This window comes from Thalassotalea loyana, from assembly GCF_030161435.1.
GTDB classification, from domain to species: domain Bacteria; phylum Pseudomonadota; class Gammaproteobacteria; order Enterobacterales; family Alteromonadaceae; genus Thalassotalea_G; species Thalassotalea_G loyana.
The window spans coordinates 230,687-288,357 of the sequence record NZ_BSSV01000005.1 but is presented as its reverse complement, the minus strand read 5'-3'; the positions used below and the strand labels follow the sequence as shown (position 1 = coordinate 288,357).

Below are 57,671 nucleotides of genomic sequence, written 5' to 3'. Positions count from 1 at the left end.
GTGCTAGCGCTTTCGCATTACCTGTTGAGCGGTACTTACCGGACAATAGCAAACATAATATTTCTATTTCCAAGCCAGAGCAGGTCTTGGGATTTGAAGTAGGCCAACGTCAAGTCAGACACTTTCAAGTGGCCAACTATATGCAAACACTCGCTCAGCAAAGTGACCGAGTTAACATCGAAGAATTTGGCCGCACATTCCAAAATCGTCCGCAGCTATTGCTCACAATTTCTAGTCCAGAGAACTTAGCCCGCGTTGATGAACTGCTCGACAACCGTAAATTACCAAACAAGCAATCGGCAAATGATGAGCCCTTAGTCATCTGGCTTGGTTACAGTGTGCATGGCGATGAAATTTCAGGCACCAATGCTGCGCTTGTTGTTGCTTATCACTTAGCAGCTAGTGAAGATGAATCGGTAAAGAAATTACTTGATGAGTCAATTATCGTTATTGAGCCGTCTGTTAACCCAGATGGCATGGACCGATTCGTAAACTGGGTTGAAACATTCCGTGGCGCGAGTTTTAACGCCGACCCCAATCATATTGAACACCATCAAAACTGGCCAACGGGTAGAACCAACCATTTTTGGTTCGATTTAAACCGTGACTGGTTATTACTCTCTCAAATCGAATCGAAAAACCGAATCAAACAGTTCCACAAATATGCCCCACATGTTTTGGGTGACTTTCATGAAATGGGGGCAAACAGCACGTATTTCTTCCAACCAGGTATTCCTTCGCGTACTCACCCGTTAACACCACAGAACAATGTTACCTTGACTAACGAACTGGCAAATTATCACGCCACTGCACTTGATCAAACCAAACAACTTTACTTTAGCCAAGAGTCCTTTGACGACTTCTATTACGGTAAAGGCTCAACATACCCGGATATCAATGCAAGTATTGGTATTTTATTTGAACAAGCGAGCTCGCGTGGTTACGCACAAGAAACGATTAACGGCATACTGACATTCGATAAAACCATTGCGAATCAAGTTGTCACGTCTTTTTCAACCATTGAAGGAGCTTGGCAAAATAAAGACAAGCTTAAAGCGCATCGCAAGCAATTCTATTTAGACGGTTTCAAGCTAGCGAGTAATCAAGATTTTAAAGGTTATTTGTTTACAGCAAACAACGATGACTATCGTCTACATGGCTTCATTGAAAAGCTACAGGCACACCAAGTTAAGGTTTATCAAACCAACCGTGATTATAAAACAAATGGGAAATCGTTCAGTGCGAAGAAAAGCTTCTATGTCCCCTTAGCACAAGAGCAATACCGCATAATCGAGGCGATATTCAACCAACAAACCAACTTCAGAGACAACACGTTTTACGATGTTTCTGGCTGGACAATTCCGTTAGCTATGAACATTACGTTTGAACCTATTTCTAAAACGTCGGGGTTAGGTTTAGCCAAGCAAAATTGGCAAAAAACTGATGAAAAGCTACCTGAATTTACCTCAGGCGCATACGCATATGCATTTAACTGGGCACATTCATTAGCGCCAAAATTGTTAAATCAGCTGCTTGAAAAAGATGTTAAAGCCCGCGTTTCAACGCAGGCATTTAGCGTCACCGCATCAGGTAACATCACAGATTTTGAAGCAGGCACGATTATTATTCCGGCCGGCATTCAAACAACTGATAACTGGGAGCAAACATTAGCATCTTTAGGCCAAGAAAACGGTATAGAGATCATTGCATTAGATACAGGACTAACCGCAAAAGGCATTGATTTAGGTAGCCGAAACATGCAGGTTGTCGATCCAGTAAACGTGTTAATGGTCGGCGGTAAAGGCGTTTCTCAATATGAAGCAGGTGAAGTCCTTTACTATCTTGATAACTTAATGGGAATCCCTGTAAGTGTGATTGAAAAGCAACGCTTATCCCGTATCGACTTATCACGCTACAGTCATATCATTTTGGTTAACGGTAATTATAACGATTTACCTGAATCGGCGATTAATAACATGGCTGTTTGGTTGGACAATGGTGGCGTTTTCATCGGACAGAAATCAGGTGCGAAATGGTTAGCACAACAAGCTTGGTTAAGTGCTGAATTTGTCAGCCAAGCGGCACTAGATGATTTATTTGATACATCAAACTTAGGCTATGGTGATCGCGAGAAGCTTGCAGGTCGAAAACGTATTGCAGGTGCTATCTATCAGGGGGAGTTAGATCTAAACCATCCGCTAGCATTTGGCTATGAACAAAAAGCATTGCCGCTGTTTAAGAACTCAACCATGATCATGAAAGCGCCACAAACACCGTTTATTAGTGTCGCAAAATACAGTGATAAACCCCTTATGAGTGGATACAGTGATCGTAACCTGGTTAACCAAATTGCCAATAATTCAGCCATTATTGCACATAATTATGGCCGTGGCCGAGTGATCGGTTTTACAGATAACCTAACATTTAGAGGTTACTGGTTAGGTAGCGCAAAACTCCTTTCCAACAGCTTATTCTTCAGTAAAGCGTTTTCAGCAAGAGCGCCTCGTCAGTCAGAAGAATAACCTTGTCATGTATTAATTAGCGCTGAAGACTCAGCGCTAATGTACAAACAATAACGTTGTTTGCGCCAGCTTTTTTCAGCAATCTTGCCAAGGTATTGACCGTACTGCCCGTCGTTAACACGTCATCAAAAATAAAAATTGTTCTCCCTTTAATCCGTGCGGCATCTGTTATTACAAATGACCTCGATCGTCGCCGTCTCACAGCGCCCGATAGTTGCCGTTGTTGTGTTTCCTGCCTTGCCTGAAAAAACAACGCTGGCTGGTAATCAAACGCTTGTACAACACCTGTTCTCTTGAGAATTTCATGACATTGATTAAAGCCGCGCTTAGACCATTTCAAAGGATGAATAGGCACGGTAGTCAGCATGATATCTTCAGTTTCATCAAACTGTGCTACCACGTTTATCAACAGTTGATCAGCGAATTGGCCAAGCGCGCGGGTAAGGTACAACTGTTGCTGGTATTTGAGCTGTCCAAGCCATTTACTCAATGGCTTTTCATAATGAGAAAAGCAATAAAAGCCATCGACAAATTGGTGTTTTATGTGCCGAGCTACTTGAGGCAAATTAAGTAAATCTATACAAGGAAACGTCTTAAAGTCTTCAATACATTGAGTACAGATCAATTGATTTATTGCGCAAGGCTGATGGCACTGATAACAGTTTGTCACCTGCAACAACTTAAAACGCGCGTTAAATTGCTGAGCTAAACGAGAGAAAATAGTCATAGAATTCCTTTCCATAACAAGTAGCGCTCACGTAAAATAGCGCCACTTTGACGTAATTATCCTTTACAGATTAAATCATGGCTGAAATCTCCAACAATGCAATCAAGACATCAAAACAGTCGCTCGTTTTATTACACGGCTGGGGCGTTAACTCGGCTATTTTCGAGCCACTAGTCACTCAACTTTGTGACGAATTTCATGTAACTTGCCTTGATTTGCCGGGATTTGGTGATAAAGCTGATGATTATCCTGTCTCATATACACTCGATAATATTGCAGCGATCGTCGCCAACTTAATTCCTGAAAATTCAATTGTAGCCGGTTGGTCTTTGGGTGGCTTGGTCGCAACTAAAGTTGCCCTAAAACACCCTGAAAAAGTCGATAAATTAATTCACATCGCCTCTTCGCCGTGCTTTGTTGCTAAAGATCAGTGGCCGGGTATTAAGCCTGACGTATTATCCATGTTTCATCAGCAACTCGAGGCCAATATCAGCAAAACATTGTCAGGCTTTTTGAAGTTACAAGCCATGGGAAGTCCTCATGTACGCGAAGATATTCGCCTCATTCAACAGCTTGTAGAGCAAAAGCCTCAACCGTCGAAATTTGTCCTCGATAAAGGCTTAGATATTCTAGAGTCTATCGACTTACGCGAACACCTTAGCCAACTCAAACAACCACTGCTGAGAGTTTATGGCAAATTGGACTCTCTCGTACCCCACAAAGCAATCGACATTATCGATCAGCTCGTACCAAATAGTGACAGCATTGTGTTGGCTAAAGCATCTCATGCGCCATTTATTAGCCATCAATCTGAATTTATTGAAGTTTTAGTAAACTGGATTCACCAGAAAAGTTAATTTAACCCAATAAGCTGACGCCCTTTTAAATACTGGACTTTCAGCACTTTTTGGTTAATAATTAAACGGATATTTCTGTGTATTAGTGTGGAGGCTATTATGGAAATTAAATCAGCGTTTAACTCTGGGGTAGAGGGTTTTAACAACGCGACCCAAGCTGCAAGCGAAGCAGCTGCCAACATTGCCAGAGAAACAACCCAACCGAATGAAACGGCTGAGTTAGCATCACCTGCGCCTCAAGCAGAGCCTGTTAACTTAACTGAAGAAGTTGTCAATTTACGCGTCGCTGAAGTGCAAGCGCAGGCATCTGCCAATGCAATTCAAACTGCCGACGAGACACTTGGCACGTTGCTAGACGTTACTGTTTAATCACTTATGAACATTACACCGCAAGTTAATCAGCTTCCACTTGCCACTGTGGTTAATCCGCAGACGGATAGCTTGCGCCGTGAAAATGTTCAACGTGAAGTGATTACACAACCTAGTGCGATCAACCCATCACTTGCTGAGCAAAAAGTTGCGGGCGATAAAGATAAGGCGAGAACACCAGGTCAACTTAACGAGCAAGTAAACTTTGCCCAACTGGAAAAAAACGCGGCACAGGCCAAGGCGACAATCAATAGCCAAGAAGAACAAGCTGACCAAAATCCCGAGCAAAGCGCACAGCAAAGGAACAATGAAAGCCAAGCTGAAGAGCAAGTAGAGCCAACCAAAGAGCAGCTTGCCGAGCAGAAAATCATTGAACAAATGAAAATGCGCGACAGAGAAGTACGCATTCATGAGCAAGCGCATGACGCGGTCGGTGGATCTTATACCGGCGCACCGAGCTACACGTATCAAACAGGCCCAGACGGCAAACGTTATGTTGTGGACGGTGAAGTATCGGTAGATCTGTCCAAAATTGCCAACGATCCACAAGCGACAATCGTGAAGATGCGCAAAGTATACAGCGCGGCGCTAGCGCCGGCAGAGCCATCAGCACAAGACCGTCGCGTTGCTTCAAAAGCAAGTCGTGCAATTATTGAGGCGCAAGCCGAATTACGTGCTGAAAAAACGGGAATGAGTGAAGCAAAGTCTTCTTCAGTTGGCCCAACAACAGCGAGCTTAGATGAGCTACCAACCAATGATCAAGACGAGCTGTTTACTGAGTCATCAAATAACCAAAGTAAAGACTTTGACCAGCTAATTAATGAAACATTGGCATCTCAAGAAAGTATTGCACCTTCTCAAGACACCTTATTTAGCCAACGCGCGAACGTTATTGGTAGCTTTTACGCAAACGTTGGTATTGCTACTGAGCAGCCACCACGTTCTCAGTTCGAGCTGACAGCATAAGCTGCAACGTTATACGTTCAATGCGCTTAACAATTTATGCGCGACATCTTCCGAACTTGCTGGGTTTTGACCAGTAATCAATAAACCATCTTGTACCGCTAATGGATGCCAATCTTCAACCTTTTGATAATCTGCACCAAGTTTAATCAGCTCATCTTCTAATAAAAATGGAACCACGTCAGTAAGTTCAACTGCAGCTTCTTCAGAGTTTGTAAAACCGGTTACTGCCTTACCTTTAACTAATGCGTCACCAGCTTCATTCTGTGCTTTTAACAACACTGCACTTGCATGACATACCGCCGCAACGGGTTTGTTTGCATAGGTAAATGCTTCAATCAAGGCAATCGATGCGTGATCATCGGCTAAATCCCATAATGGACCATGGCCACCAGGGTAAAATACTGCGTCAAAGTCATTAGCGTTTAACGTAGATAATACCTGTGTATTAGCCACAGCGGCTTGTGCGGTTGTGTCGGTATCGTAACGACGTGTTGCAGGCGTTTGAAAATCTTCTAATTCGCTTTTCGGATCGATTGGCGCCTGACCACCTTTTGGCGAAGCGATAGTCACCTCAATGCCTGCATCAACTAATACGTAATAAGGGGCAGCGAATTCTTCCACCCAAAATCCTGTTTTCTCACCCGTATCACCAAGTTGGTCATGCGATGTTAACACCATAAGTACTTTTGTCATTGTCTTTCTCTGCTGTGAACAAAATGAATAAACCCATTCTACGTTGACCAAATAATCCTAACAATGCAGACAAAATAAACCTTTATGTTTCAATTATTGATACAATGATTCGGTAGGAAATGAGGAGCTAACAGTGGATATTTCATTTGAGCATTTAAAAAGTATGGTGGTATTTGCCAAAGTGGTGGAGCAGGGCACATTAAGTGGTGCAGCGAAACATCTTGGTTTGTCACGCGCTGTTGTTAGTTATCACATTAAGAAGCTTGAAGAGCATTTATCGGTAAAACTCATTAATCGGTCAACTCGCGCGTTATCACTAACTGAAGCTGGTGAGCGTTATTTTGAACACTGCCGAATTATTGCTGAGCAAGCCAGCGAAGCAAACCAACAAATTGAAAACGTAAAGTCAGAACCTGAAGGCCTTATCAAGATCACCTGCCCGGTGAATGCAGGTCTGCAATTAATTGTTCCGGCTTTAAATGAATTTAGTCGACGCTATCCGAAAATAGAGCTCGACGTCATGCTCTCAGACGAAGTTGAAAACATAATGAAATCCGGTATCGACATTGCTATTCGTGGAGCTGCGTTGAAAGACTCAAGCTTACAAGCCACTAAATTAACAACGCTTGCCACCTGTTTATGTGCATCACCTGCTTATCTAACGCAGCACGGTATTCCAACACAGCCAACCGATTTAGCTCGCCACAAATGGGTATTGTATAAACTCGCTGCGCAGTCGCTCGAACTTTCACAAGGAACACGCAGTTTTTCAATTAAGCCACAAGGGGCTATTACCACAAACAATGCTGCCGCACGCACCGCATTTGTTGAAGGTGGTCATGGCATTGCGAGAATTCCGCTATACGACGCTATGCCCAAAATCCAAGCAGGTAGTTTGATTCGGCTGTTAGACGACTACCAACTACCCAGTATTGATATCTATGGTGTATTCCCGCCAGGTAGCGCCAAAGCCAAGAAAATAAGATTGTTATTAGACTTTCTAAAACAGTACTTTGTTAAATTGCAGGCATAAAAAAACAGCGACTTAAAAGTCGCTGTTTTTATCAAACGCGTATTACTTAAATACCGTAGTCTTGGCGGTATTGTTTAATATTCGCTAAGTGCTCGGCCATTTCTGGCTTATCTTCTAAATAGCTAATTAAGTCGCCTAACGTAACGATTGATACAACTTGAGTACCAAAATCACGCTCAACTTCTTGAATCGCCGATAACTCACCCTTGCCTTTTTCTTGGCGATCAAGCGCAATTAGTACACCAGAAAGCTCAGCACCATTCTCTTTAATGATTTCCATTGATTCACGAATTGCCGTACCAGCAGTAATAACATCGTCAACCAACATCACTTTGCCTTCAAGTGCACTACCCACTAGGTTGCCACCTTCACCATGTGTTTTAGCTTCTTTACGGTTAAAGCAGTATGGCATGTCCATATTATGATGATCGGCTAACGCAACAGCTGTTGTAGTAGCAATTGGAATACCTTTATATGCAGGACCAAATAACAAATCAAAATCGATTTTCGCATCCGCTAATGCAGACGCATAAAAACGGCCCAAACGAGCTAAGTCACCACCGGTATTAAATAAACCAGCATTGAAAAAGTACGGGCTTGTGCGACCAGATTTCAAAGTAAATTGGCCAAAACGTAAAACCTGCTTAGAAAGAGCAAATTCAATAAATTCTTTTTGATACGCTTTCATAATGACCCCTAACTTAGTTTAACGCTGATTTTTGTGCGTCGAATAGTTCGTTAATACCGTGTTTTGCTAACTGCATCATTTCATTCATTTCATCGAAGCTGAACGGCTCTTCTTCTGCCGTACCTTGTACTTCAATTAACTTGCCAGTGTCAGTCATCACAACGTTCATGTCTGTTTCAGCTGCTGAGTCTTCAACATATTCTAAATCAGCAATTGGTACACCTTGATAAATCCCTACAGAAACCGCAGCGATCATGTGCTTTAACGGGTTAGTTTTGATGATTTCTTTTGCACGCATGTAGTTAAGCGCTTCAACTAATGCAACACATGCACCTGTGATAGACGCGGTACGTGTACCACCGTCAGCTTGAATCACGTCACAATCAATTGTTATTGTGTTTTCACCTAATGCCGTTAAATCAACCGCAGCACGTAATGAACGAGCAATTAAACGTTGAATTTCCATTGTGCGACCGCCTTGTTTACCAGAAGCAGCTTCACGACGCATACGAGTATGAGTAGAACGCGGTAACATACCGTATTCAGCCGTCACCCAACCTTTACCTTGGCCTTTTAAAAAGCGTGGCACACCTTCTTCAACCGTAGCAGTACAGATGACTTTTGTGTCACCAAATTCGATTAAAATTGAACCTTCAGCGTGTGCTGTGAACTTACGAGTAATGGTTACTGGACGAATCTGTCCCGGAGTTCTACCACTTGGACGCATGATATGACATTCCTATAAAACTAAAATTGGCGTAATTATAATGCCATGTGAGCAAATATGACACAGCCAGTGCGATAAAATCTTATTTGCACCAAGACTCCCACCATTCGACATTTTTTAGACATACAGCATGCTAACTTCATGCATCCGAAACGTGATATGAAGGTGTTATCATGCAAAAACTTATCGCATTAGCTGTTTTCTGTGGCTTACTTGCTGGCTGTCAAGAAGACGAAGGTGATACAACTGTACGAGATGATTATACAAATCATTTTAGCGCACTCCCTCAACAAGCCATTTTCCCTCAAGACAATCAGTACACAGAGGCAAAAGCCAAGCTTGGTGAATTTCTCTTTTGGGACCCAATATTATCCGGTGACGAAAACGTTGCCTGTGCCAGCTGTCACCATCCTGATTTTGGCTGGGCGGATGGGCGAAAATTCTCTATTGGTGTCGATGGTGTCGGCCTTGGCCCTGACCGCATTGGTTTTGCTGAAACCCCCATTCATGCACCGACGGTTGCAAATACAGCATTCACAGGGTTTCAATTAAACACGGATCCAGATAACTTCATTGCCGGCCCTTATTTTTGGGATTTACGCGCTGACTCACTTGAAACACAAAGCCTGGGCCCAATTGCTAATGCCATTGAAATGCGTGGTGAAGCAATAAGTGAAGCGGACATTTTCCCCACCATTGAAGCACGATTAGCCAATATTCAAGAGTACCAAGCACTCTTTAGTGAAGCGTTTCCCAATGAAGAACAAATCACCATGTCGCTGGTGGCAAAAGCGCTGGCAACGTACCAACGAACATTATTCGCAGGTAATAGTCGCTTTGACCAATTCATTGCAGGTGATACTTCGGTTTTCAACGCTGAAGAAGTTGCTGGCTTAAATAAATTTATCGACGCTGGCTGTGCCCGCTGCCACAGTGGTCCTATGCTTTCCGATAACCTGATTCACGAAACACAACCGGTATTAGAACATTCGCCCGCAGTGCGAACACCCAGCCTTCGTAATATTTCAGCAACCGCTCCATACATGCACACAGGTGAGCGAGAAACACTTGGTAGCGCCATTAGTCTCTATGAAGGTCGGGACGACTTAGATGTTAGTCTTGGCGACGATGACTTCGGTAAGCTCGAAGCTTTTTTACGTACATTAAATACGCCGTCCTTATCACGCCAGATCCCAGAGCGGGTACCGAGTGGCTTGCCAATCGGAGGCGACATAAACTAATTGATACCTTATACTGATTTTAACGTATTGAAAGAATGTATTAACTCACAAGGTCTGTTAGTACGTTACTTAAGAAAATGGGAAATCAGTATAATGAAATTCGCTTTTAGTGCGCTATTAACGCTGGCACTTGCTTTTACCAGCCAAGTGTCGGCTTCTCCGTTAGAACATACCTTACCTCAATACAGTAAAGCGTTTGACGATACTCGCGATCCGTTCAAAGACGCGCTTCATGCCATTAACCTTGCTAAAGAAACTGACCGTAACATTCTGATCAAAATTGGTGGTGAGTGGTGTGGTTGGTGTCACAAAATGGACAAGTTTTTAAAAGACAATCCTGATATTTATCAAAAACTTCATAGTAATTTTGTGCTATTAAAAGTAAATGTTAGCGATTCAAACGAAAACGCCGACTTTATGAAAGGCTTACCGCCAGTTGAAGGTTATCCACACATGTACGTTACGACAGCAACGGGCAAAATGTTATTGTCGAAAGATACCGCTGAGTTTTTAGATGACGAAAGCTACTCACGTACGCAATGGTTAACGTTTATCGAAAACTGGCAACCTGAAGGTGAAAAAGCATTAGCTATTCAAGCAGGTAACTAGGAGGAACTTGTGTCGTTTTTCGATAAGCACTACCAAACACCCAGTTGGTACAAAAATAAAGTATCACGTCGAAGTGTGCTGAAATCAGCCGCTGGCGCTACCGCGATTGTCGCCATGCCAAGCATTGCACTTTCAGGTAACACATCAACGGTTAATTTAAGTCAAGAGCCTTGGTTAACACTTGATGCTGTGGTTAATCATTTATTACCGAGTTCTGAATCAGGCCCTGGTGCTAAAGAGCTACAAATTACCCAATACCTTTATGTGTTAATCAAAACACAACCAGTAGACGAAGCTGAAAAAGACTTCATCAAAAAAGGGGTAGGTTGGTTAAATGGCTATAGTCAAAGCCAAACCCAACAAGACTTCGCTGCGCTTGATACCGCAACGAAAGAAAAAATGCTGCGCGCGATCAGCAATTCTGACGCCGGCTATAACTGGATTAACACGCTAATTAATTATATTTATGAAGCGTCGCTTTCCGCGCCAAGTTATGGCGGCAACCCAGACGGTATTGGCTGGCAGTGGCTTGAACATCAAGCGGGTTTCCCATTACCGCCTAAAGGCAAACGTTATTTCGAACTACCAGGTAGTCACCGCATTTCCGTCAGCCAAGTGACCAAAGAGGAATCGACTAAGTCATGAGTTATGATATTTGTATTATCGGCAGTGGTGCTGGTGCATCGCCTATTGCCTATGAATTGTCGAAAGCCGGCGCAAAAGTAGTTGTATTAGAAAAAGGCCCATGGCTAACCGAAGACGACTTCTACAAAGACGAGATTGCAATTAGTTTACGTGACGCATACAACCCGAAATTAACGGAAGAGCAGCACGTTATTGAAGAAGAGTACGAAGACGCGAATGGCGAGTCGTTCTGGCAAAAAGAAGCGACTAGCGATTCAGGCTGGACCTTTTGGAACGGCACTGTTGTAGGTGGATCTTCAAACTTTATGAGTGGTTACTTTCATCGTTTAAAACCCATCGACTTTCGTTTGAAATCAGAATTTGGCGCAATCGAAGGCGCTAACGTGGCCGACTGGCCAATTAGTTATGACGAGCTAGAGCCGTTTTATACCAAGGTAGATCACTTAGTGGGAGTATCTGGTAAGGTTGTAGATCACCCTTACAAAGAGCCTCGCAGTGAAGCTGACTACCCATTTCCACCTATTGCAGAGCACCCGGTTGCTAGCTGGATAGATAAAACCGCCAGCGAGATGAACTACCACAGCTTACCTGTAGCACGCGCCGTATTGTCGCAACCAGCCATGGGAAGAAGAAGTTGTGAATACTCAGGGTATTGTAGTAGCTATGGCTGCTCTTCAGGTGCCAAAGGTAGTGGCCGTGCAGCACTATTAAACCATGCGGTGGCAACAGGTAACTGTACCATTACGCCACATGCCAAAGTGTACAAGATCGCTACCGACGATAACGGTGAAATTTCAGGGGTTTGGTACTACGACAAAAAACGTCGTAGCGTTGAAGTAAAAGCAAAGATCTATGTGGTTGCTTGCCAAGCAGTTGAAACCTCACGACTATTACTGGCTTCTAAGGGCAAAAAGTTCCCAAATGGCTTGGCAAATAATCACGGCCAAGTCGGCAAAAACTTAGTATTTAGCGCTGGTGGTACTGGTCGAGGTGACTTCTTTTTTGACGACTTAACAGATAATCAAGAAGCACAACTGCGCGTTGTAGGACCATTTCTTAACCGCGCACTACAAGATTGGTATGAGATAGACGATAAAGCATTTGGCAAACGCGCAAAAGGCGGCACCATTGATTTTCTGTTCTATCAAAATCCAATTGCCCGTGCACGTGGTTCGCAATACGACAACAACGACAACCTTGTTTGGGGTGAGCAATTAAAAACAAACCTAAAACAAGAGTTCACCACCTATAAAACATTACGTTTTGAAGTGTTTAACGACTGGTTACCAACCGACAATTGTTTTGTTGAGCTTGATCCTGATGTTACTGACAAATGGGGCGATGCTGTCGCTAAAGTGCGTATTGGTTTTCATGAGCACGACTTAAAAGTAGGTGAATACATTGCTGAGAAAGCCGAAACGGTATTAAAAGCCATGGGCGCGAAGAACGTTTCTTCATCGGTCAGCTCGTATCCGCCAACTAACTTAATGGCCGGAGGCTGTCGCTTTGGCGATGATCCAAATACCTCGGTGCTAAATAAAAACTGCCGAGCACACGAGGTGAACAACCTATACGTGACAGACGGTTCATTTATGCCAACGGGTGGTAGTGTGCCATACACCTATACCATTTACGCTAACTCATTCCGTGTTGCTGAGCATATTAAGCAACAATGGAAAACCGCTTAAAAAAGGAGCCATAAGGCTCCTTTTTACTTCTGGTGTTACTCGCCTTGTTAATATAAAGTTAACAGCCAGTAGAGCATCACAATAATAACAACACTATGCAGCACTTCATCGTTGAATTTAAACACGCCCTTTCATCAGATTATTGCCAACAGTTAGTAGAAAAATTCGAACAAGAGCCCAATAAGCAACAGGGGCGTATTGGTTCAGGTGTCGATACCAGCAAGAAAAACAGCACGGATATTCACCTTTCTACCTTGGCAAACTGGCAACAAGAGCACCAACAAATCAACGCCCTCGTGTTACAAGGCTTAGTTCAATATGTTAAAGCCTACCCGCATATTATTACCGGTGCGATTAGCCCTAGCATCCAAGACGAGAAAACGGGCAAACTCACAACCCTAACCCCTGAGATGATCCCGCAATTGCCCGAGAGTAAGCTCACATCAATCATTCAAAGTATTTTTGTTTTAGACGATATCAACATGCAAAAGTACGATGCAGGAAAAGGCAACTTTGGTCATTGGCATTCTGAGCATTACCCACACCCAACCGATGCCAATCAAAAGAGTTTGCATCGTACCCTGCTATGGCTCATATACTTAAATGATGTCCCAGAAGGTGGTGAAACCGACTTCTTGTATCAGCAAGCTAGCATAAAACCGACGACTGGCAGTTTAGTACTCTCGCCTTGTGGCTTCACCCATACTCATCGCGGTAGAACACCGATATCAAACGACAAATACGTATTAGCGTCTTGGGTAATGTATAAACCCGCTAACGAGCTTTATCGCGGATAAGCATTTTACCTTATTGTTAAAAAGTCGATAAACACATCAATTATCTGTAAACAGATTATTTAGTGCGGTGGTTTTACTAGCGACAACGTAACAGCTCAGGCATAATTCACTGGTTCATTCTTATAAAACTAATTAATAGGAAAGATTTTATGATCCATAGTATGACTGCCTTTGCTCGTGTTGAGGTAAAAGGTGACTGGGGTAACGCCGTGTGGGAAATCCGCAGTGTTAACCAACGATTTTTAGAAACTTACTTCCGCTTACCAGAGCAATTTCGTAGCTTAGAGCCGGTATTACGCGAACGTTTTCGCAAGCAATTAAATCGCGGCAAAGTTGAATGTGCATTGCGCTTCAACGCAAACCCTGCCGCAAAAAGCAATTTAACACTCAACCAGAATTTAGCGAACGAGTTAATCAAACACGCAAACTGGGTGAACGAGCAAACGTTAAATAGCCAAATTAACCCATTAGAAATTATGCGCTGGCCTGGTGTAATGGAAGCTGAAGAGTCAGACATGGACGCAATTCAAGCTGAAATTTTAGCGGGCTTTGATCAAGCGCTTAAAGACTTCATCGCCGCACGTGCAAGTGAAGGTAGCAACATGAAAGCGTTAATTGAACAACGCTTAGACGCGATTACAGAGCAAGCAAACAATGTAAAAGCCCACATGCCAGAAATTATTCAATGGCAACGTGACCGCATTATCGAAAAGTTCAACGACGCTGGCATTGAACCAGAGTCACAACGTTTAGAACAAGAGCTTGTATTACTTGCTCAAAAAATGGATGTAGATGAAGAAATCGACCGTTTATACAGCCACGTAAAAGAAACACAAAAGATCTTGAAAAAAGGTGGCCCACAAGGCCGTCGCTTAGACTTCATGATGCAAGAATTCAATCGTGAAGCTAACACCCTTGGCTCAAAATCAATTAATGCTGACATCACAGCCGCTGCGGTTGAATTGAAAGTATTAATCGAGCAAATGCGCGAGCAGATCCAGAATATTGAGTAGCACTCTTTCAATAAAGTTTATCTAATTCAATATGCCGGTGTGTATTCTCTTTGGCAGAAATCACAGAATAAAAAGGGGAGCTAATACTCCCTTTTTTAATTTAGAACGTTTACTTATTTTTTTGATAGCTCGTAAAAGTACGCTAATTCACCTGCGTAGTTAGATTTAACATACACTTCAAGGTTCGAATTTCCTTTTAATAGCTTGTTTGCCTGAGCGAGTTTTTCAACCACTCGTTTATCGTTATTATCATCAGCGTTAAAAGCAAATTGCTGATATCTTGCCTGCGCCAGTAATTCGAAAGCTGAAGCATCCTTAACAACAGAGTAAGATAACACGATGTTTTTAAATTGATCGGTTACTTGCTCAGGTCTCTCGCCCTCAGGCCAGTCATTATCTCTAGGAAATTTATCTCCTTGCTGATACTCAGGAATGTAGTACCGCACGGTTTTTTCCAAATCCGCAAGCGATTGAAGTAGGTTCAATGTACTTAACGCATGGTAACTCACCCCATCCCCTTCAGAAAACTCAGGATAATGGTTAATACTATTATACAGTTGATTAGAAAGTTCCCGCGTGTCGCGAATGTCGACATATTCAAAGTCATCAATAGACGGAAATCCATGGCGCCGCAACACGTCATATTCCGCTTTCGTTTTGAATGCCAAGATCCCAAACAGTCGGTCATTAAGCTGTTCATAGCGAGTCCTGTCGATATCATTTATGTCTTCTAAATACTCTTGAAATGTAAATTGAGAAACATTATCGACAACGGCCTTTAGATTGTCTTCATGATTTTGATGACTCACTATTTCGTGTTTAGTTTCTTCGACAGTGCTTCCCACCATGCTAGGCGCATTTAGCTTTACTGAGTCATTCATTTCAACAAAGAAAATCACACTTATGATCATGGCAAGTGTTAGCCATTTAGCTATCGTTTTCATTAGATAATCCCTTAATTCTAATTAGAATCCATTCCTTAACTTAAAACGGGCCCACAACGTTAACATAACTAATACAAATATAAAGACATCAGATATATCTCTATATATTTTTGTATGTTAATCATTGGATTATCTTCAGTTTTCGATTAGCCTATATTTGCTTCATGGAGAAAATTTAGATGGAATTAAACCTCAAGAAAACACTGGCCTTAATCTTTGCGATCCTTTTCGCCTTTACCTTATTCTGGTTTATCAAGTTTGGCACTTTCCTTTGGTTTGCTAGCTGGTTGGGTGGTGAGCTTTCAAAATCCAATCAGCAGATAATTACACAACAACAAAACGTTATTGCCGATCGTAAAAGAGAACAGCATGCCCTTGAGCGACAACGCGCTATCGCCAAACAACAAGATTATGCCCGCCGAACACAAATTTCGTTCGGCGATAACGCTAAAAAACTGTCGGCACAAGATAAAGCCTGTAATAACGCGATTTTGGCAGCGATGGCAGATAAATCAGTAAAAGCGAAGCAAGCGCAAAAAGACGCTTGTGCCCATAATATTCAACAGTAACACCTTCATTTATCTATGAATAACCAAGCATTACATAACGTTAATAACACGCTGATTTGCTACGCCGATATCACCAGTGATTGGTTTGCCAACCATTTGTGCTATTGGCAATCATTGTTGAATTCAGAGGAAAAAGTGCGGTTTGATGCGTTTAAAACTAAACAGCGCCAACAACAGTTTCTGCTTGGCCGCGTATTGCTTGCATATAGTCTGAATCAGTTAAATGAGCTGATAAATTTTACTCACTATGAAATGCCGAATTTCAATCAAATTCGTTTGGGGGATAATCTCTTTTATAAGTCTATTTCCCACGCGAAAAATTTGGTCGTTGTGGCATTAAGCTCAGTTGAACACAACCTAGGCGTTGATATTGAAGCGATTAAAAATCGCGACTTCAGGGGGCTTTCAGACGAGTATTTTTGTTCACAAGAAGTCAATACGTTGGATAACGTCGGCTGGACAGCCGAGAATTTTTATCGACTATGGACAGCAAAAGAAGCTTATACCAAGGTGACTCAATCAGGTATTAGTCATTCGTTATCACTTAATTTTTCAAAACTGCTAGCCGCACCTGATGAGCCAAAAACGTCAGAAGGCGTTGAATGCCAACGTTTGTACTTTTATCAGCACAACATGGAAAACCATATGCTAAGCATTGCTACAGAGCGAGCATCATCTATTTTTAGTGTGACACCGATCATGGTTCATTTGCGACCAGATACTTTACAGCAGTCTCGCCAAGGTATTTAACCCTTTAACTAGTCGAAGCTATAGCGTAACAATCGGTTTGCGGAAGGCTCACCGACACTAAATAAACACTTATTTTCAGCAACAATGTTTAGGCGAATACAATCCATTTTCATCACTTCTAATGTCTGGTTTGCGTCATCACTAATCGCGACTTTATTGATGGTGTCTTTTTGCTCTCGCATGTAGATGTGGTTGCCAAATACATCCCACTCTTCACCTACATGAGAGGAATTAGGCGTGTAAATCAAGGTATCTTGCGCGGCTTCATTGTACTGCCAAATGCCACTTGCATGATATTTTGAATAATAGAGCTTGCCTGCATCAATAACCGTTTTATACGCACCGTTTTCAAGCAGTACTTTGCTGGTTTGGCTTTCTTTTACGTACTGATATACCGTACTTTTGCCATCATCTTTTAAGCTATACAGTAAATCACCTTGCCAAAAGGCGGGTAGGCTACCACGGATCAATTGTGGGTTTACAATTTTACCCACAACATCAAATTCACCGAAAATAATACCTCGGTTTGTTTCAACGGCTATTTCGGTTTCGGCCTCATTAACCACGATACCTTCGATATGATACGAGGTATCAAAGCTCGAGATTTGCTCGTGCTTACCTGTGACTAAATTCTTCTGCCAAATCTGGTTGATACCCGTTTGGTTAGAGGCGTATAGCAACACCTGTCCATCATCAAGTAATAATGGCGAACGGGTTGATACACTGTCTATTTCGTTTAAGACCTGATGCTCGCCATTGCTAAAGTTCTCTAGCACAATTCTGTGGTTAAACTTATCGCCTTCAGTAAAGAAAAAGCCATTTTTAGCAAACGTTGGTGAGTATACAGGCCGTGTGATCACAAGTGGAATCACGTTTTTACGGCTATTCTCACTTAAAAAATCAATGCTTTTGAAGCGCCCTGTTTCATCTTTATAAACCACCTCGTCATCACCTAACGAGACAGAAAATAGCGGATAATCAACTTGCTTGTGCCAAATAGGCGAGTTGAGTTCAGTCGCTTTAAAAATTTGAATATCAGTATCAAACCAGTTATCGCTTGAAAGTGTTGCAACAAAATCTTTATTTGGGCTAACAAACAGACGATACGCTCCAGTGCCCGTGTTGCTATCTTTATGCAGCACTGTTTTTTCACCCGTATCAATGTCGATTTTTATTAATTGCTTCGGAATATTTATCGCTTCACTATCTGATACCAACAAGGTATTGCTGTCTAACACCACCAGTGCTCGACTTGGATCTTTTACGTTACAGCTACTTATTGGGCTGCCAATGTTATTTTCAGGCGATTTATAGATGTCGATTTTTCGAATAGAGCAATGGTCGCTGCTCGACATCACATATACGAGGGTTTCTTCATCTATCCAGGCAGGCGAAATTAAGTCGTAACCTTCCACTTTATGATGGCGGGTAAACTGGCTATTTAGCGATACTATTTTTAACGACCAACGCTCACCAGGAATTTGAGACGAATACACTAAGGTTTCACCATCAGGGTTCATGGTAGCGTCTTCTTTCAACGAGCCGTTATCCATCACCTCGTATACATAGGGTTGTGCAACCGAATCTTCTCGTGTGTCTTTGGACCACATCACACCAATCACAAGTAACGCAATAATTAACGTAGCAATCAGAAAATAAAGCGCTTTTAGGTTTGGCGCGGCTTGAATCACTGGGCTTGGTTCAGTGTTTTCTGGCAACTCTACAACGGGAGTTTGCTGTTCAACAATGGCACTACCAATATATTGGTAGCCTTCTCGAGGAATGGTTTTTATTAATGAGGCTAAATTATTTAAGTTATCGAGTTTTTTTCTCAGCGTAGAAATAACACGCGTTAGTGAATGTTCCATCACATATTGCGTATTCCACAGTTCCATCAACTCATTTTTTGAGATGGTTTTGCCCTGATGGCGAATGAAGTGTGAGAGCAGTTTTGACTCAAGATTATCGAGTGTGATCTCTCTCGTTTCATTGCCAACTTGATGCCTTAAGACATTAGAATTGACACAAAAAAAGCAGTCTTCGTGTATTAGATATTCCATCATCACACTCAAAAATAAGAATTTCGAACCCAATATTGAAGTATTAATTGAATTTTTCAAAGAATACCACATCTGACCAGCAGTCAAATAATTAAAATAATATCAGTAGCTTAAGTAACTTTATAAACTTTTATAAAGTAATTCAAGTGCAAATATTACCTTTCATTTCATCAACTATAAAGTTTTGTCAGACAAATAATCGCATTGTCAGTTCACACCGCAAACAAGTGTTGGCAACCGAAATCAAATTGACGCTCAGTTGCCTTTACTTAACCAAGCAAGTTTTACCAATAACAAATTTGGTTGAGTGGTTAACCAGCGGAAATGGCTAAAGCCAAAACTTAATACTAATAAATAAGGAACTGATGTCATGAAAAACAAAAATACTATTGCACAACATATCGTTTCATTAAAAAAAGGCGCTTTATCATTATTTGTTTGTAGCTTGTTTATTCCTACTGCAACAACAGCTGCTTCTGCTGAAGAGTTTACTTCACCGACACCACTAGGTGAGTTTGTAACTTCGTTATCAAAAGACCCAAATCGTTGTGTGAATTACCCACACTGCAAATTCAAAGGCGGCAAGATTTAACCCTAGGTTAATCATCCGTTATTACGTGCGCAATTTTGTCTAAGTTATAGGTCAAGGAATCACATGGAACAGTATCAAGTTTCTCCCGATATTTATATTGTCGAGAATGAAAACTCAACACCAGGAAAAGAGTTTTTCGTTAGCAAAGGCGCACGTAACTTTTATGTCAGCAAAGTCATTGCCGAATTACTAATGCTGTTAAAAGCTGGTAATAGCATTAGCGAGATCGTCGGCACACTGACACAAAACCATAAAGTCAAAGAAGAGCACGTTGTTTTTCTATTAGACAAAAAATTACCTGAACTTGGTTTAATTTCTCACGCAAATACCAAAGAGAAAACATCAGATTATTTCGAGCAGTACATTAAATTTGCCGTACCAGTATTAACTGAAAAGTTCGTGGTCGCCTCATCTTCTGCATTAAAGATTTTTTATAGCCCGGTGGTTGCAACCTTATCAATCATTTTATCACTCGTGGCATTTGCCATGTTATTTACTAGTGAACACTTTAGCGCATTGAGCTGGAATGCGGTTGTCGCATTTCCCATGTTATTCACACCAGAAGATTATGTCTGGCTCTACCTCATGGTTATTTGTAGCTACCTGATACATGAGCTAGGCCATACATCTGCCGGAGCACGCTACGGCGCAGGTATCGACAAAGTTGGTGTCGGTGTTTACCTCATCTTCCCTGTTTTTTACTCAGACATGTCAAAAGCATGGAGCTTATCAGTTGCTAAACGCACCGTTGTTAACGTGGGCGGCTCTTACTTTCAGTTTTTGTTTGCCGGTTGCATCGCTTTTTATGGCGCAATGACAGGTAGCCTAATTGCGGTATTCGCCATCTACATTATTTTAAACAGTACGATTTTAAATCTATCGCCATTCTTGCGCTTCGATGGCTACTGGATCTACAGCGACTTATTTAAATTGCCAAACTTGCGTCAAAAGTCGACTGAGTTAGTAACGGGGTTATTTACTGACAACGGTCAAAGCTTCCTAACTCGCGTTAAACAGGCACAAGCTGAACAACCGGCACTATTTTACTACGCAGTTGGCTCACTCTTTTTCTTAACCTTTATTTGCTACGTGCTGGCATCGCTAGGTATTGAAATCGTTAGCTCAGCCGCTGAAATTAAAGAAACACTGACAACACAAATGCTCGCTGCTCATTCTTTTGCAACTTACAGCATGGTTATTGGACGAATGGGTTACTTCTTTATCCTTGGCGTTGCCTACTGCGTCCTAGTCGTAAGAATGTGTAAAGCGTTACTTGGTATTTCTACATTAGTAAGAGGAGCTAAGTAATGACGCTGTCGACCTCAATCAAAAACGTGCTTGAACAATTCAAATTAAGCGATGCTATTTCAGTACTCGCACGAGATGAAGGCAAGTGCTTGGTGCGCCACAATATCACGCAAAAAGAGTTTGTTTTAGGTGCAAAAGAAGCACAAGTTGTGAAGTACTTCAGTGAGCACCAAGCACTACCAGAAGACGCAAATTCACACTTTGTTCAGCAGGTAATTAGCTACTTAAACGATAAAGCGATTTTAATTGGCAAAGACCAATCTTACCAAGACAGCTTAAACGTCTATAACCAGCCGTATAGCATCCTGGGACTTGGCGCAAATTTATATCAACTGAAAAACAACGATAGTTGTTTTGTTGGTGTGCCCTATAGCCGAGGCAATCAAATCAGTGGTGGTTGCGACAAGGCGACAAATGCTGCGAGAAGCTGGTTAAAAAGCCGAGGTGTTACCCATCAAAGTATGTCGAAAGAGCCAGATATTACTAAATATATCCGCATCGACAACACGGTAGATTTTAGTGGACTAAAAAGCAAAATCACCAACAAAACAATCTCTGATATCGGTGATTTCTATTTCTACCCATATGAAGACAACAGCAAAATCTTCAAACAACTCACGTTGCTGAGCAAGCACTTTAGCGAGCGTAATATCTCACCCATTTATTTTGGTGGTGATCACTCAATTACCTATCCAATTTTGAAAGGCATTGCAGCGCAACATGATGAGTTTTACTTAATTCACATTGATGCACATACCGACTTATACCAAACCCCGGTAGATGACATTTATGGCGAGCATTGCGTTAACCATCATGGCAATTTTCTGACGAAAAGCTTGAACGAACTGCCTGCTCTTAGCCATGTATTCCAATTTGGTATTCGTGGCATGAATAATTTAGGCACGCAAACGAACGACAGAATGACCACCTTTGGTATTAGAGACACGCTTAACGTACTTAGACAACAAAATATCAAGCAAGTATTAGGGCTGCCAGAGCACGCAAAAATTTACTTGTCGCTAGACATGGATGTACTAGACCCAACAGTATTTCCAGCCACAAACAGCCCGGTTGTTAGTGGCCTACAGTACCACGAGCTATTGACGTTATTGAGCCTGTTATTAGAAGACAGAACACTGATTGGGGCAGACATTGTCGAATTTAATCCAACCATCGATAACCAAGAAATTTGCCACCAGATTTTTTCTGAAACGCTGCTATTTCTCGCTAATTATGTAGGTGAACACCATGAGTCAAAGTAACCGAGCACAGGCGTTTATTAATAGCCGACGTGAATACATCCAAGAAAAAGCGCCAATGTATTACACCACAACACCTGGTGACATTCATCATCGTGAGCGTGTCGTCAACATGTCATCGGCAATGTTTAAATTCTTCGACTTCGCTCAAACCACGTTATCTGCCAATGCCATGGTCGATCGTGTGATTGAAAACCAAGTAAGCGCTGAATTTGATGTAAGTCATCTATATGCGCCAAAAAACAAAGCACTCCGCCCAGACATTTTGCGTGTCGAAAAAGCCTGGGATGAACAAATCACGCCACAAGCTAACCGCATTTATTGCAGCTATCACTTGGGTTCATACCGACTTATTGTGGGCTATTTACTGTCAAAAGGTGTCGATGTCGCGTTATTAGTTACTGATGACGTTATGCAACAACAAATTGAACGTATTTATGACTTTCATCAAGAGATCTGCACGAAAGAGCCGTTTGGCAAGCTAACGTTTTTCAATGCAGAGTCCTTCAACGGTATTAGCGATGCAGTCGACTTCTATCAAGCGGGTGGCTCGTTACTCATCTACATCGATGGTAACTCGGGTATTGGCGGCATGGGCAGAAATGATAACCGCTTACTTACGGTTGACTTTCTTAACCGTCAAATCAAAGCAAGAAAAGGTGTCGCGTTTTTATCTCGCGTACTAATGGCTGACATTTTCCCAGTATTCGTTCGCAACAACGACGACGGCACGCGTTCGCTCATTACATCAACGCCGATTAAGCCAAATCGTGCTATTGCCAAGTCCGAGTACATTGAGCAAACCACCAAGCACTTATTCGACATTTTGGCTCGTGAGATTAATCGTGAGCCAGAAAGCTGGGAAGGCTGGCTGTATATTCACAAGGTCACTTGTACGCCTCAACATCCAGAGCACCAGCAATTACAGGCACCAACACAACAAGATATCGACCCGTTTGCGCTCTATTTTAACGACAACGCATTTGCGTTGCTGCAGTACCCAGGCGCAACCGTGTTACTCAATATTCGCCAATTTAAATTTCATGTGTTGTCGGCCACAGCCGTTCGCGCAATTCGCTTTGTTCGTGAAAAACAAAATGTATTGCACGTCGTGAAACAAAATCTAGTTGAAGAGCTAATCCGTAGCCGCATTATTTTGCAAGGAGCTTCAAATGAACAGTAAACCATTAATTTACGGTGCTTTTCTTACCGTTTTAGCGATAGGTACCGCGTTTTCAATCTACAAGTTCAGTCAAAAGACTGAGGTGAAAAATGGCGTGGTGGAAATCGATAACCGTCAAGCCTTTAGCACTCAAGCTGAAGTCACTGCGATTTTGTACGGTAAAACTACCTGCCCATACTGCAAGCAAGCAGTGGCAGAGCTCGATCGCCAAGGCATCAAATATATCTACAAAAACATTAAAGACTCGAAAGAGGCGCTTAATGAGTTTGCCGCGCTAGACGGTAACGCTATTCCACTGCTTATTACCCGCAAATTGCGCATCACAGGTTTCGACCCTCAGTGGTATTCAAAAGCCGTGCTAGTAGACAGTGATTTATCAGAATTTGCCCCAACGGGCACCCAGAATTTGTAGCAAATCCTTGCTGCGAATAACGCTCAATAATGAGCACTATAACTTAAAAAGGAAATAACTATGTCAGAAAACAACATGGACATCCAAATCGTTAACGAATCTGAATTAATGATTGAAGAAATCGAAGTTGAAGAGCTAGAGCAACGCTTAGAAATGAGCTGCACACGCTGCTGTATTTCAGCTAACTAATCAGAACTTTTAACCAATACAAATTAACAATAAACAAGGAAAAACAAAATGTTAGATAACAACCAAGAATTAAAAGACGTAAATGAAAATGAATTAATTGTTGCTGAAATTGAAGTTGAAGAACTTGAGCAACGTTTAGAGATGAGCTGTACACGTTGTTGTATCGAGCTTAACTAATAGGGCTGAATCCTATTAGGGCACATTGCAATGTAGAGAACGCCGAAGTAGTGGAGGCTGCTAAAGCCTATCGCTACAGGCAGTAACGGTAAGTTTATCGGCACAAACATGGACACATTCCATGAGCCGTTATCAACACTGTACATCTGCAATGTGCGCTCACTGATGAGCTGCCTCTCGGGGCAGCATCCATCAAAAAGTACTAATTATCAAAGAAGAGAATACCAAAGTGGACGTATATAAAAAGAAAGCGAATAACAAGAAACCGCGATTTATCAAAATCGCAGGCGTACTTGCAGCTATTGGCGCTTGCTTTACCTTAGTATCGTTTACTCATAATTTGTCTCCCCAAATTGACCTGAATAAGGTTCAAGTAGCCAATGTTGAGTATGGATCTTTAGAGGTCAAAGTATCAGCATTCGGCAGCATAAAATCAGATCGTATTAATGTTATCTCAAACTATGTCGACGGCATCGTAACCGAAGTTTTTGTTCAAAACGGCGACTATGTTGAGCAAGGCCAAACTATCCTGAAATTAACCAACCTAGAGCTTCAAAACATTGTTGATGAACTCTCTTGGGGATTAGAAGAGCTTGAATCACAACATCAAGAACTTGTATTAAAAAACAAAGCATTACTGATCAAAGAAGAATTCGCATTATTCGAGATTAAAAAGCAACTCGATATCAGTAAGCTCAATTTAGACGCACAAGAGAAGCTGCTTAAGCTTGATAACGTTGTCTCTAAGATTGACTACGAAGAAACCAAATTAAATAACACCATGCTCAATAGCCAATATGAGTTGGCACAAGCAAAGTATGAGCATTTAAAAGAGCAAATTGCCTCTACTCGCTTAGCGCATTTAGCCAAGATCAAAAAGAACCAAAAAATTCTTGCTCGCTCGCAAAAGCAAGTTGAAGACCTTACCGTCACTGCCGCATTTAGCGGTCACCTGGACCAATTTGATTTAGAAGTAGGTCAGCAACTTATGAAAGGCGTGAAGGTTGCTCGCATCATAGGTAAAGAGGGCTTTTACGCAGAACTTAACGTGCCGGAATACAACGTCAATACCATCGAAGTAGGCCAAGAGGCCGTGGTAGAAACACGAGGTCATGTATTTGAAGGCAAAGTTACGCGAATTTCACCGTCGGTTACTGACGGTAATGTAAAAGTGAATGTCAGCATTCATCAATCAGGCAACGCCGCACCAAAACTAGAGCAAACAGTAGAAGGCCAAATTATCACGAAAAGCATCGACGCGACTTACTTCGTGAAAAAGCCAATCTACGCACGTGAAAACATCACCACTATGGCTTTTGTTAGCCGCGATTCAGACGCTCACTACAGTCGATTCCCCGTCAGTTTTGGCGAACTATCAAACGAATATATTGAGATTCGCTCGGGTGTAGAAGTTAACGACAAGATATTGATTTCAGATATCAGCGAGTACGCCAACCATCAGCAGCTAGAGATCAACTAATAGGATAAGACCATGAGTAATTTTATAACATTGAGCAAAGTATCTAAGGTATTTTCAACCGAAGAAGTTGATACCCATGCACTTTACGACATTGACCTTAAAGTAAATGAAGGTGAGTTCGTGTCTATTGTTGGTCCATCTGGCTGTGGTAAATCAACGCTAATGTCGTTGATTGGCTTACTTGACTACGCAACCTCTGGTAGCTGCTACTTTAAAGAGCAAGACATTACCAAGTTATCGAGACAAGACCGAGCAACCTTTCGAAACAGCCAGCTAGGTTTCGTCTTCCAATCATTTAACTTGATCGCTGATCTTACAATCTTTGAAAACATTGAACTGCCGCTCATTTATCAAGGCAAGCTCAATAAACAACAACGCAAAGAAAAAGTAGAACAAGCGTTAGAAAAAGTAGAGATGAGCCATCGCGCACAGCATTTTCCAAGCCAATTATCGGGTGGTCAGCAACAGCGTATTGCCGTAGCCCGAGCGATTGTTGGCAAGCCAATGGTGATTTTAGCCGACGAACCGACAGGTAACCTAGATTCTAAAAATTCCAAAATCGTTATGGACTTACTCCTGACACTTAATGAGGAAGGTACCACCGTCATTATGGTCACTCACGATCCCGTACTGCCTTATGAAATTGGTCGAGTTGTTGAGCTAAAAGACGGTGCAATTATCAAAGATTCTCTTGAGTCTTCAGCAAAAACAAACCTTGAATTGGTGAACGCATGAACGCTTGGCTAGAACTTATTCAACAATCAAAATTTCTATTAAGAAATTTAAAATTTACACTGTCTACCTCAGCGGTATTGTCTACGGGTTTTACGCTTGCCTTATTCTTATTTGGTTTCGTGTACTCAACCATGTATTCAGAGCTGCCATTTCAAAATGGTCAGCAAATTCGTGTGTTAGATAGCGTTGAAAAAGGCATCACGTACTCAGGTAATAGTGTTCCACAATATATTTACAACGACTTTAAAGACCAAACGACATCACTTAACCAGGTCAGTGCATTTAAATCGTCACGTGTAACTATTTCTATGCCAAACCAAGTTAGGAAGTACATTGGTTCTTACGTTGAGCCAACAATGTTTTCTACATTAGGTGTGTCGCCGATCTACGGTGAAGTTATTCGCCAACAACATATCGATAATAAAGCCCATGTCGTTGTGTTAAGTGAAACCAGCGCATTAGAAATGTTTGGCAATACCGTCACGGCTGTTGGCAATCACGTCAATATTCACGGTAATGCGTATCGTGTGATTGGGGTCATGCCCGATTCATTTAAATTCCCTCGCGCTGCTAAGTTGTGGTTACCACTGGAAGATAACACCTCACAGTTTAACCGTGGCCAAGAAGGCAAAGTATCGATTTTTGGCGCGCTTACACCAGGGGTAACAGATCAACAATTGAATAATGAGTTGTCGATTTTTATGGATAACCTGCGTTCAATTCACCCTGACGTATACAAAGACAGTGGTTTAGTAGCACGCCGTTTTCAAGAAGCATTCTTAGGTAGTGCTGGTGAAATCATGGCAATTTCGATTGAAGTGGCAGCAATTTTCATTTTACTTCTCGCTTGTGTTAACGCCAGCAACTTACTTTACTTACGTGCTATTGAGCGTAAACGTGAATCATCGATTCGCTTAGCGATTGGCGCTACGCCATCACGTTTGTTTTTACAAATGATGCTGGAAAGCTTGGTGATTTGCCTAATTAGCGCAGTCATTTCAATCATTGCAACCCACTTCTTACTACAATACTTAAATAACAATATTGCCAGTGCCGTTGCTTTTGCTATTCCGTTTTGGTGGAACTTCCAACTCACCTCTACATTAATCTTATTAGCCTTTGGAGCAGCACTAACGATTGCAACCATCGCTGGTGTGTTCCCCGCTTGGAAAATGTCGAACGCCAAGTTTGTAAACACTAATTTGAGTGAACACAAAAATGCGGTCACTAAATCAAGCAAGCTCATCATTGTTGTTGAGGTATTCCTCGCATCGGCGTTATTGCTAGTATCCGCTACGTTCGTCTTTACCGTAGATAGACAGAATCAAAACACCTTAGGCTTTAATCCTGACAAGATTTTGAGTGCTCGCATTGCCTTGGAGAAAACTGATTTTGATACAACCAATAAGATCACGAATTACTACCAAGAATTTGAGCATAGACTGAAACAAGGTGCGTCTGATAGTGAACTGGCGTTTAGCACTGCACTACCAGCACACAACACCAGTAAATCGCCATTAGTGATTGAAGATGCGAGTAACGGCGCTGAATTCCCAGATATAAAAACCGTAAAAGTATCAAATAACTTCTTTAATACGCTACAAGTACCCTTAGTTGAAGGCCGTCACTTTAATCACCTAGATCAGCCTGAATCTGCTGCAGTTGCCGTTATCTCTCAAGGCTTTGCCAATGAGTACTTCGCCGATCAAAACCCAGTTGGAAAGCGCATTCAGCTAAGTAATGAGCAAGGTAATTGGCATGAAATTATCGGTGTCGTTGAAAACATTCCATTTGGTGAAACCTTTGATAGCCGTACGCAAGACCAAGTGGTGTTCACGTCATTGATTCAATCGCCGGAACATGTCTTTCATGCTTTGGTAAAAACACGCACAGCGCCTTACGCTTTTGCGAGCAACTTCAGAGCGATTGCTGCCCAGGTTAATAATGCTGTCGCCCCTTATCGTGTAAAAAGTCTGACAGATGCAATAGACCAGAATCGAGCAAGTATTTTGTACATCACCAAAATGTTCATCTTCCTATCTGTTGTCGCACTTATTCTAACGTTAAGTGGTGTCTACAGCGTGGTATCAAACATCATCATTGGTAAATCAAAAGAAATCAGTATTCGTATCGCCCTTGGTGCAACCAACCCGGCCATCTTCCGCTTTATTTCTTCTGGTATTTTGATTCAAACCACCATTGGTTTAGCACTAGGTGTAGGGCTATCAACCTACCTGCTTGCGGTGTTAGCTAGATTGCAAATTGTGAGCTTCTCGCCCGTGCTATCTATCATTTTACCGATAACATTTTTTATCGTCATTATTGCTGCAGTCGCGAGTCCGTTAGCACGAGTCTTACAGGCTCCGCCATGCGAAGCTCTGCGTCAGGAATAACTCACTTACTTCAAGGATAAGATCATCATGAATAATAAAAAAAGAGTCGTAGTAACTGGTTATGGTGCAGTTTCGTCAATGGGTAACAATGCTGACGAAATTTGGAAGAACGTAATGAACTATGAAGTGGGTTACAACTATTTCGATTTTTCTGAGCATGACATTCATTCAAAGTTTTATGGCTTCTTTGATCTCGACAAGTCTTTGTTAAAAGGCATTTCAAAAAAGCTACTAAAGCAATCACCCATGTTTGCCAAGTACAGCTTAATCGCAGCACGTGAAGCTATCGAAATGTCACTAAACGGCATGACATTAGATGAAATAGCTGATGACTTCGAGCGTGGCACGATTATCGGTACAGGCTACGGTGGCATCGACTCAATTGTTGAGAATTCAAATCACTGGTTTGCCGAAGGATATGCATCATCGTTTAGTAATGTGATGACAATGAAAAGCATCGCTACTGCCGTTGTATCAATGAATTGGAATTTACGTGGTATGCAAAGCTCTCCCGTTGCTGCATGTGCTACGGGAAGTATTGCTATTGGCGAGGCTTATGAAGCCATTAAAGCGGGCCGTGCAAAATACATGGTTGCTGGTGGTACCGAGTCCATTAAACACAATTACTCGTTATGGACCATAGATTCAATTCAGGCATTAAATAAATCACAAGAAGCACAAAACCTCGCCTCTTGCCCATTTGACTCGAATCGTTCTGGCTTTGTTTTATCTGAAGGTGCCGCGGTTTTATGTCTAGAAGACTACGACAATGCGAAAGCGCGTGGTGCGACAATTCTAGCTGAAATAGTCGGCTACGCTAATTATTCAGATTGTCATGATATGACAGCACCAGCGGAAGATTTACTCGCTCGAGTTAACGTTATCAAAGACTTGTGTAAGCAAGGTGGGACATTACCTGACTATGTGAATTTACATGGCACATCAACGCCACTCAACGATAGAAATGAAACGGCGGCGTTCAAAGCAGCTTTAGGCAATGTCGCGTACGAGATTCCTATGTCGAGCACTAAGTCATACACGGGTCACCTGATTGCGGCTGCAGGCTCAATTGAAACAATTTTCTGTATCAAAGGTATGCACGATAACGTGATACCGGCGACTCGCAACCTTCATAACCCAGATCCAGAATGTGATCTTAACTATGTACCTAATGAGCATATGACATCACATAACTATGACTTAGCAATGAACATCAGTTTTGGCTTTGGTGGCACCAATGCAGGCTTAATGGTGAAAAAATATGTCGACTAATCAAATCATAATGGGTCATCAAGACCTTGCGAATTGGGCGCAGTTTTCAAATGACCACAACCCTATTCATTTTGATTTAGCGGCGGCAAAAAAGGCGAACCTAGACACTATTGTTGCCCATGGAAAGCTAGCCTTGCTCTCGGTAAAAGCTGGCGTAAATCATCAACTTTCATCGGAGAATGACCAGTGGTATCACTTTAGAGCAACATTTCGCTCGCCTGTTAAGTGCGATATCCCGGTCACCTTAAACCTCCAACAAAAACGTGGTGGAACACGATTTAATTTGCTTGAAGTTGCCAGCCAAAGTAGCTGTATCAAAGGCAGTATCAATACCGCAGATGTTCATACCATTGATCAGGTGATTACGACGGGGCACTTAACCAGCAACGAGGTTCAGCAACGCAGTACATTGTTTTTAAAGCTATTCCCATACTGCACAGCGGACTGGATTACATTAGAAAGCATGTTATTTAGCCGCTTAGTCGAACGGCATTTAGATGACGTGCTCGAAAGTAGCTCATCAACAAAAATCATTAAGCTAAACCCTGGCAGTGAGGCAGACGATGGCATTAATTACGTCATGCAAACCAGCCAAGAAACATTTTTTGACCCAACACTGGTCTCACATTCACTTGCCAGGTCTTGGCCAGACAATGCTGAGTTAACGTACCAGCTGGGCAACCCTATTTGCTATACGTCCGACGGTAGTGACCTGTGCTCTGTTGACATTGGTTTATCAATCAATGGCGAACTGCGCATGTTAACCCGTTACGGATTCATCATTATTTAATACAACAAGAAAAGGAAACACCACTATGTCATTTAATACTGTATACCAAGCAATTGCCGACGTTATCTTAGAAGTAAGCGATATCGAGGAAGAAGAATTAGCACCATCATCAACGTTTGAAGAAGTCGACATTGATAGCATCGACTATATCGAACTCGGTTTGATGGTTAAAAAGTCTTTCCACGTTAACGTTGATAGCAAGCAGTTTGAATCAGGCGAAATATCGAATATCCAACAGTTATGCGATTACATCGTTAGCAATATGCCTGCACAAGTTGCGTAATCAAAAGGATTTCCCATGACAGAACAAACGGTTAATACAAAACTTGCGGACTATTATCTTACGCGCAGTGAGATTACCGCCACCACGATATTGGATCAGTTAGCAGTCAATGGCTTGGTCATCATTCCTAAATATGCTGTCGAGCAAGAGAGTTTTTCGACGCTTTTAGATAGTTTAGCGACCTGCTATTTGGACTCTCCATTGGGTGACAGAGCACGTATTACCGGAGAGCAAAACGTACAGAGTGTGAGTATAGGTAAACATCCGATTGATTTTCACTTTGAATGGGGCAATTTGCCGTTTCGCCCCGAGCTCTTAACTTTCTGTTGCGTGGAACCGCCAGTTCAGGGTGGCGAAACTATCTTGTGTGATAGCAACCAAGTCCTACATTCGCTGTCTTCACGAAGCATGAAAGTACTTGAGAATAACTCACTCAAATACACCGACACCTTACCTAGCTGGATCATTGATTACTACGCCAACAAAGAGAACCTGCAACGATACTTCCACGGTGACTTTTTGAAATATTTGAAGTCGATGGATAACTATCATATTGATGATTCAAACGAAGATTTCATAAAAACGGAATACGTTACATCAGCAATTAATACGTCACACTTTTCAAGCTTGCCAGTGATCGGCGGTAATGTTCTATCATCGATTTACAGTGATAAAGGTGGTCAAGACAGTTATGCATCAAGGATCCAATTTGCAGACAATTCAATTATTCCACAGTTTGTGTTGGATGAAATTAAGGTAGCAATGGACAAGCACAAACTTGAAGTTAGCTGGCAAAAAGGCGATGTCGTTTTCATTGATAACACCCGATTTTTGCACGGTCGTAACAAAATAGAAGACGCCAAACGCAGTATTTTACTAGCATCAGTCTACACAAAAGCATCAGCCTAATACCGATAAGGGAACATCATGAACGACGTTAATCTACACACAAAAAAATGGGTGTTAATCACAGGTGGCAGCAAAGGTATTGGTAAAAACTTAGTCCAATATCTCAGTGCGCAGTACGATATCGTTTTTACCTACTTGTCATCAGCAGATGCCGCCTCGACACTCGCCTATGTATTAGGTGAGCAAGGACGAGATGTTCAAGGTATTCAATGTGATGGTAGAGACCCTCAACAGGTAGAAACGCTTTGTGCTCAATTACTTGAAGATAGAGGTGCGCCTCATGCTGTTATCAATAACATGGGCCTTGCCGCTGATGAATCGATGTTCTCGTTGAGCATTGAAAATTATCGCAATACTGTTGCAACCAACTTAGACTCAGCTATTTATTTTAGTCGGTATTTAAGTGCTTCTATGGTGGAAGAAGGCGGCACGATACTCTTTATGTCATCCGTTTCTGGTATCAAGGGAAATACGGGGCAAGTCAGTTACTCTGCGACCAAAGCAGCGATGATTGGCGCAGCTAAGTCGTTATCACTTGAGCTTGCTCGTTTTGGTGTCACGGTAAATTGTATTGCACCAGGCATGATTGATACGGAAATGATGGAAGATATTCCAAGCAACGTACTTGCTAAAGTCAAAAAATCTATCCCGTTAAGACGACTTGGCGAAGCACGGGAAGTGTCAGCGATGGCGGAATTTTTAGTCTCAGATAATGCCCGTTACATCACAGGTCAAACCTTCGTGGTTGATGGCGGCTTATCAGCTTAGGTAAAAACAACGAAACATGATGACAATAAATGAAAAAGACCAAGTGTTCGTATCCTCAAACACTTGGTCCTTGTTATGTCATCATTAGTCAGTGTTTACTTTTTTAACTTAGCAAACGCATCGGCAAAAGCGTTACCCATTGCTGCATTTCCAACAGGTTTAGGCTTTTGCTTCGATCTATTTTGCTGTTTAGGCTTATTTTGGTGACCGTTTGGTTTGTTCGCTTTTTGCTGACCTTTGGCTGGTGCTTTATCAGTAAGTCGCATGGTTAAGTTAATACGCTTTCTGTCGGCATCCACTTCCAACACTTTAACCTTCACGATATCGCCCGCTTTGACAATTTCGCGAGGATCGGAAATGAATTTATCGGTAATGGCCGAAATATGCACTAATCCATCTTGGTGAACACCAATATCAACAAAAGCACCGAAGTTCGCTACGTTAGAAATAACACCTTCAAGTATCATCCCCTCTTCAAGGTCCGTGATTTTTTCTACGCCTTCTTGGAAAGTCGCAGTTTTAAATTCTGGGCGAGGGTCTCGACCTGGTTTTTCTAACTCGGTGACAACGTCATTCACGGTAATTTCACCAAAACTATCCGATATCAAGCTAGCCATGCTCAGTTGGCTACCAAGATTAGTCTGGCCAATAACGTCTTCTATCGGTTGCTTTAGTTGAGCGATGATTTGCTCAACAATAGGGTAGGTTTCAGGGTGAACACCCGACATATCGAGCGGATTTTCTCCTTCTCTGACACGCAAGAAACCAGCCGATTGCTCATACGCTTTCGGCCCAAGTCGAGCAACTTTTAATAGCTGTTTGCGGGCATTGAATCGGCCATGCTCTTCACGATAGGTCACAATATTTTGTGCAATCGTTTTATTTAAACCAGATACACGAGATAACAGTGGCATTGATGCTTGGTTTAAGTCAACGCCAACCTTGTTTACACAGTCTTCAATTACGTCATCTAAGCTCTGACTTAACAAGCTTTGGCTAACGTCATGCTGATATTGACCAACACCAATAGCTTTTGGATCAATTTTTACTAGCTCGGCAAGTGGATCTTGTAAACGGCGAGCAATAGAGACGGCGCCACGTAATGAAACATCTAATTCACTGAATTCTTCAGCGGCAAATTCAGATGCAGAGTAAACTGATGCGCCTGCTTCAGATACCATCACTTTTGTTGGCTTATTCTTCTCAAGCATTTGAATGGCCTCAGCAACTAGTTTGTCACTTTCACGCGAGCCAGTACCATTACCGATTGCGATCAATTCAACCTTATGCTGACGACATAAATTGACGATAGTACGCATCGACTTGTCCCAGTTATTTTGAGGCGCATGTGGGAAAATCGTATTTGTCGCCAGTAATTTACCGGTACCGTCAACTACCGCTAATTTGCAGCCTGTGCGTAATCCAGGATCTAACCCTAACGTAACTTTTTCGCCAGCAGGTGCCGCCATTAACAAGTCCGTCAGGTTTTTAGCAAACACTTTAATCGCCTCTAACTCAGATTGCTCACGCAAATTCCCCAACGCCTCATTTTCAAGCGAAACGCTCAGCTTGGTTTTCCATGCTAAACGAATCACACGTTGAATAAAGCTAGCGCCTGATTGTTGGGTTAGTCGAAAATTGAAGTGCTCAGCAATGAGTTGCTCAGCGCTTGAGACAACACTACCCTCCGGATCAAGTGCAATTGAAAGCTGTAGAAAGCCCTCATTACGACCACGCAACATGGCTAGTGCTCGATGCGAAGGCACTTTAATAAGCTTTTCACTGTGATCAAAATAGTCACGATATTTAGCCGCTTCGTTATTTTTACCTTTAACAACTGTCGAGGTTAACTGGCCTTGTTTGCTCATTAATCGACGAAGCTTTTGAATCAAACTGGCTTGTTCTGCAATATGCTCGATTAAAATGAAACTCGCACCTTCCAAAACGGCTTTTGTGTCGTCTAAACCTTTGTCAGTGTTAACGTAATCTTTAGCTTGAGTTTCTGGGTCAAGATGAACGTCGTTAAACAATGCTTTTGCTAAGGGCTCTAAACCTGCTTCGATTGCGATTTGACCTTTGGTTCTGCGTTTAGGTTTAAACGGCAGATAAATGTCTTCAACTTGCGTTTTGTTTTCCGCAAGATCTATAGCCTTGCGAAGTTGGTCAGTTAATTTACCTTGCTGTTCAATATTTAACGTGACGACCTGTTTACGTTCATTCAACTCACGAAGATAAACCAGTCGTTGTGCGAGAAATCGCAGATGGTTGTCATCTAAACCTTGTGTCGCCTCTTTTCTATAACGAGCGATAAATGGAACCGTTGCCCCTTCATCGAGTAGAGAAATAGCAGCTTGAACTTGTACCGATTTAACTTTCAGTTCATCAGCAATTTGTTGAGAAATAGATGACATTCAATAGCCTTTAGTAGATAAATATTTAGTAATCCAAAATTATCGCTTTATATAACGTGCGACAGGTAATTTTGCCAGTACTTTGTATGTATTTGTTTGTTCAATTGATGTTTTTTTATCATGTTCCATACTGAAAGTATGAAAAAATACTCATTGCATCAAATCCAATCGCTAATTATGTGCACCGGCATATTCATGTTCTTCGGTGCTGTTGCATTTTATCATTTTTATATTGAGCGACCGAAACACATCGAAACACGGATTGAAATCCAGCAACATGAACTTGCTATCGTCAGTAATTATCTTGATAACGTCAAAACGGAGTTGAAGAGCTTTAACCGTGATTATGCGGTATGGAGTAGTACCTATAATTATATTCAAAACCCTGAAGAAACTTTAGAATACGTTGAAGAAAATATCCTAGTAAACACCTATACCCATTTAAGAATAGATGGCATTGTTTACCTAGATAAATCGTTGAATGAAACCCTTAATCAAGGGGTTAATTACATCACATCGACGCCGCTTGATTTTTACTTTACCAACTTTGAAGACCATCCTGAAAATGTCAGCTTGTTACCCGAGGTAATACATACAACAGGAGAGTCTCAATCTTTCAATATTATTCGTACCGTTAATGGCCCTGCGATGGTCGCTATTTCTCAAATTCGCAAATCAGATGCCACAGGTGAGTTTGTTGGTTACCTTGTCTTCATTCGATTAATACGTGAAGAACTGTTTAAAAAAATCACGCTAGAAACTTTCGTTAACGTCACCATGGAGCGCCAATTATCACTGACCCATGAAGGACATTACGCTGGGTGGCATAAAGCACTCGAAGACAAAACATTACGAGCGTTTAGTTTAATTGACCTTGTCGATGTTGATAACAAGCCTGTAATGTTAGTTAAGATTCAGCATAAAAATTCAATGCTACCGCACCTGTTTGGTAGAAAAGCGATTGGCTTCTTCAGCGTCTTAATTTTGTTAGCCATATTATCGAGCGCTTACTCATATTTTAGAACAATCAAACCGATAAAATCATTAGTGCGTGCCATTATCTCAATGAATGAGTCGGGTAAATTGAAACCGATAAGGCAAAATTTTAATGTTAGAGAGCTCGACAGAATTTCAAAGCACTTCAACGAGCTTGTTGCTACCATTCAAGATAAGAATAAACAGCTTGAGAAGCAGGTCTATATTGATTCACTTACAAATATTGCGAATCGACGTCACTTTGAGGAGCATTTAGACCAGCAAATAGACTTATGTGCCAGAAATCAAATCGCCTTTACCGTAATCATGGCAGATCTAGATTACTTTAAACCATACAATGACTCACTCGGTCATCAAGCAGGAGATCTCGCGTTAAGAAAAGCTGCACAAACCTTAAGTCAGCCATTTCAGCGCAAAAACGACTTATGTGCGAGATACGGAGGCGAAGAGTTTATTATGTTGCTCAGCGATATTTCCCGAGAAAATTTAACCCACAAATTACAGGAGATAATCAAAAGCTTCGCCGAGTTAAATTTACATCACCCGAGCTCTAGTGTCGCGGAATATTTAACCGTCAGCTTGGGGGCCTGCATGGTCGAGTTTAACGATTTTGAAAACTACAAAATATCTGCCAAAGCAATTGTTCGCAAAGCGGACGATGCGTTATATGAAGCCAAGGAAGGGGGCCGAAACTCCTTCCGCGTTACAACATTTTCTCCAGACGAATAACCTTATTCGTAGCGAATAGCGTTGACCAGCCAAACTTTTTCACCATGCGGCGTGTTTACGACAGCTTCATCATCTACTTCTTTTTTCAATAGCGCTCTAGCCATTGGTGCATCAATTGAAATGTAATCTTTTCGGCCATAGATTTCATCTGGGCCCACAATGCGGAAGGTTAATGTTTCACCCTCTTCGTCTTCGATTTCTACCCAAGCGCCAAAAAATACTTTGCCATCTTGCTGAGGATTGTAATCGACAATTTTTAGGCTTTCCAAACGCTTGCGCAAGTATCGCACTCGACGATCTATTTCTCTCAAACGCTTCTTATTATATTGATAATCGGCGTTTTCTGATCGGTCACCCAAACTTGCTGCCCATGACACTTTTTTAGTGGTTTCGGGACGCTCTTCTCGCCATAAGTGGTCAAGTTCAGCTTGGAGCTTAGTAAAGCCTTCGCGGGTAATTAAATCTGTTTTTTTCATAGCTTACCACGTCATCAAACGTGCTCTGAATGTTTTACCTTTCATCTTGTCACGCTCAATTTTTTTCAAAGCAGTTTTTGCAACATTAGATTGAACAGCGACATAAGCTTTTAAATCAGTGACTTGAATCTTACCTATTTGATCGCCTTTGATACCTTGCTTACCGGTTAAGCCACCAACAATGTCACCAGGTCGCAACTTCTGTTTTTTACCGCCATCAATTTGGATTGTTACCATTTTTGCTCGTGGTGGTTCCTGAGATAACACATTTATGTCAGGCAGTGATTCAGGCTCTACAACCATATCGAAGTACTCTTCAAGATTCGCTATTTTTCGACTGTCTTTGTCTGTATAAAGCGAACAAGCGATGCCTTTTGCACCCGCACGACCCGTTCGGCCAATACGGTGAACATGTACTTCGGTATCACGCGTTAGGTGGTAATTGATCACCATCTCCAAATCATCGATATCTAGACCACGTGCCGCGACATCTGTAGCCACTAAAATCAGTGAACTTTGGTTAGCAAACCTCAACAAGGTTTCATTTCTATCTCGTTGCTCCATATCACCATGAAGTGCTAAAACACTGAATTTTTGTTGTTGAAGCGCTTGATAAATATCGTGTACTTCAGCCTTGGTGTTAGCGAAAATAACGGCGGATGTCGGTTGTTTTTCAAGTAGCAAACGCATCGTTGCTTCAATGCGATCACTACCATTTTCAAGATGATAAAACGCTTGGCTAATCGCGGTTTCTTGGTGAACTGATGCAACTTTGATAAGCTCAGGACTCTTCATAAACTTTGCTGACACTTGCTGAATCTTTTCGGGGAATGTTGCGCTAAATAGCAAGGTTTGACGTTGGCTTGGGCATTGTTCAACGATATTATCTAACGCAGCCTGAAAGCCCATTTCTAACATACGATCCGCTTCATCAAGCACGAGTGTATTCACATGCTCTAAATTCAAGCGACCTCGAAATAAGTGGTCTTCAATACGCCCTGGAGTACCAACAATTATATGTGCGCCATGCTCTAGTGAACCAATTTGTGGGCCCATTGGCGTGCCGCCACATAAGGTTAATACTTTAATATTATGAATACCACGCGCTAATGTTCGGATCTCTTTTGCAACTTGGTCAGCTAATTCACGTGTTGGACAAAGCACTAATGACTGCACACGAAACTTCTTAACATTTAGCGACTGTAAAAGTCCTAGCGCAAAAGCTGCCGTTTTACCTGAGCCAGTTTTTCCTTGGCCAATGACATCTTTCCCCTGAACAATCAACGGCAGTGTTTGCGCCTGAATTGGCGTCATTTGGTGATAGCCCAAACTCGAAAGATTATCGAATAACGCAGGTTTTAAGTTTAAAGTGGAAAAGTCAGTTGAATGCACGAAAGGCTCACAAATTAGCATGTTAAACCACTATTGTATCATTCCTTAGTGAAATAATGCTAAATTGCTCAGCAATGATTTCAAAGAGCATTGGCATGAAACCCGAAACGGCAATTTTTGTAGACGTCCAGAACATTTACTACACCACGCGACAAGCCTATGGCAGGCCATTTAATTATCGTCAATTTTGGCAAACTATTTCACAATCTCATGAGATTGTTTTAGCAAACGCCTATGCAATTGCGCATCAAGACGATCAGCAGCACAAATTCCAAAAGGCCTTATCTCACATTGGTTTTGAGGTTAAAACCAAGCCATTCATTCAACGCAGTGATGGTTCAGCAAAAGGTGACTGGGATGTAGGTATAACGCTCGACGTGTTTGAAGAAGCAGCAAATGTTGAAGAAGTTATTTTACTCTCTGGTGATGGTGATTTTGACTTGTTGTTAGCGCGTATAAAACAACGATTCGGTGTAAAAGCAAGCGTTTACGGTGTCCCGTCGTTAACTGCGACATCGTTAATTAACGTCGCAGATAACTACGTGGCGATTGAAGAAAGTCTCCTTATGTAAGACGCGCTTTTCTATTTTGGACGATAAATAAGCTTCGTTGACACCGGCACTTGGCACACGTCTAACACTGGTGGTGGCTTTTTGTAGAAAAAGGCATTTTCACGTTTTCGACGATCATCTATTTTCTTCACAAATGCTTCACTACTCGTGTCTTCCACCGCAATTTGCCATTGTTTATCTTCAGGCAAGTCGCTCATTAATTGCATGTCCAAAATAGGGGTATATAACTCACTAGGTACGTCATCATCGCCTTCAATTACCGAAGTGCGTTGAATTGCTTGAACATGATTCATACCGTAGATTACACGACCAAACACCGACATTATGCGATCTAAATATCTTGGTGCCTGACCATTGGTAATATAGAAATGACTTGTTGCGGTATCCGGCTCATTTCCGCGACCTAAAGCCAATATCCCCGGGCAATGTGTTAACCAAGCTTTGCCAGCCGCTTCATCAACGCCAATACCAAAGCCATTTTTAAATCCGGTGATCGGTGCAAACAAATCATTATCCTGAACCTTGGTATATTGCCAATTCTTATCAATCGCTAAATCTTCTTCAATTTTCAACGTCTTGATATCAAATTTCTTTTCCGTTGCTTCATCAGGACCACCTTGAGCAACGAAACCGTCGATCACGCGATAAAACTTGTTGTCTTTGTAAACACCGTCTTTTGCCAGCTTTTTGAACTGTTTGACATGCTCAGGCGAAAAATCAGTCGATAGCTCAAACACTACATCACCATGGGGTAGCGTCATAATCACCATATTTTCTGGTGCTACATTTCGCCACTGTGTTTCTGTTGCGTTTATTGAATGTGCCGTGACAGTCGACGTTAATGCTAATGCCGCTAAAAGCGCTTTTTTGCTTGTTAGAAACTTTTTCACCTAATTATCCTTTTTCTTTTAATTTGGGTGTTTATAGCACTTAATTTAACGAGTTTTAATCGACTTGTATATTAGCGCGACAGTATTAGATAATAGCTTCATATTTAACATAAACTTTTGAGAACAGCCGTGAATAAAAGCATTATCACCAATGTTATTGCCTTGATTACAACCTTAGCTGGCTACTTTTTGCAATTACCCATACTGTACGCGATTGGCCTATTTGCATTATCTGGTAGCGTGACCAATTGGCTTGCTATTCACATGTTATTTGAAAAAATACCCGGGCTTTATGGCTCTGGCGTTATTCCAGCTCGTTTTGAAGACTTTAAAGTTGGTATTCGCCAGTTGATGATGAGCCAATTTTTTACCAAAGAAAATATCGACCGTTTTTTATCAAGTAGCTCAAGTACTACACAAATTGACTTAACACCCGTGATCGATAAAGTCGACTTAACCCCGGCTTTTGATAATTTAGTCGATGTCATAGAAGCTTCTTCATTTGGTTCAATGTTGGCGATGGTTGGTGGTCGAGAAGCCGTTGAACCAATGCGTGAACCATTTATTGAAAAAATGCGCACAAGTGTTGTCGATATTACACAAAGCGAGAGTTTTCACGAAAACTTGAAGGACGTATTAGAAGGCGATTCCAACATCGCAAACATTCAAGACAAAGTCAGTGACATTATTGAACAACGCTTGAATGAGTTAACGCCTCAATTAGTGAAAGAAATTATTCAAGATATGATCAAAAAACACTTGGGCTGGCTGGTCGTTTGGGGCGGTGTTTTTGGTGGTATTATCGGTTTTATTGCCGCCATTACTGGTAACTTTTAATTAAAAAAACACTACTGTCACAATCTGTTGCCAGTAGTGGAAACTTTCAGCTCATAAGTTATCGCAAAAATAGCTAAATTTTTTGATCTATTTCCCTTTAACTTAGCCATCTAAATAGCTATGCTAAGCGTGTTATTAGCTGATGGGCTCTGCGCTGTGCCCTTCAATTTTTTTCCTCCCGTTAACAATAAGGTAAATGGAGTCATGTTTGGTAACTTAAAGGCGTTGCCTGCCGATCCTATTTTGGGTCTTTTGGCAAAATATCGTGAAGATGCAAATCCTCAGAAAATCGATTTAGGTGTAGGTGTATATAAAGATGAAGCGGGCCATACCGCTATTCTAGATTGTGTTAAAGCTGCGGAAAAGTTTCGTCACGATAACGAAGATACCAAGGTATACATTGGCCCAACAGGTTCTCCACTGTTTAACGAGGAAATGTCTAAGTTAATCTTCGGTGATCACCAAGTATTATCAACCTATCGTGCTCGCACTGTGTCTACTCCAGGCGGTACAGGTGCATTACGTGTTGCTGCTGAGTTCATCAAATCATGCAAAGCAGGTGCGACAATTTGGGTGAGTAATCCAACGTGGGCAAACCACACAGGTTTATTTGAAGCCGCTGGTTTAACAGTAAAAACATACCCATACTACGACTACGAAACTAAAGCCTTAGATTTCGACGGCATGTTAAATGCACTTAAAGAAGTAAGCGCAGATGATGCAGTATTACTTCATGCATGTTGTCACAATCCAAGCGGTATGGATTTAAGCCAAGAGCAATGGCAACAAGTTGCTGAAGTTGCAAAAGACAAAAGCTTCTTACCTGTTATCGATATGGCTTACCAAGGCTTTGGCGACGGTTTAGACGAAGATGCTTACGGTCTTCGCTTAATGGCTGATACCGTTGAAGAAATGATTGTATGTAGCTCATGTTCGAAGAACTTTGGTTTATATCGTGAGCGTATTGGTGCGACGACGATTATTGGCAAATCATCATCTGCAGTAGATGTTGCTTACTCAGTATTACTTGCGGTTGTTCGTGTAATTTACTCGATGCCACCAGCCCATGGTGCTGCACTTGTTGAAACCATCTTAAGCTCAGACGAATTACGTCATCAATGGTTTAACGAACTTGCTGGCATGCGTGACCGCATTAACGGCAACCGTCGTTTAATCGTTGAAAAACTTATTGAGAATGGTGTAACACGTGATTTTAGTCACATTACGCGTCAAAAAGGCATGTTCTCGTTCTTAGGTATTACGCCTGAACAAGTACAGCAATTACAAGACGATTACTCAATTTACATGGTTGGCTCTAGCCGTATGAGTATTGCAGGTATTGCCAATAGCAATGTTGATTACTTAGCTAAGTCAATTGCAGCAGTAATTAAATAGCACTTGTAAGCAGTCAAATAGAGGCATAAAAGGCGACTCGTTTTTATCGAGTCGCCTTTTTTATTTTGCTATTGTTTGAAAAAGTGCGAAAATACGGCGCTTTAATCGTTCAAAGCAAAGGGTATATCGTGACTGTTCCAGGTAACCTATTCATCTTATCGGCACCAAGTGGTGCTGGAAAATCAAGTTTAATCAGCGCTTTATTAAAGTCTGAGTCACCTCGACCATTAGAAGTTTCGGTATCAACCACAACACGCGATCCTCGTCCAGGTGAAGTCGATGGTCAGCACTATCACTTTGTCGCGAAAAAAGAATTTGAACAACAAATCAGCCAGAACCACTTTTACGAATACGCAGAAGTGTTTGGTAACTATTACGGAACATCTGAAAAAGCGATTGATGAGCAGTTAGCGAAAGGTATTGATGTCTTCCTTGATATCGATTGGCAAGGCGCACAACAAGTGCGTTTAAAAAAACCAGAAGTTACCACGATTTTCATTGCTCCACCTTCAAAAGCTGAACTTGAAAAACGCCTAAAAGGCCGTGGCCAAGATAGCGACGAAGTGATTGCAGGTCGCATGGCACAAGCACAATCTGAGTGTTCTCACTATCAAGAATTCGACTACATCATTGTAAATGACGACTTTGATCAAGCAGTAGAAGACTTAAAAACGATCGTAAATAACCAGCGCTTAAAGCGTGATCAGCAGGTTACTAAATACCAAGCAATGTTCGACGAACTTATTGCTGATTAATAACCTAAGATATGGACAACTAATGCGCTTCTAGCGGTTATTTTAACTGACTACTACGTTAAATTCATTTGCAATAGGCAAGCTATTGACGCATGAATTTGCCTTGAATTCCGTAAAAATTCCCAACTAGAAGTGAATCATTAGTTATATCTATGAATTATTTGGATTTCGCTATTCCTTATCCAAACCTTAGGTTAAAAAAGATCCTAAATCAGCAACTTATTGATTGCAGTTATCTAGCCCCTCTTGTAAAATAATGGGCTGTTTTTTAAAGTTTTAAATGTTGGAGTAGCTAAATGGCTCGCGTTACAGTTGAAGATGCCGTAGATCAAGTAGGTAATCGTTTTGACTTAATTTTAATGGCTTCTCGTCGTGCACGTCAGATTGCAACCGGCGGTAAAGAACCTCTTGTTGAGTTAGAAAATGACAAGCCGACAGTACTCGCATTACGTGAAATTGAAGAAGGTTTGATCAACAACGAATTGATGGATGAACAAGAACGCCATCAACAAGTTGAAGAAGAATCAGCTGAATTAGCTGCTGTTGCAGCAATCGTTGGTGGTAATAGCTAAGCCTAGCATTACAATCAGCAGAGAAAAACGCGTAAACATTTACGCGTTTTTTTATACCTAAAAACTAACGCAAATCTAAGCAACAAAGAGCGACTTGCTCTTATCAATCAAATAATAATAACAATTACTTATTTAACATTGGCATTAGTATCAATACAACGTATGCTTATCCATAAGGAATAAGGGATTGCTGACGATTTCGACTTAAAAAAATCTACAAATTATTCTCGGGAGAGCTTTTAGTGTATTTGTTTGAACCATTAAAAGAATTGGTTTCTACTTATCTTTCCAAAGTACAAGTTGACCTGTTAAAACAAGCCTTTATCGTGGCGCGCGACGCTCACGATGGTCAAATGCGTTCAAGTGGCGACCCGTACATTACGCATCCAGTAGCCGTAGCCATTAATTTAGCCAAAATGCATCTAGACCATGAAACCCTCATGGCCGCGTTATTACATGATGTGATTGAAGACACTGAAACAACAAAAGATGAGCTAGCTGAGTTATTTGGTTCAACTGTTGCAGAGCTTGTTGAAGGTGTTTCAAAGTTAGACAAGCTTAAGTTTGATAACAAAGAAGAAATGCAAGCGGAAAACTTCCGTAAAATGATCATGGCGATGACGCAAGACATTCGTGTGATTTTGATCAAGCTGGCTGACCGTACGCATAATATGCGCACACTCGAATCCTTGCGACCAGATAAACGCCGCCGTATTGCTAGAGAAACGTTAGAGATTTACGCACCAATTGCCAATCGTTTAGGTATTCACGACATTAAAAACGAGCTCGAAGTATTGGGTTTCGAAGCGATGTATCCAATGCGTGCAAGAGCACTTAGAAGTGCGATAAAGCAAGCGCGTGGTAACCGTAAAGAAATTATTAACAATATTCATGACGAGATCGTATCTCGCCTTGAAGAAAGTGGTATTCAAGCCGAAGTTATTGGACGTGAGAAACACTTGTATTCCATTTATCGAAAGATGAAAAACAAGGAATTGATGTTCAATGAAGTAATGGATATCTATGCGTTTCGCGTTATTGTGCCAGAGAAACTTGACGACTGTTACCGTACACTAGGTGCTGTACACAACCTATTCAAACCGATTGAAACCCGCTTTAAAGACTACATTGCTATTCCAAAAACTAATGGTTATCAATCGCTTCATACCTCGCTCATTGGGCCCCATGGTATCCCTGTAGAGATCCAAATTCGTACCCAAAATATGGATCAGATGGCAGATAAAGGTGTTGCCGCTCACTGGTTATACAAACAAGATAATAGTGAAAGTGGTGGTACAACAGCTCAAATGAAAGCCCATCGTTGGATGCAGAGCTTACTTGAACTGCAACAAAGCGCCGGTAGCTCATTTGAATTTATCGAAAACGTAAAATCAGATCTATTTCCAGAAGAGATATACGTATTCACCCCTGACGGGCGCATTGTGGAATTGCCTATGGGGGCAACCGCGGTAGATTTTGCTTATGCTGTACATACAGACGTAGGTAATTCTTGTGTTGGCGTAAAGGTCGACAGAAAAACCTACCCGCTTTCACGACCACTAGATTCAGGTCAAACGGTTGAAATCATTACGTCAAGCGCAGCTCGTCCAAACGCAACATGGTTGAACTTTGTTGTTACGGCAAAAGCGCGACTGCAAATTCGTACTTACCTGCGCTCACAAGAGAAAAATGAATCTCATGCGCTAGGCTTGCGACTATTAAGTCATGCATTAGGCGAGACGAAAATAGAAGAAATTCCAACCGAGAAAGTCCAACAAGTTATCTCAGATACAGGTCATGAATCTTTCAATGATTTGTTAATCAACATTGGCTTAGGTAACGCGCTCAGTATTGGTATTGCCCGTCGTTTAACCGATGAATTTACCGAAGAGCAAGAAAATACCAACACCGACCCTAAAACCAAGATGCCAATTAAAGGCACCGAAGGTATGTTGGTGAGCTACGGTAAGTGTTGTCGTCCAATTCCTGGCGATTCAATTATGGCGTACCTTAGTCCAGGTAAAGGTTTAATTGTTCACCAAACGGGTTGTGGTAACATCAAAAGCCAAGAACAAGGTAAGTTGTTCCCGGTTAAATGGGATAGCGATATTGATCGTGACTTTATCGCCAAGCTTCGAATTGAAATTATCAATCACCAAGGTGCATTAGCCGCGTTGACAAACGTAATTGCTCGCTGTGGCTCTAACGTTCACTCATTAAATTCAGGTGAAAAGGACTCTAACTTATATGTTATTGACCTAGAATTAACCTGTCGCGACCGCATCCATTTGGCAGACATTATGCGTAAAGTAAAAGTCATGGTTGATGTACAAAAAGTAATAAGAAACAAGTAGGAAAAAATGAAAACAATTATCTCAACAGAAAACGCGCCTGGTGCAATCGGCACATACAGCCAAGCAGTAAAAGTAAATAACACGGTTTATTTATCAGGCCAAATTCCATTGGATCCGCAATCAATGGAAATAGTAGGTGATACATTTGAAGCACAAACTCACCAAGTTTTTAAAAATTTATGTGCCGTGTGTGAAGCAGCAGGTGGTGAAATCAACGACATGGTAAAAGTTAATATTTTCATGACTGATTTATCTAACTTTGCAACAGTAAATGAAATTATGAGCCAATACTTCACCGAGCCATACCCTGCTCGTGCAGCAATCGGCGTTTCTCAATTGCCAAAAGGTGTAGATATTGAGATTGACGGCGTCATGGAATTACCAAACGTTTCCTAAGCCATTATCATGAATCACGTACACAATGTACGTGATTCAGTTTAAAATACCCCACATTAAGTTCTAACATAGGTTTTTTCAAAATAATTTGGATACAGGCAAGGCAATGGAGCAACGTGTAGTACCGCTACACTAGCGAAATTTAACGCCGCATAAATTCAAAGTATGAAGAAAAAAAGAAAAATGACTCCAGAAAGACATCAAAGAATTCTCAACATGCTCAATAAACGCCAGCCAGACTTAACCGTTTGTATGGAAGGAGTTCACAAAGCACATAACTTAGCAGCCGTCGTTAGAACGTGTGACGCAATTGGCGTTAGCGAAGTACATGCTGTGTGGAAGAACGAGCAAATGCGTGTCTCTGGCGGTATTGCAACGGGTAGTCAAAATTGGGTTGATGTCCACAACTACACATCAACAAAAGATGCTATCAGCGTGTTAAAAGAAAAGAACATGCAGGTATTGGTTACGAATCTTTCGGATAAAGCTGTCGATTTTCGTGAAATTGATTACACCAAGCCCACAGCAATTATCCTTGGCCAAGAAAAGTTTGGCGCCTCTCCAGAAGCACTAGAGCTTGCCGACCAAGATATCATTATTCCAATGGTTGGCATGGTACAATCGTTAAATGTCTCTGTAGCTAACGCCGTTGTGCTTTACGAAGCACAGCGTCAACGTGAAGCCGCTGGCATGTATGACAGCGCACCAACGATTGATGAAAGCGTTCGTCAACGCATGTTATTTGAAGGTGGTCATCCAATTTTCGCTAAAGTATGCCAGGCGAAAGGGTTACCGTATCCACATATTGATGACGAGGGTGAAATTATCGCATCAAAAGACTGGTGGAATAAAATGCAAATGAGCCAAGAAGCTTGGCAGGATATCGACGATTAACCGTAGGATGCTATCGTAAAACATGACTGAGCAAGTCAAGGAAGGGCTAACTAACTTATCAGCAATACAACTCTCTTCATTCAAGGGTGTTGGACCTAGTATGGCTGAAAAGTTAGCGAAGATTGGCCTAAACTCCGTACAAGACTTGCTTTTTCACCTACCAAACCGATATGAAGATCGGACACGAATAACCGCTATTCGCGACCTTCTGCCCGGCGTATTTACCAATATCATTGGCGAAGTCACCAACAACCAAATTGTTCAAGGTCGTCGACGTATGATGGTCGTTACCATTAACGATGGCACGGGTAACGTCACCTTGCGCTTTTTTCATTTCAGCGCAGCACAAAAGAATAATTTGGGGATTGGCACTGAAATTCGTTGTTATGGTGAGATTCAACGAGGCCCGCAAGGTTTTCAAATTGTTCACCCTGAATATAAAACCTTAGATAAAGATCAAGCACTTACTCCTGTTGAGGAAACACTTACCCCGGTTTATCCAACAACCGATGGATTGCGACAAATAACACTGCGTAACTTAACTGACCAAGCTCTGATTCGGTTGAAACGAGGCCGCGTTGAAGAATTACTACCCGAGGAATTTTTAAACGAGCCTTACACGCTCGCCGAAGCATTGGCGATTATCCATCGACCACCACCAGACGCCTCAACCTCGGCATTTGATGAAGGTAAACATCCAGCCCAACTTCGTCTTATAAAAGAAGAATTATTAGCGCACAATCTGAGCATGTTGAAGCTGCGTGAATCAAGCGATAAACATTACGCAGTGACATTGAGTGTTGATGACAAGCTCAATAAAAAATTCTTAAAAAGTCTGCCATTTTCACCAACTAATGCACAGGCAAGAGTCGTAGAAGAAATACGTTCAGATTTAGCTAAAGACACACCAATGATGCGATTGGTACAAGGTGATGTTGGTTCAGGTAAAACGCTTGTTGCGGCACTTGCTGCAATTACAGCAATTAGTCAGGGTTACCAAGTTGCCTTAATGGCACCAACGGAGATATTAGCTGAACAACATGCAATTAACTTTAAAGAGTGGTTTGAGCCTTTAGGCATTAATGTTGGCTGGCTTGCCGGTAAAACGAAAGCCAAAGCTCGCAGAGAAGCGTTAGAGCAAATTGAATCTGGCGAAATGCAATTGGCAGTTGGTACTCATGCACTTTTCCAGGATCAAGTAACATTTAACAAGCTTGCACTCATTATTATCGATGAACAACACAGATTTGGTGTGCATCAACGGCTTTCCTTGCGAGAAAAAGGCGCATTTGACAATAAGTATCCTCATCAACTCATTATGACGGCAACACCTATTCCTCGAACACTGGCGATGACAGCATACGCTGATTTAGATACATCAGTGATCGACGAACTGCCACCTGGTCGTACTCCTATTCAAACGGTAGCCTTGCCTGATGAGCGACGCGACCAAGTCATCGAGCGAATTCGTGAAGGTTGCACGCAGGATGATCGTCAGGCGTATTGGGTTTGCACGTTAATTGAAGAATCAGAAGTTCTGCAGTGTCAAGCCGCCGAAGATACTGCCAATTATCTTGCTAGCCAATTACCTGAATTGCATATTGGCCTCGTTCACGGTCGAATGAAACCTGCCGAAAAACAACAGGTCATGGATGCATTTAAAACCGGAGATCTGCATTTACTGGTTGCAACAACCGTAATTGAAGTTGGCGTAAACGTACCAAATGCAAGCATCATGGTGATTGAGAATCCAGAGCGCTTAGGGCTTGCTCAACTTCACCAACTACGTGGACGCGTTGGCCGAGGTGCAGTCGCTTCGCACTGTGTACTCATGTATAAGTCACCGTTATCAAAAACAGCGATAAAACGTTTAGGTGTATTGCGCGAAAGTAATGACGGATTTGTTATCGCACAGAAAGACTTAGAAATACGTGGGCCGGGCGAATTGCTTGGGACTAAGCAAACAGGCTTAGCCGATTTAAAGATTGCCGATCTGGTGCGAGATGCGCAGTTAATTCCCGAAGTGCAACAACATGCCCTGTTACTCTGGAAAAAATATCCAGAAAAAGCGACCGCCTTAATCGATCGTTGGTTAGGTAATCGAGAAAAATATTCAAACGCTTGATACAGAACAATTGTTGTCGTGCCAAGCATAAAGTAAACTAGAGCGAAATTTTAAAGTAGAGCAAGTTCATGGCATCTCAAGAACAATCAAATCAAAACGACAATACCACGCATTTTGGCTATAAAACGGTAGACACTGAGAACAAAGCATCAATGGTTGCTGATGTTTTTCACTCTGTTGCAGCACAATATGATGTGATGAACGATTTGATGTCATTCGGTATTCACCGTTTGTGGAAGCGTTTTACAATTGACGCATCAGGCGTACGTCCTGGTAATAAAGTTCTTGATTTAGCTGGTGGTACAGGTGATTTAACGGCAAAGTTTTCGCAAATTGTTGGTAAAGATGGCCAAGTCATTTTAGCCGATATCAACAGCTCAATGTTGAATGTTGGTCGTGATAAGTTGCGTGACAGAGGGCTAGTTCAAAACATCGAGTACGTTCAAGCAAATGCTGAATGTCTACCTTTTGAAGACAACAGCTTCGACATTATCACCATCGCTTTTGGTTTACGTAACGTAACAGACAAAGACAAGGCGCTTCGCTCAATGTACCGAGTGCTGAAGCCGGGTGGACGTTTATTAGTATTAGAATTCTCGAAGCCTGAACATGAGCTATTAAACAAAGCCTACGATTTCTATTCATTCAACATCTTGCCGAAAATGGGTGAGTTAGTCGCTAAAGATGGTGATAGCTACCAGTATCTTGCTGAATCAATTCGCATGCACCCAGATCAAGAAACCCTTGAAAGTATGATGAAAAACGCGGGTTTCGAGCAAACTACCTACAAAAACTTAACAGGTGGTATTGTTGCACTTCACAAAGGGTACAAATTCTAATGGTCAGTTGGCTACTGCCTACTCAAATGATGACCGGAGCGCTTGAAGCCATAATCAATCAAGCGCTTGCAAAGAACATTAATCAACGTGTTAGCACTAGCGAGCTACAAGGCAAATACTTAACGCTTGATATTAGCGAGCTTGGTACGCCATTTACGATCGGCTTCAACGATGATAAAGCGTATGTTTTAACGCAAGCATCTGATGCTGATTGTGTGATTTCAACCAGTTTAAGAACATTAATCGAGCTCAAGCAATCTCAACAGCTTACCGAGCTTATCAAACAAGATAAGCTGGATATTCAAGGCGAGCTGAAAACTGCGCAACAATTTGCTCAATTATTCGAAGCATTAACCATTGATTGGCAATCTGAATTAGCCAAGCATATCGGCGATTTAGCAACATATCGTTTGAGCCAAGCAGCTGGTTTTGTAAAGAATAAAGCGAGCTTTGCTAAACAACAAATCACTGAAGACTTCAGCCAGTGGTTAATTTACGAAAAAAAATTAGCGGTCACTGACGTCGAATTAACATTATTTAGGCAAGATGTTGAACAAAGCGCAGAACACGTCACATCATTGACTAAAAGACTTGATAAACTTGCTGCCAAACTTAACCACAAACCATAGAGTAATTTAACTAGTGAAAAGTAAACGTTTACACCAAATCGTCAAAACCTTCATGCAATATGGCCTAGACGAGCTCGTGCCAAAACATTTACTACCTTGGTATGTCAAAGTGGGCAAAGGCTCGCTATTTTGGCTTAAGAACAAGCATAAGGACAAACCAAAAGCAGAGCGCTTTCGCTTAGCGATCGAATCTCTAGGCCCGGTATTTATAAAATTCGGCCAAATGCTGTCAACTCGTCGTGATTTACTACCTGATGATTTCGCTAATGAATTAGCCTTATTGCAAGACCAGGTATCACCATTTGACGGTGAAAAAGCAAAACAAATCGTTATTAAAGCGATTGGTGAAGACACCTTTAATGAATGTATTCTCAATTTTGATCTTACACCACTCGCTTCAGCTTCAATTGCCCAAGTTCATGCAGCCACATTACTACACGAAGGTGAGCAAAAAGAAGTCGTTATCAAAGTACTTCGCCCTGATATTGCCGATGTTATTCATGCCGATTTAGAGGTTATGGAGTTCTTTGCTGGATTTGTTGCTAAGTGGTTGTCCGACGGCAAACGTTTACGACCAAAAGAAGTCGTCAATGAATACCGAAAAACGATTCTTGATGAGCTTGATCTAATGCGAGAGGCAGCCAACGGCATTCAACTTAAGCGTAACTTCAGTCAAGGTCGAGAATACGACGATGTTCTATACGTCCCAGAAGTTTACAGTGAATACAGCCACAAAAATGTCCTTGTAATGGAACGCATCTATGGCATTGGTGTGGGTGAAGTTGAGCAATTAAAAGCTAATAATGTAAATATGAAATTATTAGCAGAACGCGGTGTACAAGTATTTTTCACTCAAGTTTTTCGTGACAGTTTCTTTCACGCGGACATGCATCCAGGTAACGTATTTGTTAACGCCACCAACCCTGAAAATCCGACCTGGATTGCTATCGATTGCGGTATCGTTGGTACGTTAAACAAAGAAGACAAACGTTACTTAGCAGAAAACTTTGTTGCCTTCTTTAATCGTGATTACCACAAAGTTGCGCAACTTCACGTGGATTCGGGTTGGGTACCACGAAATACCAGTGTTGATGAATTTGAATTTGCTATTCGCACAGTGTGCGAGCCTATCTTTAATAAACCATTATCCGAGATTTCATTTGGTCAGGTATTAGTAAGCCTGTTTAATACTGCCCGTCGCTTTAATATGGAAGTACAACCCCAGCTTGTTCTTTTACAAAAAACCTTGCTTTACATTGAAGGCTTAGGCCGACAGTTGTATCCAGATCTTGATTTGTGGGATACCGCAAAACCATTTCTTGAAGATTGGGTAAAAGAACAAATGGGTATCAAAGCGGTTTATACCAAGGTAAAAGACAACCTACCATTTTGGAATGAAAAGCTACCTGAAATTCCTGACTTGGTTTACGACTACTTGCAAGCAGGTAAAGAAAATCATCAAGCACAGCAACGTCTGATGGTCGAGCTAAATCAACAGCAACAGCGTAGTCAAAAACGTATTATTTTTAGCGTAATCGGTGGCAGTTTCTTAATTTCTAGCGGAATCATGTTCCCGGCGAATGAAATTATCAGTGGTGTATTATTTATCAGCGCAGCTATTTTCCTGCGCCAATCGTTAAAGAAATAACAACACTTTACATACCCTCAATTCACACTCACACATTAGGTGTTTAAAACTGTAACCCTAATGTGTGTTTCATTGTTATAAATCAAATTCTTGCTTGAGGATTTTCTTTACACTAAACGCATATGTTTACTCGTAGGGAATATCTTTGACTGCTACATTCAAAAAATTAGGAAAGTTTTTGATAGATAGCGTGCGCGATCTTGCGCCAATAGTGCTTGTCATCTTGTTTTTCCAGTTATTCATTATCCAACAACCCTTGCCTAATGTGGGCCAGGTTCTGATCGGCGTATTATTCGTATTATTTGGTTTAACCTTCTTTATTCACGGCCTAGAACAAGGACTATTCCCCATAGGGGAAACAATGGCTCACGCCTTTGCCAAGAAAGGTAGTGTTATTTGGTTAATGATATTCGCTTTTTCACTTGGTTTTGGTACGACGATCGCTGAGCCAGCATTAATTGCTATTGCCGCCGAAGCTGCCAAAGTCGCCGCAAATGGCAATATGATAGAAGCCTCAGATGAAGCAATGGCTGCTTATGCGTCTGGACTTCGCTTTACCGTCGCGTTTTCTGTTGGCCTTGCAATTTTAATTGGTGTACTACGTATTCTTAAAGGTTGGCCAATTCAATGGCTCATCATTGGTGGCTATATCATGGTCGTTGTTATGACGATGTTTGCGCCAATTGAAATTATTGGCATTGCCTATGACTCTGGTGGGGTAACGACCTCTACAATCACCGTGCCGCTCGTAACCGCCCTAGGCGTTGGTCTAGCTTCGTCTATTTCTGGCCGTAACCCAATGACCGATGGCTTTGGCTTAATCGCGCTTGCATCGTTAACCCCGATGATTTTTGTCATGGCTTACGGGATGATCATGCTATGAGTCTAGTTGAAATGTTTAGCCAGTTCATCACCATATTGCTTACAACCATTACAGATGTTTTGCCAATTGCTGCAATTTTATTTGGTTTCCAATTTGCTGTTATCCGCAAACCCATACCAAACTTAACAAGAGTATTAGCGGGATTTATATGGGTCATCATCGGCTTATCGTTATTTCTTATCGGGCTTGAGTGGGCGTTATTCCCGCTTGGTAAGCTAATGGCACAACAACTAACCGACCCTGCATTTATTGCTGGTGTTGATGCTAGTGAAACAGCAGCCAACATAGTTTTGCATTGGCAAGATTATGCCTGGGTATATGTTTTCGCCTTTTTAATTGGTTTTAGTACAACCATTGCTGAACCATCACTGATTGCCGTTGCAATTAAAGCAAACGATGTGTCTGGTGGAGCGATTGGCGTATGGGGCTTACGTATCGCTGTCGCAATTGGTGTGGCTGTAGGTATTTCGTTAGGGTGCTATCGCATTGTCGTTGGTGACCCTATCCATTGGTACATTATTGTGGGCTACATCGTTGTCGTCATACAAACCATGTTTGCGCCAAAAATGATTATTCCATTGGCCTATGATTCAGGCGGCGTGACGACTTCTACCGTAACGGTACCATTAGTGGCAGCGTTGGGGCTAGGGTTAGCAGAAACTGTACCCGGCAGAAGTCCATTAATTGATGGCTTTGGCCTAATCGCTTTTGCCAGTTTATTTCCGATTATTTCAGTTATGGCTTACGCACAGCTCTCAGAGTGGCGAGCCAAAAAGCAGAAGTAATCAACGACAAGCCTGCCAACGCAGGATATTTGGAGAAAATGCATGCATTTTAAAATGATCATCGTGTTTACCGACGACAATGTAACCGACGCTGTAATGGATGCTGCGCGTAAAGCAGGAGCAACAGGGGCAACAGTAATTAATAACGCCCGCGGTGAAGGATTAGAAAAACCAAAAACCTTTTTTGGCTTGTCATTGGACACCCAACGAGATGTATTAATCTTTTTAGTAGAAGAGCATTTGAGTCGTCATATTTTAGAAACCATCGCAAAGGTTGGCGAGTTTGACGAGAAACCTGGTACCGGCATTGCTTTTCAAATCGACGTAGAAGACGCCGTAGGCGTTAACCACCAAATCAGTCAACTAACCTCAACAGTGGAGAATGAGCTGTGAGCAATAAAGTTTCTATCAAGGCAAAAGACGTTATGACGCAAAGTTTCATCAAACTTGATGGCTTAGCGACAGTGCAAGACGCGATCAATGCTATGCGAGAGAACAACTGTGATGTTGTTATTGTCAATAAACGTGATCAACATGATGCCTACGGCATCTTATTGCTTTCTGATATTGCAAAAAAAGTCCTAGCAAAAGACAAAGCACCTGAGCGTGTCAATATCTATGAAGTCATGACTAAGCCCGTTATTCCTGTAGCACCGGAATTAGACATTCGTTACTGTGCGCGATTATTCGATCAGGTAGGTTTGTCATGTGCACCCGTTATTGAGTCAGAAGAGTTACTTGGCTTAGTGGGTTATAAAGAATTGCTGATGGCAATGTTTGACGCGAATAGCTAAACAACAGCAATAAAAATATTCAGCCGAGCTCTGCTCGGCTTTTTTGTCCCCAAATCGCGTGAATTAGTTTATATTGATACCAATTCAAATAATAAGGATATGTAATGATTGATTTCAACAGCTCGGATTTATTCAAATTAAAATCGGTTGATCATGATAAAGCACGTGATGACTTCCATCGCTTTTTAATCGATGGTGAAGAAATTTTCGCGGTTTTCAAGACATTTCGCGACCAAGTCGTGTTTACGAATAAGCGCGTGATTGCCGCAAATGTTCAGGGTATAACAGGCTCTAAAGTTGACTACACCTCAATTCCATATAGCAAGATTCAAACGTTTTCTATCGAAACATCAGGTTCACTTGATCTGGACTGCGAAATTCAACTCTACATCAGCAGCGTAGGTAAAGTAGGTTTTGAAATTAGTGGAAGTTTCGACATTGTCGGCTTCAATAAGATGCTGAGTGAGTTTGTCTTAGCTTAATTGCGAAGACAGCAAGAAATATCAAAAAAGCATTAAGCGTCCTCGTTAAACTCGCTCCATAACATACCTAATCACATTATGGAGCGAAGATGAAAATTACTAAAACGATTACAATTAACCGCAGTGCCGATGAACTATGGCACTTAATTGCCCACCAATTTGATCAGGCACATTTATGGATGGGCCCTATTCCAAACTCTAAAGCACTAGGCCCAGGTACGAGCGATTTTGGCGCACCGATGCAAGGTCGTATTTGCGACTTATCAGAAAATCCTCAAGGCGCCCAAGTAAAAGAGATCATTACGCAATACAACGAAGAGAACAAAACGATTGCCTTTGACGTATTGCCGATTAACAATCCAGCAATTGTACCCATCAAACAAAATCATGTTGCAATGTCAGTCCGCGCAGTTTCGGCAAATACAGCCGAAGTATCATGGACCGCATCGCCTCAACTAAAAACGTTCGCTTTACTATTTTATCCACTATTGCGAATGATATTTCCTGTCGCTTTTGGCAAACTACTGCAAGGTTTAAAAGACTATGCTGAAAGCCAACCTACATTAATCAGCAAAGCATAATACCTTTGTGACATTGACACCTAAGGACGAAGACATGCAGCGATTTTTTAAAAGTATTGAATTTATTGAGGCACACTTACAAGACAAAATAAGTGTTCATGAAATTGCTGCTGCCTCACACTATTCAACGTATCACTACAGCAGGATTTTTAAAGCATTGGTTGGCGACACCCCTAAAGAATATTTGCGCAAGCGACGCATGACTCTCGCGGCAAAACGTTTATTAACAGAAGACGTTAGCGTTATTGATATCGCCTTTGAGTGTCAATTTGATTCTCAAGAGGCGTTTACCCGAGCGTTTAAGGCGCAATTCGATATGACGCCAGCGCAATATCGCAAAATAAATGAGCCTTTTAGACTTTTATACAAGCAACCGTTCAATGAAAACGACTTGTCTCATCTGCAAAATAATCTGTCGATGACGCCGGAAATAGTTGAACAAGAAGCAATGAAAATTGTTGGCGTGGCAAGTAAGTATCAAGATGGCGATCTAAGTTTACCTAAATTATGGTCAGCCTTTTCTCCATACAAAGACAGTATAAATAATCGAGTAGGTTCAGATTTTTTTGGTATTTATGAGTCATACGAAGAACATGATGATGGCACCACCTTTGTCTATATTTGTGCGGCGCAAGTTGCAAACTTTGATAGTGTTCCTGAAGGGATGATCACGAGAGAGTTACCCGCTCAAACCTACGCCAAATTTACCCACATCGGGCCATTATCAACACTTGAAGAGACGCTGCGTTATATTTGGGGGAGTTGGCTTCCAAAAAGCCGATATGAATATGCTAATAAACCGGATTTTGAGCTACTTCCAGCCGGATTTAATAATGCTGATCCAAACAACAAAATTTATCTCCATATACCAATCACACCCAAAGCCTGATAATTCAGGCTTTTTTTATGCACGACAAACAATACCGCAAGAAATATCAAAAACCGTATGACTCGATCAAATATGCTTTGTCTCAACAAACGATATAAGACAATTGACGAGGAATAACATGATTGAAAAGGTATTAATCACTGGCGCGAATGCGGGATTAGGCAAAGAAGCGGCAAAGCAGCTCGCGGAGCAAAGTGACATAACGAAAATCTATCTAGGTTGCCGCAACAGAGATAAAGCCATAGCAGCAAAGCGCGAGTTAGAAGCCATGACTCAACGAAAAATATTCGAGATTTTACTTATCGATGTCAGTAACTTAGATTCTGTTAAGCAAGCAGTTTCTGAAATAAGCGAGCCAATCGACGCGTTAATCATGAATGCAGGTGGCACTGGAGGTGCGAACTTCAACCGTGTTAACCAGTATGGTGCAACAGAGATTTTTAGCGCTAATATGCTTGGCCATGCGCAATTAGCTCAACAACTTATCAATGAGGGTAAACTAACGCAAATTGCACTTTACGCTGGCTCTGAAGCTGCAAGAGGTGTCGAAGAAATGGGAATGAAGAGGCCTAATCTAAACGATTCTTCTATTGACGAATTCGCTGCCATCATCAATGGTACAAAATATCCAGAAGCCAAAGATCCCACGATTTCTTACGGTCCAATTAAATACATGGGTGCACTTTGGATGTCAGCGAT

The 57,671-nt window shown here is 41.7% G+C and carries 59 protein-coding genes (2 of these 59 running past the window's edge); 49 read left to right on the top strand and 10 right to left on the bottom strand.

The annotated features are described in order from the left end of the window. Positions 1-2,522 carry the 3' portion of a M14 family zinc carboxypeptidase gene (locus tag QQK05_RS12585; protein WP_284299104.1) on the top strand. 40 nt of this gene lie to the left of the window's left edge, so only the last 2,522 of its 2,562 coding nucleotides appear in the window; its start codon lies beyond the left edge, outside the window; the stop codon is at positions 2,520-2,522. Positions 2,523-2,538: 16 nt separating this feature from the next. On the opposite strand, the gene QQK05_RS12580 is transcribed toward QQK05_RS12585, so the two are convergent. Beyond that, the gene (locus tag QQK05_RS12580) at positions 2,539-3,249 is read right to left on the bottom strand and encodes a ComF family protein (protein WP_284299102.1); all 711 of its coding nucleotides are present in this window, start codon (positions 3,247-3,249) and stop codon (positions 2,539-2,541) included. A 77-nt stretch (positions 3,250-3,326) separates the two neighbouring features. Between QQK05_RS12580 and bioH the strand changes: the two genes are divergently transcribed. The 3 genes from bioH (at position 3,327) to QQK05_RS12565 (ending at position 5,441) form a co-directional block, all read left to right on the top strand. Further along, positions 3,327-4,106, top strand: coding sequence for a pimeloyl-ACP methyl ester esterase BioH (gene bioH, locus QQK05_RS12575; RefSeq protein WP_284299100.1), 780 nt, complete (start codon positions 3,327-3,329; stop codon positions 4,104-4,106). 99 nt (positions 4,107-4,205) lie between these two features. Continuing rightward, positions 4,206-4,475: a flagellar basal body rod C-terminal domain-containing protein gene (locus tag QQK05_RS12570; RefSeq protein WP_284299098.1), complete on the top strand. Its 270-nt coding sequence runs from the start codon at positions 4,206-4,208 to the stop codon at positions 4,473-4,475. Positions 4,476-4,481: 6 nt separating this feature from the next. Beyond that, entirely contained in the window at positions 4,482-5,441 is a 960-nt protein-coding gene (locus tag QQK05_RS12565; RefSeq protein ID WP_284299096.1) for a putative metalloprotease CJM1_0395 family protein, read from the top strand. A 9-nt stretch (positions 5,442-5,450) separates the two neighbouring features. On the opposite strand, the gene QQK05_RS12560 is transcribed toward QQK05_RS12565, so the two are convergent. After that, a complete protein-coding gene (locus QQK05_RS12560) occupies positions 5,451-6,134 on the bottom strand; it encodes a type 1 glutamine amidotransferase domain-containing protein (protein WP_284299094.1) in 684 nt (227 codons plus the stop codon). A gap of 133 nt (positions 6,135-6,267) precedes the next feature. Here QQK05_RS12560 and QQK05_RS12555 point away from each other — a divergent pair, with 133 nt between their 5' ends. Continuing rightward, positions 6,268-7,167, top strand: a complete 900-nt coding sequence (locus QQK05_RS12555) for a LysR family transcriptional regulator (protein WP_284299091.1) — start codon at positions 6,268-6,270, stop codon at positions 7,165-7,167. A gap of 46 nt (positions 7,168-7,213) precedes the next feature. On the opposite strand, the gene pyrE is transcribed toward QQK05_RS12555, so the two are convergent. After that, positions 7,214-7,855 carry an orotate phosphoribosyltransferase gene (pyrE, locus tag QQK05_RS12550; RefSeq protein ID WP_284299089.1) on the bottom strand — a complete coding sequence of 214 codons (642 nt, stop codon included), beginning with the start codon at positions 7,853-7,855 and terminating at the stop codon, positions 7,214-7,216. A 13-nt stretch (positions 7,856-7,868) separates the two neighbouring features. Beyond that, positions 7,869-8,582: a ribonuclease PH gene (gene rph / locus QQK05_RS12545; protein ID WP_284299087.1), complete on the bottom strand. Its 714-nt coding sequence runs from the start codon at positions 8,580-8,582 to the stop codon at positions 7,869-7,871. 173 nt (positions 8,583-8,755) lie between these two features. On the opposite strand from rph, the gene QQK05_RS12540 reads away from it, so the two are divergent. From QQK05_RS12540 to QQK05_RS12515, 6 genes are all read left to right on the top strand, one after another. After that, complete coding sequence (locus QQK05_RS12540; protein WP_284299086.1) at positions 8,756-9,823, top strand: cytochrome-c peroxidase; 1,068 nt, start codon at positions 8,756-8,758, stop codon at positions 9,821-9,823. A 93-nt stretch (positions 9,824-9,916) separates the two neighbouring features. After that, the gene (locus QQK05_RS12535) at positions 9,917-10,432 is read left to right on the top strand and encodes a thioredoxin family protein (protein ID WP_284299084.1); all 516 of its coding nucleotides are present in this window, start codon (positions 9,917-9,919) and stop codon (positions 10,430-10,432) included. A 9-nt stretch (positions 10,433-10,441) separates the two neighbouring features. Beyond that, entirely contained in the window at positions 10,442-11,077 is a 636-nt protein-coding gene (locus QQK05_RS12530) for a gluconate 2-dehydrogenase subunit 3 family protein (protein ID WP_284299082.1), read from the top strand. Further along, entirely contained in the window at positions 11,074-12,765 is a 1,692-nt protein-coding gene (locus QQK05_RS12525; protein ID WP_284299080.1) for a GMC family oxidoreductase, read from the top strand. Before QQK05_RS12530 ends, QQK05_RS12525 begins: the two co-directional genes overlap by 4 nt. A gap of 95 nt (positions 12,766-12,860) precedes the next feature. Further along, positions 12,861-13,562, top strand: a complete 702-nt coding sequence (locus QQK05_RS12520) for a 2OG-Fe(II) oxygenase (RefSeq protein ID WP_284299078.1) — start codon at positions 12,861-12,863, stop codon at positions 13,560-13,562. 149 nt (positions 13,563-13,711) lie between these two features. Then, a complete protein-coding gene (locus QQK05_RS12515) occupies positions 13,712-14,575 on the top strand; it encodes a YicC/YloC family endoribonuclease (protein ID WP_284299076.1) in 864 nt (287 codons plus the stop codon). A 113-nt stretch (positions 14,576-14,688) separates the two neighbouring features. Here the strand turns inward: QQK05_RS12515 and QQK05_RS12510 are convergent, their stop codons facing one another. Next, on the bottom strand, positions 14,689-15,519 hold the full coding sequence (locus QQK05_RS12510) for a hypothetical protein (protein ID WP_284299073.1): 831 nt from the start codon (positions 15,517-15,519) through the stop codon (positions 14,689-14,691). Positions 15,520-15,698: 179 nt separating this feature from the next. Here QQK05_RS12510 and QQK05_RS12505 point away from each other — a divergent pair, with 179 nt between their 5' ends. Continuing rightward, positions 15,699-16,088 carry a hypothetical protein gene (locus QQK05_RS12505; RefSeq protein WP_284299071.1) on the top strand — a complete coding sequence of 130 codons (390 nt, stop codon included), beginning with the start codon at positions 15,699-15,701 and terminating at the stop codon, positions 16,086-16,088. Between the two features lie 15 nt (positions 16,089-16,103). After that, positions 16,104-16,838, top strand: a complete 735-nt coding sequence (locus QQK05_RS12500; protein ID WP_284299069.1) for a 4'-phosphopantetheinyl transferase family protein — start codon at positions 16,104-16,106, stop codon at positions 16,836-16,838. A gap of 8 nt (positions 16,839-16,846) precedes the next feature. On the opposite strand, the gene QQK05_RS12495 is transcribed toward QQK05_RS12500, so the two are convergent. After that, positions 16,847-18,898 carry a winged helix-turn-helix domain-containing protein gene (locus QQK05_RS12495; protein WP_284299067.1) on the bottom strand — a complete coding sequence of 684 codons (2,052 nt, stop codon included), beginning with the start codon at positions 18,896-18,898 and terminating at the stop codon, positions 16,847-16,849. 370 nt (positions 18,899-19,268) lie between these two features. Between QQK05_RS12495 and QQK05_RS12490 the strand changes: the two genes are divergently transcribed. From QQK05_RS12490 to QQK05_RS12420, 15 genes are all read left to right on the top strand, one after another. After that, positions 19,269-19,490 carry a hypothetical protein gene (locus tag QQK05_RS12490; protein WP_284299066.1) on the top strand — a complete coding sequence of 74 codons (222 nt, stop codon included), beginning with the start codon at positions 19,269-19,271 and terminating at the stop codon, positions 19,488-19,490. Positions 19,491-19,553: 63 nt separating this feature from the next. After that, positions 19,554-20,798 (top strand): hypothetical protein, encoded by a 1,245-nt coding sequence (locus QQK05_RS12485; RefSeq protein WP_284299064.1) that lies wholly within the window; start codon positions 19,554-19,556, stop codon positions 20,796-20,798. Further along, positions 20,798-22,060: an arginase family protein gene (locus tag QQK05_RS12480; RefSeq protein WP_284299062.1), complete on the top strand. Its 1,263-nt coding sequence runs from the start codon at positions 20,798-20,800 to the stop codon at positions 22,058-22,060. Before QQK05_RS12485 ends, QQK05_RS12480 begins: the two co-directional genes overlap by 1 nt. Further along, positions 22,047-23,240 (top strand): LpxL/LpxP family acyltransferase, encoded by a 1,194-nt coding sequence (locus QQK05_RS12475; protein ID WP_284299060.1) that lies wholly within the window; start codon positions 22,047-22,049, stop codon positions 23,238-23,240. The genes QQK05_RS12480 and QQK05_RS12475 overlap by 14 nt, the downstream gene beginning before the upstream one ends. Continuing rightward, entirely contained in the window at positions 23,230-23,652 is a 423-nt protein-coding gene (locus QQK05_RS12470; protein WP_284299058.1) for a glutaredoxin family protein, read from the top strand. Before QQK05_RS12475 ends, QQK05_RS12470 begins: the two co-directional genes overlap by 11 nt. Positions 23,653-23,712: 60 nt before the next feature. Further along, on the top strand, positions 23,713-23,841 hold the full coding sequence (locus tag QQK05_RS12465; protein ID WP_284299056.1) for a hypothetical protein: 129 nt from the start codon (positions 23,713-23,715) through the stop codon (positions 23,839-23,841). A gap of 48 nt (positions 23,842-23,889) precedes the next feature. After that, positions 23,890-24,018: a hypothetical protein gene (locus tag QQK05_RS12460; protein WP_284299054.1), complete on the top strand. Its 129-nt coding sequence runs from the start codon at positions 23,890-23,892 to the stop codon at positions 24,016-24,018. Positions 24,019-24,247: 229 nt separating this feature from the next. Then, positions 24,248-25,498, top strand: coding sequence for an efflux RND transporter periplasmic adaptor subunit (locus QQK05_RS12455; RefSeq protein ID WP_284299052.1), 1,251 nt, complete (start codon positions 24,248-24,250; stop codon positions 25,496-25,498). Between the two features lie 12 nt (positions 25,499-25,510). Further along, positions 25,511-26,233, top strand: coding sequence for an ABC transporter ATP-binding protein (locus QQK05_RS12450; RefSeq protein WP_284299050.1), 723 nt, complete (start codon positions 25,511-25,513; stop codon positions 26,231-26,233). Continuing rightward, entirely contained in the window at positions 26,230-28,626 is a 2,397-nt protein-coding gene (locus QQK05_RS12445; RefSeq protein WP_284299048.1) for an ABC transporter permease, read from the top strand. The genes QQK05_RS12450 and QQK05_RS12445 overlap by 4 nt, the downstream gene beginning before the upstream one ends. A 27-nt stretch (positions 28,627-28,653) precedes the next feature. Beyond that, on the top strand, positions 28,654-29,898 hold the full coding sequence (locus tag QQK05_RS12440; RefSeq protein ID WP_284299046.1) for a beta-ketoacyl-[acyl-carrier-protein] synthase family protein: 1,245 nt from the start codon (positions 28,654-28,656) through the stop codon (positions 29,896-29,898). Beyond that, positions 29,888-30,688, top strand: coding sequence for a MaoC/PaaZ C-terminal domain-containing protein (locus tag QQK05_RS12435; RefSeq protein ID WP_284299044.1), 801 nt, complete (start codon positions 29,888-29,890; stop codon positions 30,686-30,688). The genes QQK05_RS12440 and QQK05_RS12435 overlap by 11 nt, the downstream gene beginning before the upstream one ends. A gap of 25 nt (positions 30,689-30,713) precedes the next feature. Next, positions 30,714-30,971, top strand: a complete 258-nt coding sequence (locus tag QQK05_RS12430) for an acyl carrier protein (RefSeq protein WP_284299042.1) — start codon at positions 30,714-30,716, stop codon at positions 30,969-30,971. A 15-nt stretch (positions 30,972-30,986) separates the two neighbouring features. Beyond that, positions 30,987-31,880, top strand: a complete 894-nt coding sequence (locus QQK05_RS12425; protein WP_284299040.1) for a TauD/TfdA family dioxygenase — start codon at positions 30,987-30,989, stop codon at positions 31,878-31,880. 18 nt (positions 31,881-31,898) lie between these two features. Then, entirely contained in the window at positions 31,899-32,648 is a 750-nt protein-coding gene (locus QQK05_RS12420; protein WP_284299038.1) for an SDR family NAD(P)-dependent oxidoreductase, read from the top strand. Positions 32,649-32,743: 95 nt separating this feature from the next. Here the strand turns inward: QQK05_RS12420 and QQK05_RS12415 are convergent, their stop codons facing one another. Further along, the gene (locus QQK05_RS12415) at positions 32,744-35,059 is read right to left on the bottom strand and encodes a Tex family protein (RefSeq protein ID WP_284299036.1); all 2,316 of its coding nucleotides are present in this window, start codon (positions 35,057-35,059) and stop codon (positions 32,744-32,746) included. A gap of 138 nt (positions 35,060-35,197) precedes the next feature. Between QQK05_RS12415 and QQK05_RS12410 the strand changes: the two genes are divergently transcribed. After that, complete coding sequence (locus QQK05_RS12410) at positions 35,198-36,784, top strand: sensor domain-containing diguanylate cyclase (protein ID WP_284299034.1); 1,587 nt, start codon at positions 35,198-35,200, stop codon at positions 36,782-36,784. A 2-nt stretch (positions 36,785-36,786) separates the two neighbouring features. On the opposite strand, the gene greB is transcribed toward QQK05_RS12410, so the two are convergent. Further along, the gene (gene greB, locus QQK05_RS12405; RefSeq protein WP_284299032.1) at positions 36,787-37,260 is read right to left on the bottom strand and encodes a transcription elongation factor GreB; all 474 of its coding nucleotides are present in this window, start codon (positions 37,258-37,260) and stop codon (positions 36,787-36,789) included. Between the two features lie 3 nt (positions 37,261-37,263). Further along, positions 37,264-38,673, bottom strand: a complete 1,410-nt coding sequence (gene dbpA, locus QQK05_RS12400; RefSeq protein WP_284299031.1) for an ATP-dependent RNA helicase DbpA — start codon at positions 38,671-38,673, stop codon at positions 37,264-37,266. 74 nt (positions 38,674-38,747) lie between these two features. Here dbpA and QQK05_RS12395 point away from each other — a divergent pair, with 74 nt between their 5' ends. After that, entirely contained in the window at positions 38,748-39,224 is a 477-nt protein-coding gene (locus QQK05_RS12395; protein ID WP_284299029.1) for a LabA-like NYN domain-containing protein, read from the top strand. A gap of 11 nt (positions 39,225-39,235) precedes the next feature. Here QQK05_RS12395 and QQK05_RS12390 read toward each other — a convergent pair whose 3' ends face one another. After that, positions 39,236-40,114 carry a peptidylprolyl isomerase gene (locus QQK05_RS12390; protein WP_284299027.1) on the bottom strand — a complete coding sequence of 293 codons (879 nt, stop codon included), beginning with the start codon at positions 40,112-40,114 and terminating at the stop codon, positions 39,236-39,238. A 129-nt stretch (positions 40,115-40,243) separates the two neighbouring features. Here QQK05_RS12390 and QQK05_RS12385 point away from each other — a divergent pair, with 129 nt between their 5' ends. From QQK05_RS12385 to QQK05_RS12295, 19 genes are all read left to right on the top strand, one after another. Further along, positions 40,244-40,951 (top strand): DUF445 family protein, encoded by a 708-nt coding sequence (locus QQK05_RS12385; RefSeq protein WP_284299025.1) that lies wholly within the window; start codon positions 40,244-40,246, stop codon positions 40,949-40,951. 204 nt (positions 40,952-41,155) lie between these two features. After that, positions 41,156-42,346 (top strand): amino acid aminotransferase, encoded by a 1,191-nt coding sequence (locus tag QQK05_RS12380; RefSeq protein ID WP_284299022.1) that lies wholly within the window; start codon positions 41,156-41,158, stop codon positions 42,344-42,346. 128 nt (positions 42,347-42,474) lie between these two features. Then, positions 42,475-43,101 (top strand): guanylate kinase, encoded by a 627-nt coding sequence (gmk, locus tag QQK05_RS12375; protein ID WP_284299020.1) that lies wholly within the window; start codon positions 42,475-42,477, stop codon positions 43,099-43,101. Between the two features lie 296 nt (positions 43,102-43,397). After that, the gene (gene rpoZ, locus QQK05_RS12370) at positions 43,398-43,673 is read left to right on the top strand and encodes a DNA-directed RNA polymerase subunit omega (protein WP_284299018.1); all 276 of its coding nucleotides are present in this window, start codon (positions 43,398-43,400) and stop codon (positions 43,671-43,673) included. 242 nt (positions 43,674-43,915) lie between these two features. Further along, complete coding sequence (spoT, locus tag QQK05_RS12365) at positions 43,916-46,027, top strand: bifunctional GTP diphosphokinase/guanosine-3',5'-bis pyrophosphate 3'-pyrophosphohydrolase (RefSeq protein WP_284299016.1); 2,112 nt, start codon at positions 43,916-43,918, stop codon at positions 46,025-46,027. A 6-nt stretch (positions 46,028-46,033) separates the two neighbouring features. After that, entirely contained in the window at positions 46,034-46,423 is a 390-nt protein-coding gene (locus tag QQK05_RS12360) for a RidA family protein (RefSeq protein WP_284299014.1), read from the top strand. A 183-nt stretch (positions 46,424-46,606) separates the two neighbouring features. Next, a complete protein-coding gene (gene trmH / locus QQK05_RS12355; protein ID WP_284299012.1) occupies positions 46,607-47,317 on the top strand; it encodes a tRNA (guanosine(18)-2'-O)-methyltransferase TrmH in 711 nt (236 codons plus the stop codon). A 22-nt stretch (positions 47,318-47,339) separates the two neighbouring features. Then, positions 47,340-49,442, top strand: coding sequence for an ATP-dependent DNA helicase RecG (recG, locus tag QQK05_RS12350; RefSeq protein WP_284299010.1), 2,103 nt, complete (start codon positions 47,340-47,342; stop codon positions 49,440-49,442). A 68-nt stretch (positions 49,443-49,510) separates the two neighbouring features. Then, positions 49,511-50,281, top strand: coding sequence for a bifunctional demethylmenaquinone methyltransferase/2-methoxy-6-polyprenyl-1,4-benzoquinol methylase UbiE (ubiE, locus tag QQK05_RS12345; protein ID WP_284299008.1), 771 nt, complete (start codon positions 49,511-49,513; stop codon positions 50,279-50,281). Next, positions 50,281-50,910: a ubiquinone biosynthesis accessory factor UbiJ gene (locus QQK05_RS12340; protein WP_284299005.1), complete on the top strand. Its 630-nt coding sequence runs from the start codon at positions 50,281-50,283 to the stop codon at positions 50,908-50,910. The genes ubiE and QQK05_RS12340 overlap by 1 nt, the downstream gene beginning before the upstream one ends. 13 nt (positions 50,911-50,923) lie before the next feature. Beyond that, entirely contained in the window at positions 50,924-52,558 is a 1,635-nt protein-coding gene (gene ubiB, locus QQK05_RS12335; RefSeq protein WP_284299003.1) for a ubiquinone biosynthesis regulatory protein kinase UbiB, read from the top strand. Between the two features lie 145 nt (positions 52,559-52,703). Next, positions 52,704-53,441, top strand: a complete 738-nt coding sequence (locus QQK05_RS12330) for a DUF1538 domain-containing protein (protein ID WP_284299002.1) — start codon at positions 52,704-52,706, stop codon at positions 53,439-53,441. Further along, positions 53,438-54,226 (top strand): DUF1538 domain-containing protein, encoded by a 789-nt coding sequence (locus QQK05_RS12325; protein ID WP_284299000.1) that lies wholly within the window; start codon positions 53,438-53,440, stop codon positions 54,224-54,226. The genes QQK05_RS12330 and QQK05_RS12325 overlap by 4 nt, the downstream gene beginning before the upstream one ends. Positions 54,227-54,268: 42 nt before the next feature. Beyond that, entirely contained in the window at positions 54,269-54,619 is a 351-nt protein-coding gene (locus QQK05_RS12320) for a P-II family nitrogen regulator (RefSeq protein WP_284298998.1), read from the top strand. Next, positions 54,616-55,020, top strand: a complete 405-nt coding sequence (locus tag QQK05_RS12315; RefSeq protein ID WP_284298996.1) for a CBS domain-containing protein — start codon at positions 54,616-54,618, stop codon at positions 55,018-55,020. The genes QQK05_RS12320 and QQK05_RS12315 overlap by 4 nt, the downstream gene beginning before the upstream one ends. Positions 55,021-55,124: 104 nt before the next feature. Continuing rightward, a complete protein-coding gene (locus tag QQK05_RS12310) occupies positions 55,125-55,502 on the top strand; it encodes a PH domain-containing protein (RefSeq protein WP_284298994.1) in 378 nt (125 codons plus the stop codon). An 89-nt stretch (positions 55,503-55,591) separates the two neighbouring features. Next, positions 55,592-56,083 carry an SRPBCC family protein gene (locus tag QQK05_RS12305; protein ID WP_284298991.1) on the top strand — a complete coding sequence of 164 codons (492 nt, stop codon included), beginning with the start codon at positions 55,592-55,594 and terminating at the stop codon, positions 56,081-56,083. Between the two features lie 34 nt (positions 56,084-56,117). After that, a complete protein-coding gene (locus QQK05_RS12300; protein ID WP_284298989.1) occupies positions 56,118-56,972 on the top strand; it encodes an AraC family transcriptional regulator in 855 nt (284 codons plus the stop codon). Positions 56,973-57,090: 118 nt separating this feature from the next. Next, a protein-coding gene (locus QQK05_RS12295) for an SDR family NAD(P)-dependent oxidoreductase (protein WP_284298987.1) crosses the window boundary here: on the top strand, positions 57,091-57,671 show its 5' portion. The gene runs 331 nt beyond the window's last position; the window shows 581 of its 912 coding nt (coding positions 1-581); the start codon lies at positions 57,091-57,093; the stop codon falls past the right edge of the window.

Coding starts and splice junctions, on each gene's coding strand:
- QQK05_RS12580 (WP_284299102.1), bottom strand. CDS start 3,249: ATGACTATTTTCTCTCGTTTAGCTCAGCAATTTAACGCGCGTTTTAAG.
- bioH (WP_284299100.1), top strand. CDS start 3,327: ATGGCTGAAATCTCCAACAATGCAATCAAGACATCAAAACAGTCGCTC.
- QQK05_RS12570 (WP_284299098.1), top strand. CDS start 4,206: ATGGAAATTAAATCAGCGTTTAACTCTGGGGTAGAGGGTTTTAACAAC.
- QQK05_RS12565 (WP_284299096.1), top strand. CDS start 4,482: ATGAACATTACACCGCAAGTTAATCAGCTTCCACTTGCCACTGTGGTT.
- QQK05_RS12560 (WP_284299094.1), bottom strand. CDS start 6,134: ATGACAAAAGTACTTATGGTGTTAACATCGCATGACCAACTTGGTGAT.
- pyrE (WP_284299089.1), bottom strand. CDS start 7,855: ATGAAAGCGTATCAAAAAGAATTTATTGAATTTGCTCTTTCTAAGCAG.
- rph (WP_284299087.1), bottom strand. CDS start 8,582: ATGCGTCCAAGTGGTAGAACTCCGGGACAGATTCGTCCAGTAACCATT.
- QQK05_RS12540 (WP_284299086.1), top strand. CDS start 8,756: ATGCAAAAACTTATCGCATTAGCTGTTTTCTGTGGCTTACTTGCTGGC.
- QQK05_RS12535 (WP_284299084.1), top strand. CDS start 9,917: ATGAAATTCGCTTTTAGTGCGCTATTAACGCTGGCACTTGCTTTTACC.
- QQK05_RS12525 (WP_284299080.1), top strand. CDS start 11,074: ATGAGTTATGATATTTGTATTATCGGCAGTGGTGCTGGTGCATCGCCT.
- QQK05_RS12520 (WP_284299078.1), top strand. CDS start 12,861: ATGCAGCACTTCATCGTTGAATTTAAACACGCCCTTTCATCAGATTAT.
- QQK05_RS12515 (WP_284299076.1), top strand. CDS start 13,712: ATGATCCATAGTATGACTGCCTTTGCTCGTGTTGAGGTAAAAGGTGAC.
- QQK05_RS12510 (WP_284299073.1), bottom strand. CDS start 15,519: ATGAAAACGATAGCTAAATGGCTAACACTTGCCATGATCATAAGTGTG.
- QQK05_RS12505 (WP_284299071.1), top strand. CDS start 15,699: ATGGAATTAAACCTCAAGAAAACACTGGCCTTAATCTTTGCGATCCTT.
- QQK05_RS12500 (WP_284299069.1), top strand. CDS start 16,104: ATGAATAACCAAGCATTACATAACGTTAATAACACGCTGATTTGCTAC.
- QQK05_RS12495 (WP_284299067.1), bottom strand. CDS start 18,898: ATGGAATATCTAATACACGAAGACTGCTTTTTTTGTGTCAATTCTAAT.
- QQK05_RS12490 (WP_284299066.1), top strand. CDS start 19,269: ATGAAAAACAAAAATACTATTGCACAACATATCGTTTCATTAAAAAAA.
- QQK05_RS12485 (WP_284299064.1), top strand. CDS start 19,554: ATGGAACAGTATCAAGTTTCTCCCGATATTTATATTGTCGAGAATGAA.
- QQK05_RS12480 (WP_284299062.1), top strand. CDS start 20,798: ATGACGCTGTCGACCTCAATCAAAAACGTGCTTGAACAATTCAAATTA.
- QQK05_RS12475 (WP_284299060.1), top strand. CDS start 22,047: ATGAGTCAAAGTAACCGAGCACAGGCGTTTATTAATAGCCGACGTGAA.
- QQK05_RS12470 (WP_284299058.1), top strand. CDS start 23,230: ATGAACAGTAAACCATTAATTTACGGTGCTTTTCTTACCGTTTTAGCG.
- QQK05_RS12465 (WP_284299056.1), top strand. CDS start 23,713: ATGTCAGAAAACAACATGGACATCCAAATCGTTAACGAATCTGAATTA.
- QQK05_RS12460 (WP_284299054.1), top strand. CDS start 23,890: ATGTTAGATAACAACCAAGAATTAAAAGACGTAAATGAAAATGAATTA.
- QQK05_RS12450 (WP_284299050.1), top strand. CDS start 25,511: ATGAGTAATTTTATAACATTGAGCAAAGTATCTAAGGTATTTTCAACC.
- QQK05_RS12445 (WP_284299048.1), top strand. CDS start 26,230: ATGAACGCTTGGCTAGAACTTATTCAACAATCAAAATTTCTATTAAGA.
- QQK05_RS12440 (WP_284299046.1), top strand. CDS start 28,654: ATGAATAATAAAAAAAGAGTCGTAGTAACTGGTTATGGTGCAGTTTCG.
- QQK05_RS12435 (WP_284299044.1), top strand. CDS start 29,888: ATGTCGACTAATCAAATCATAATGGGTCATCAAGACCTTGCGAATTGG.
- QQK05_RS12430 (WP_284299042.1), top strand. CDS start 30,714: ATGTCATTTAATACTGTATACCAAGCAATTGCCGACGTTATCTTAGAA.
- QQK05_RS12425 (WP_284299040.1), top strand. CDS start 30,987: ATGACAGAACAAACGGTTAATACAAAACTTGCGGACTATTATCTTACG.
- QQK05_RS12420 (WP_284299038.1), top strand. CDS start 31,899: ATGAACGACGTTAATCTACACACAAAAAAATGGGTGTTAATCACAGGT.
- QQK05_RS12415 (WP_284299036.1), bottom strand. CDS start 35,059: ATGTCATCTATTTCTCAACAAATTGCTGATGAACTGAAAGTTAAATCG.
- QQK05_RS12410 (WP_284299034.1), top strand. CDS start 35,198: ATGAAAAAATACTCATTGCATCAAATCCAATCGCTAATTATGTGCACC.
- greB (WP_284299032.1), bottom strand. CDS start 37,260: ATGAAAAAAACAGATTTAATTACCCGCGAAGGCTTTACTAAGCTCCAA.
- dbpA (WP_284299031.1), bottom strand. CDS start 38,673: ATGCTAATTTGTGAGCCTTTCGTGCATTCAACTGACTTTTCCACTTTA.
- QQK05_RS12395 (WP_284299029.1), top strand. CDS start 38,748: ATGAAACCCGAAACGGCAATTTTTGTAGACGTCCAGAACATTTACTAC.
- QQK05_RS12380 (WP_284299022.1), top strand. CDS start 41,156: ATGTTTGGTAACTTAAAGGCGTTGCCTGCCGATCCTATTTTGGGTCTT.
- rpoZ (WP_284299018.1), top strand. CDS start 43,398: ATGGCTCGCGTTACAGTTGAAGATGCCGTAGATCAAGTAGGTAATCGT.
- QQK05_RS12360 (WP_284299014.1), top strand. CDS start 46,034: ATGAAAACAATTATCTCAACAGAAAACGCGCCTGGTGCAATCGGCACA.
- trmH (WP_284299012.1), top strand. CDS start 46,607: ATGACTCCAGAAAGACATCAAAGAATTCTCAACATGCTCAATAAACGC.
- recG (WP_284299010.1), top strand. CDS start 47,340: ATGACTGAGCAAGTCAAGGAAGGGCTAACTAACTTATCAGCAATACAA.
- ubiE (WP_284299008.1), top strand. CDS start 49,511: ATGGCATCTCAAGAACAATCAAATCAAAACGACAATACCACGCATTTT.
- QQK05_RS12340 (WP_284299005.1), top strand. CDS start 50,281: ATGGTCAGTTGGCTACTGCCTACTCAAATGATGACCGGAGCGCTTGAA.
- QQK05_RS12325 (WP_284299000.1), top strand. CDS start 53,438: ATGAGTCTAGTTGAAATGTTTAGCCAGTTCATCACCATATTGCTTACA.
- QQK05_RS12320 (WP_284298998.1), top strand. CDS start 54,269: ATGCATTTTAAAATGATCATCGTGTTTACCGACGACAATGTAACCGAC.
- QQK05_RS12310 (WP_284298994.1), top strand. CDS start 55,125: ATGATTGATTTCAACAGCTCGGATTTATTCAAATTAAAATCGGTTGAT.
- QQK05_RS12305 (WP_284298991.1), top strand. CDS start 55,592: ATGAAAATTACTAAAACGATTACAATTAACCGCAGTGCCGATGAACTA.
- QQK05_RS12300 (WP_284298989.1), top strand. CDS start 56,118: ATGCAGCGATTTTTTAAAAGTATTGAATTTATTGAGGCACACTTACAA.